Here is a 57,671-nt window from a genome sequence, read left to right on the forward strand (position 1 = left end):
TTAATGCCAAGGTATTTTTAATTTGAACCATTATCTAGGTAGTTTATATTTTTTAGCACTATTGAACAAGACCAGTACGCAATCCGAATCTCCCATCATCTTATCCGCTTTGAAAATGCCATTGTTCTTTATTTTCTTTCCAATTAATTTAGGCTTTCCATTTATTGTATCAAACCAATAAGCATCTAAATTTGCTCCGAGGCTAGTGGTTTTAATTGATATGGTCTGTGAATCATTAAGATAAGCTAGTATAAAGGTGCTCTTATTTTGTTCTCCATTACCATCTCTCAATACGGGTATTTTATAGCTAATGCTGTCTTTTTGAGTGGTAAGCAGTAAGCTTTGATCAGGAACTGAATTTACAAGTGGTATGGCATTAATAAGGGTCTTGATATACTTAAGTTGTTGCTGCGCAGGAGTGTTCAATGCCTGTTGCCAATTCTCTACACCCGCTTTCCAGCTAATTAACATCCACTTTTGAGCTGTATGTGGTGTCATCTGCCATAACGCATTATGCCCATAGGCAAAGCCAAAACTGCCCGAAAAAACCGAAAGGTAAAGGGAACGTCTTTGAATAATTGGGTCTTCAGCAATCCCTGTTTCATAACGATGTTCTATCATGATGGTTGGTTTTGTGGGAGCTAAGTTAAAATCTCTAGAAACTAGATGTCTAAAATCATAACCTATTCCTTTGATATTTGATTTTCCCTGAATCATCCAAAAATCTACCCAATCTTCATTTCTGAAAAACTCTGAACTGGAGTGTGGTGAGCATGGATGTACAGAGACTAAGTTCGCCCCTTTGCTACCTTCTTTTAATCCTCTTCCAATAGCATTTACAGGTTCAACTTCAATAAATTTAGGTGTCGACTCGCCCCCAGCTACCAGTATAACATGTTTATGATTCTTATACTGTTGCCCTATCTTTTTGCCTAAAGTATACAATTGGTTTGTGGTGTAGCTATTCATTATGCCAGTAGTTTTACCACTCCACATGGCGTAAAGCATCGGATAAATCTGATATTCAGCACATTTTTTCACTATGTAATCGCAGTAAGCAAAATATTTAGGGTTTAAATCTGTTTTTTCAGGACCAATATAGGCCTGCTCGCCATAAACATTTTTCTCAGTTGCCTGAGGATAAAAATCGAGTGCAAACATGATACTATTAAAACCATTTTTAGCCGTGCTTTTTAACAACACATCAATCTCCTTATAAGTTAAGGCATTGATATTCCAAGCTGTTGTAGCCAAAATAAATACAGGCTCATTGGTTTTAGCATCTAGTAAATAGTGTTTGTTTCCGCTAACCTTTAGCCCATTTAGTACATTGGTTTTAGCGCTAGATTTTGTATTGAACGCAATCAATATTAAGATATTGATCACAAATAAAATGAGTAGTTTTTTCATTCCCTATTTGTTTGGTCAAGCCTGCGGATAAATCCACCCAGCATAATATTAATGAAGATGTCATGTCTATTATTTATTATCATAATTTAAATAAACTAATTAATACCAAAAGTTTGATTCTTAGGAACTATCATCTTCCCATCCTTTAAAAAATCAACCCTTACCAATCCGGGCTTTTCCCTCCAACTCTCCATAAACCTATGTGAGTAGCTGGTTTCATCTATGGTTTTACTTTTATAATAATTCTTTTGTAGGAAACTAGTGCTGGCAAACCATTATCGGTTACTTCAAGGATAATGTGGATAGTGCCTTCCTTTTTGCCCTTTGGGACTATGAAATACATCTTATCGTAAGATTCACTCATAATACGTACAAGACCATCATAAGTACCTGCCTCTTTGTATTGCCACCATTTAACAGTTATTTTGTTCCCATCGGGATCAATTGTGCCTTTAGCACTTAGCTTGATGATTTTTCCCGGCTTAGCAGTTATTTCTGTTTTACTAGTCAATTTTATAACTGGCGTATGGTTGGCATCGCTGTATTTTTCCGCTACGCACCAGTCTAGCCGGGCTTCAAAATTGTTGTTTACCTGATTTACCCATCTTTTTAACGGGATAAGAACATCGCCATCATCTTTTGCATCTGCATAAACATTTGCAAAATTAGGTAGCTTTTCAAAACGCCCTCCCCAACCGCCATAGCTGGGGTTTTCGTAATTTCTTAAACCTGTATTCATGGTGTACATAAACGATGGCGAATCACCTTCGCTAATATAATCTTGAGGATAGAGTGCTCCCAATGGCCCATGGTTGGTTTTGACCTCCTTGGTAATGAAAGTATTTGTGGTGGTTTGTATTCTGTAAGCCCATGTTTTATTAAAAGCATCAGAATACAGCATAGTAACCTTAGGATGATATGTTTCAATGTAATTGCCGGCATCGTCCTGATACCAGATATTGTACATCACCACTTTAGAAACAGCCCGTTCATATTCCTTCGGATACTCAGTCTTTAGCTTATAGAACGCTTTAGAGGCAGTATTGCCCCCACCCCATGCCTGTATGTATACGGGGCTAGGATCTTTGTTTAACAATACTTCTACTATCCTGTCAGAACCTGGAGTATTTGGCCACTTATCTGGCATATACTGTACCCTCTCGCCTGGCTTTTGTGCTTCTCTTTCCTCACGTGAAACCACATTGCTCAGGTGACTAATATCTTCATCGCCAACAAAGCTTTTGCTCCTTATTTCATCTGCTGTAGGATATTCCGAATTGTGCTTAATAAGATTGGGGTATACTTTTTCATAGGCATCAAGCTGCCTTTCATACCAAGGTTCCTTGCTGTGACCATTTTTCTGGTAGCATGAATTTGTTTCGATAACAGCCTGCAAATCAATATCGCAAATGTAAAGCAGAAAGCGCACCATTGAGCTATGGTCATCAACTTCTCCATCGGTCATAACTATTACTCGGGGCTTTTTTCCCTTGGTTTGTGCATGCATAAACAAGGGCATTAAGACCGCTAATAAACAAAATGTTAATTTTTTAAACGTGCAATACATATTCACTTATAAATGCCATAAATAAGAGGGTTTATTAATCTTTTTCAATTGATTTCTACTTTTGCTTATTTAGCACTATCTTATTGCAGAGCCCTAATTTAGATTCAAAGATTTACCTATTTGTCTATCTATTTCATTAATAACTATAAAAGGCTGTAAAAATTCACAACCAATTCTCTTTGCATAAAACCATAAGTTTTATTGCCTTATCTCGAAATGACTTTAATAAAGGCACCTCCATATTTTGAATTTAATCGATTAAAGAATTTCATCAATGCTTTCGGCAGGTGATTAATCGATAATGAAGAGTTAACCAAAAAAGTTTCGATTTATATTTGTCTTCAATGATACAATTTATGAAATCGATTTCAAAATATTATTTGATTTATTTTATTAATATTGTCATTGGTCAAAAAAACACCCAGTTATATTATATCAAGAAATTATTGAGGCTGTAGAAACCTCAAGAATTTGATTAAAAAATGAACAAAACAAAGAGAATAACGATTTATGATTTGGCGAAAGAACTAGGTATATCCGGTTCTTATGTATCCCGTGCTTTGAACGACCATCCTACCACAAGCGAAAAAATGCGGGAAATGGTAAAACAAAAGGCTAAAGAGTTAAATTACAAACACAATACCTCTGCGGCTAATCTACGCCAAGGCAACTCGAAGATTATTGGAATAATAGTACCAAAGATAAATGAGACCTTTTTTGCCAATGTAATTGCTGGGATTGAAGAGATTTGTAGCAAATACAAATATCATATCATTATCTGCCAGTCTGAAGAAAATTTAAAAAAGGAAAAAGAAGCTATTGATACCTTGATCAAGCAAAATGTAGATTGTATCATGATTTCACTCTCTCAGGAAACCAAAACCAATGCTCATTTACTTGATATTCTAGCTAACAAAATACACCTTATCCAATTCGATCGTGTTGATGAAAGTGTGGAAAGTTACATCATCAAAAACGATAACAAGATTGCTGCTTTTAATGGCGTTGAGCATTTGATTAAAATGGGTTATGAAAGAATTGCTCACATTGGTGGCCCAGTCTATTTAAATATATATGCTGATCGTAAACAGGGCTATCGTGAGGCTTTATTAAAAGCAAAACATACCTTATTTGATGATGAAATTGATAATATTGCTCTTTCTAGAACAGATGCAAAAACAATCGCCTTAAAGTTACTGAGCAAGCAAGACAGACCTGACGCATTTTTTACCTCTTCTGATCAAGCGGCATTGGGCGTAATACAAGCCGCCAAAGAGTTGAACATTTCGATACCAAAAGACCTTGGCGTTTTAGGCTTTCAAGATGAAGAATTCAGCAGTTTTATCAGTCCAAACCTATCTTCTATAAATCAACAAAGCAAGCAAATTGGAATAAGTGCGGCGAATCTATTTTTCAAAACTATTTTGAAAAATAAAGTTAAGACGACCGAATCATCTACGGAAATTATCAATTGCGAATTAATGATCAGGGAAAGTTCATATAGGAAAATAGCTAAAAAGTTCACAAAAACACCTGAGTAAATTGTCCACTTTTTTATCATCTACTTCTATAGAACCATAAAGGTGTCATGAACTTATAGTTAAAGTATTTCTTATATCTCTAATTAAAAACAATTAGGTAAAATAGATTTTCTCCAACAGATTTAACTTGTTCTTATTAGCTTTTCTAATAATTTTATTATCTTAGTATAACATCGCCACCCTAGCAATCAAGCTTTATCAAAGCGTTTCCATTTCTCCTCATTTCAATCCATCAAGCCCAGGTTAAGTCCACCTCAACTCCACCTTAAGTCCACGTCATATCCACTCTTCCGCCATTCTCTATCCCATCCCTATTGCATTGCTATCCCAGTGTTACCCTATGATACTTGCTTCCGACTTTATTCTTAGAGATTAAAGTATGATTAATGGACAGAAGGATAGGTATGCAATAGGGATGGAAGCATGGTGCAGGGAACAAGGAAGGGTTAATAGGTGGCTCCGCTGGGGACAATAAATATTGACGTAATTCACCTTCTGGCTGGAGACTCCAGCAGCCGAAATAGTTAACGAAAGAATTTAATAAGCCGTACCATATACACAGCAAGCCCATACCATATGTTTAGTGAATTTCCAACTCTCAATATATAAATATGATGTGCTTTTCTAAGCTGAAGTCAAACACATAACTATCAATCTTACGTATTTATTGTTCACTAAGGGTCATCTTATTGCTCATATCCATAGGTAAGCTTAATCCATCTGGAAGTTGCGCTGTTGGTGGTATTTCTGTATGTCCTTTGATATGTTGTTGAATAACAGCATTCGCCATCCAACCTGTTATTTTACTGATTTTAATATTGGATGTCATATCGCCAGTTATGTGATAAATCATTTTCATTCCATTGTTAACATTCACATCCTTTCCGGTAGTCGTAATCTTTGAGATACCCGTAATTAGGTAATAATCACTTGTTACATCTTTTAAGGTATAGGTAGTTTCAATATCAGCCGTCATACCAGATTTAAGCTTGCCCTTTGTGATCCATTTCTCGCCAACGTTAACTGCGATTTTCGGATAAACGGCCATACTCATTTCCATATTTGCTTTAAAAGCTTCTTCACCATAAGATTGGGAAAGTTGTGCTTTTAATTGAGCCAATTGTGCTGCTGGTAGTTCTGTCGCTTCACTCAACCCTTCAAATAATTTTTCAATGCCTTTAACTTCTACAATCCTTCCTTTTTTAGTCATCTTCATGGTAAAGGTATTCTTTTTCATACCTGCCATCATTTTCGATAATAGATCGCCTTCTTTTGGGTTCTCCGAATCAACTGACATTGTATTGTTAGGCATTTCCATTTTCATGGATAGACTTTCATATTTACAAGAGATAATATAAACGGTATCTAATTGATCTAATACCTTGTAAGACATCAAGGCATTTATGCCAATCTTTATGTTTAAATCCTGACCTTGCATATTTTGGATCATCGTCATATCTGAAGCAAGACGCTGATTGTAAGTTTGCCCTTTTACCAAGCTTAATTCAATTTTTTGTTTTTGGGCATAACTAGCCGTAGTAAGTAGTAAGGCAATGCAGCAAGTAATAATATTTTTCATAAAGTTGTTTGTTAAAAAAGTCTAATATAACTTAATTTAAAATTGATGTGAGGGTTTATGATGAATGCTAACCAAGTTAATGCCTTTTAATCACTTATCAAATCCCCTATTTCGCCTATTGGCTAGTGTCGCTACCTGCCGTATTCACTTTTTTAACTACTAAAGGCGCACCGTTAACCATTACGTTTTCAAACTTAACATCGTCGTATTTGTTGGTCAATACTGGATTTTTTGTAGTTACTTCTATATCCTTGAAAACAAAACCATTTACCTTATCTGGTAGATTGCCATTCATTTCACCAAACTTTACGCTTTCTACCTTAATGTTTTTCATCATTACATTTTTGATGGTACCAAATGGTTTTACTGTACTACCTTTTAAATCAAAAAACTGTGTCCAAGGATTTAGGTCGATTAAAGCACCAGATTTACCCGTAATGTTTTCTATGGTAATGTTTTCAAAGAGTTGAAAGGTATCACCTCTCATTTTGAATTTTAAAATAGGACAAGTATTATCAACCACGCAGTTCCTCATGATGATATTTTTAGCGTGAATACTTTCACTACCAAATGTTAGCGTAGAGTGAGAATTACCTATGGTGCAATTTTCTATCAATACATCTTCTACCATGCCATTTTCAGGTAATTGATGTGCTGTTGGCCCTTTTCCGCCTTTAATACAAATTGCATCATCATTTACGGAGATATAACAATTCCTGATGGTTACTTTTTTACAAACATCAATGTCAATCCCATCTGTACTCGGTGCTTTTACAGGTTTAAAAGGCGAACGGATATCTGTGTTTTCAATCAATACATTATTGCATTGATACAAGTGGGTAGTCCAAAAGCCAGCATTACGGAACTTTACATTTTGTATCTTAACGTTGTTGCTACCCCATATAAAAACCAAACGTGGTCTGCTTACCTCTAGATTGGTTAAGGTTTTTTTAATCTTAGCAACTGAATCTCTTCCTGCCCAAAACTGTTTCCAGAACTTCAGTCCGTTACCATTAATCTCTCCTGGTCCACTGATAGTAAAACCATCTACCTGATAAGCATTAACTAGCGCCGCAAAATATTTAAGACTTTGGCCTTCCATACGTGACGGAATAAATGGATAATTCTTTATCTCATCAGACCCTTTTAAAACAGCCCCTTCCAGTAAACGTAGCTTTGTCTTTTTCTTAAAAAAAAGTGCCCCACTCAGGTAAGTTCCTTTTGGGATAACAATTGTTCCTCCACCTTTGGCAAAAGCTTTATCAATTACTTGTTGGATAGCTTTAGTTTGCAGTAGCGTACTATCGTTTTTAACACCGAATTTGGTAATGACATATTCTTGGGCGGCCAATCGATTGGCTAGAAAGGCAAAAATTGCCAGGATGATGATTTTCTTAAAGTTCATAAGCATATTTGGTATATAATTAACAAGCTAGTCTAATATATAGCTAGAAAGAAATTACGGCTTAAATTATCACTTAAATTACATTAAATCATCCTGTACTATACTGTAAATTTTTTACCACACCTGCATACCGCAGGCAGGTAGATACATAAGTATTATGCTATATAACCTAGGTATCTATGTGGTTAACCTGTATCAAACTTGTCCCAAGAACAAAATTCCTCAATTTGCATTGAGGAGATTCCCTATCCCTCTTGAGCTGAATAAGGCTGTGCTACAATAAAGGCAGAAACCTGTATGAACATATCTTGTCGCTGCATGCAAGTGTGACAGGCAAGCAGTCTATCGATATGAATAAGGAAGGATATTATGCTGTTGAATAGCGCTCACATTAAATCTATCTTAGGATTTTACTGCTATCCGTGGTGCTCACCCGCCAAAGTTAACTTGTTTCAAGGTCTGCCACGCATAAGAGGAAAAGCAAAAACTACCTAAAAGACAATCTTTTAGGTAGTCTAATGGTTAGTTTATTAATTAATTACGAAACTATTATCTTGTTATTCTAGGATATAAGCGAATCTGTGCGTATTCCAAATAATCTTCTTCTTCATTCCAGAACATAATGGAAGCTTCCATCACAAAAGCCGTCTCTTCGGTTCCGATTTCACACGATCCCGAATAAGAATACGTTGTGGTAGAAGGATAAAGTTCTGCAGTAAAATAAGGATAATAATACACATAGGTCGGATCATTCCATATTAAAAATTTTGAAGCATATAGTTCACCAGGCGAAGTATCTTGACCTACAAGAGCCTGAAATTCTCCTTTCATTGCTCCAGTATTTATAGGTATATTCTTAACCATTATATCATAATGAACAGTATGCCCATTTGTATCTAAAGTAAATTTGGCATATAACAAATCACTATCGTAGGTATAAGACCTGGCGGTAGATGATGCCGTATAGCTACCAGAGCTTGGAATGAAACTACTAGGATCCCAATCTACAGTTTGTGCAACACCCGTAAATGAGATGCTAGCAAATAAAATAAAAAACAGCAAAGGTTTTAAAAACTTTTTGTTCATAACAGTTGATTTAGCAAATGCCTACTCTTTATAGGATTTTCGGCTTACTCCTTTTTTTATGCTATAATGGATTGTGATTTTCAGCCTATCGGCTTGTGTCCACCAGCCTAAATTATTGCAGCGGCTCAGGAGATGAGATACCGACCGATGGAGAAAATTATAATACTATATGGCTATCACGCCTCTCATATGTATTATCCGAATAATCTACTACCCAGTAAATATCAAGTTCTGAATAATCGCCAACTGTAAAATCGCCCAACACATACGCACCGTCTGTTCGATCAGACAAATAAATATCATCCCATATAGAAGGATCGTCTATTCTTCTTGCCACTACAAAAAGCCATGTATTGGTTACAGGTGTACTTGATAATGGTAATAAACTCACTTCAATTTTCCCGGTTGAAATTCTATTATCAGAATACCCAAAATCAGCTGGTGTTCCTGAGTGGCTAGAATAGTACGTTGTTTGTGAAAATACTTGGCTAGTAATAAGAGCGAAAAATGCAAAAATTGAAACTTTTAATATTTTTTCCATAAAACTTAATCTAGTTCATTGCCTACTCTTTGAAGGATTTTCGGCGTACTCCTTTTTTGTCTATGATGCAAAAGGATGTAATACATAAAAATCTTGCTAACAATACACCTTTTTACAATTAGCATTCATTTTAAATTCTATGGAATAACATCATATTCATCATAGGTATAAAAACCATGATTAGTAGGGTAAGGAAAGTTTGGATCGCTAAAATAAGTAAAGCCGTGCCCAGCAGATATAAATAAGGTATGGGTAATAGCATAATAATCTCCTATGTAGACACTTCCAGAATAAACAACCTGTCCTGTTGGTAATGTACGATAATCTTCAGTTTCATTATTAAAATCTACCAGGTTAATTATAGACCCATAGGGTAATAAAGCAATACCAAGAGATAAATAAGTTCCACCAGTGTGAACATCACTTATATTCATGCTATTAGGGTAATTAACCGTGAAAGAGTAATGTAGATAACCAGTTAATGAATCTAATGTTAAAATGGGTGCTGTTGCATAACTAGACTCATTGTTGTAGGAGGGATAAGAGTCTCTTAAAGAAATCGATTGTGCCTTAATGCCTACTCCAATTATACAGAGGAAGGCGATTACAATTAGTTTTTTCATTTTTAGGGGTTTAAATTTGGTTACCTACTCTTTGAAGGATTTTCGGTTTACTCCTGTATTTTATTCATATTAAAAGTGATGTGTTTTGTAAATTCTATTCAAAAAAAAACGGGTTCAACCAAATGAACCCGCTTTGAGATGTTAATCTTATTTATTTCCAATCAAATGGCAAATACCAATTGGCTGGGTTCATTAATTTTGTTCTAGTTGCCGCTGCATTAGGATCACCAGCCTTTAATAATTTCTGGTAAACGCGATCAGCTAAAAATGCTGGGTTATTTTCCCTTGTAGCAATACGCACTAAATCTGGCCAACGGTTACCTTCAAATGCAGTTTCTAAGGCTCCCTCATCAATCAACTTGCCTTCTAACCCTAATACATCAGTTTGTAAGGCAACATCAAGATTGGTTATCCCTGCCCTACCCCTAATTCCTGTACTTCTATACCAAGGCCCTCTAAAGTCAGTATTGCTAGAGGCATCCATAAAATAAGGAGCTGCGTAAGGCGTTCTCATCGACGCAATATCATCAAATGAAACAGGTGCTGGTGCGCCTGCGGCATTTCTAGTGCCATTATAGAAAGTATTAATAATGCCATTATTTAATAATGCCCAACCTAATTTCCCCTTACCATCTCTATTAGCCGCCTCAGCATAACGAAGGTGCAGAAGTGTGGCACGATATATTCCCCAAGTACCACCTTTATTAAATGCAGATGCTGGTAAGGTATTTCCCGTAAACTTGGTAATTTCAGGCCCAGCTGCACTTGTAGAATAAGATAGTCTGCCCCTTGCGTCATAGGGGATACCACTATTTTGTCGCTGTGCATTCCAACTTTCAATAATTACTTGCGAAGGTTTAACCAAATATTTTCCGTACTGCTGAGAGCAAAGTTCGAACATAGGATTACCTGGCTTAAAATTAGAACTGTAAGGTATGCCCCACAAAAATTCAGCCTGCCAAATTCTATTCGTAGTGGGCAAAGTAAACATAGTTCTCCAGCCAGACTCGAACAGCAAAGTCGCCTCGTCTTGATACCTACCGTAACGGACAGTTGCATCTGCCCACTGGTCGGCAGTATATACTACTTTATACCAACTAAATGACTTGTTAAATTCTGGATTTGTGTTTTCATAATCAAATATCTTAATGTAACTTTCAGCTGCCTTTACATAGTTATTTTTCCATAGGTACAAGTCTCCTAAAATAGACGGTTTACTAATAAACATCCTTTCCGTAAAACTTCCATCAATCGTAGTAACTAGTGGATTACCGGTTGGATAAGCATAAACTTCCTTATAGGGTAAAGCCTCAGTAAAAGCGATTAACTTATCCAACAACTGATCAAAGGTGATGCGTGGAAAACTACTAAGGTTTTTAACATCATCTACCTTTTCAACAGGATCCGTAATGTAAGGAATACTGCCATATTGTATACCCAATTGCAAATATATGTAACTACGCAAGGCACCAATGTCTGAATAGTGTTTGTTGTAATCATCAACACTCATTTTCTTGTCACGAACCATTAGCTGAAAATTCTTTAAGGCATCATTACAGTTCAAGATCACAGTGTAATACGGTCTTGGGTCTATATAAGGATTGTCTTTCGTAGCAGTATGGTTCGACAATGCTTTCAAATTTTGATCTGCATTTGCAGTAACATCCATCAAATCACCACGTAGCTCATTTTGCAAGATGAATGTTTTATGTAAGCCCAAAAACTGACCATAAATACCAATAACAGCAGCATCAGCATCTGAAGAGTTTCGATAAGCATTACTGATATCTAACTTGTCTTCTGGTGCTTCGTTATCTTCTTTTTTGCAAGACCATGAACCTGTTGCAAGCAGGGCTACCACTACAATTGCAATAACTTTTTTATTAAAATCCATCATTCTCTTATTATACATTATCAATTATAAACCAACTCTAAAACCTAATTGAAACGACCTGAACTGAGGCTCAAGTGTAGTGTCAACTCCCCTTGTAAAAATGCTTCCCGATGCACTAAACTCTGGGTCGTAACCCAAGTAATTAGTTAGCGTAAATACATTATTAGCAGTGGCATAAACCTTTGCATATTTAAATGCCTTTGTTTTTAACGGGATATTATAACTTAAATTAACCGTCCTTAAACGTAGGTATGAACCATCTTCTATCCAACGATCAGAAAATCTTGCATTACCCATCGGATCGCCGAAAGATGCTTTAGGGGTATTAGTAACTTGTCCGTTCCCTCTCCATCTGTTATTTAATGCTTCAGTTTGGTTATAATAAGTACTGCCAGATTCTAGTTGCGCTCTGGTATAGTTATATACATCATTGTTTGCTACAAATGTGATCAAGGCATCTAAACTCCAATTTTTATAAGAAACTGTACTACTGAAACTTCCAAATAGAGAAGGGTTTGGATTGCCAATCACGGTACGATCTGCATCATCAATTATTTTGTCTCCATTTTGGTCAACAAACCTAACGTCACCACCTGTAAAAGGTACCAATGAACCAATACTATTTCTGTTAGATAAGCCAACCGACGCGGCCTCAGCATCACTGCTGTAAACACCATTTGTTTGATATCCGAAAAATTGATTAGCTGATTTACCAACTTGAGTAAGGTAAGCACCACCTGCATAATTGGTAATGATACTCGTACCATTTGGCAAACTGGTTACTTTATTCGTAGAGGTACCTAAAGTGATACCAGCATCCCATTTTACTGATTTGTTCAAAATCCTACCATTCAAACCAAAATCAATACCTCTAGTACGCATCGCACCTTGGTTATCTAAAAACGAATTGATTCCTCCTATAGAACTTACAGGTACATAAGTTAACATCTTATCAGTTTTGTGCTCATAAACATCAATGCTCATACTTAAACGTTCGTTTAAGAACGCACCATCGGCGCCAAAGTTAAATTTAGAAACCTTTTCCCATTGGATATTAGGGTTGGCAATGTTTCCTCTAACTAAGCCCTGTAAGCCTAAAAGGTTTTGAGAGATGTAATATTGGCGGTTATTGTAGTTACCAATATCATCGTTCCCTACAATGCCATAACTCATTCTCAATTTCAACAAGTTAATATGTCTATAATCACGCATAAAATCTTCGGATGAGATTAGCCAAGCAGCACTCACAGCTGGTAAAATAGCTGAGTTACCTAAAATAAAATTATCTGCAATGTCTTTTCTACCAAAACGAGAAGACTGATCAACAGCAACAGCAGCATTTAAAAAATATTTATCTTTATAGCTATAATCAGCTGTTAAATAAGTATTTAAAGTACTCCATCTGCCTATATCCCCTCCAAAAGTACGTAAGGCTGCATTCGAGTTTCCAATACTGATCAATACATCTGTTGCCGTATTATAACCAATGGCAACGTCCTGCTCACTCTGACTTGAGTTAAAACGTGTACCTAAGGTGGCATGGATACGATGGTCTTCTCCTATTTTATGATCAAATGTTAAGCGTAAATCATCAAAAACACTAAAATACCTTGCTACCTGAGTGCCCGATTTACTGTCTCCAATTGTTGTTGTCAACGTTTCATTCACAACTCCTTTACGAGGCACAAATAAGGTTTCTTGAACTTTGTCATAAGTTACACCAGTTAAATTTGATAATTTAAATGACTTACTAAAGGTGTAATCAAAGTTGATATTTCCAAAAAAGCGATAGGTTTTTTTAAGATTTAATCCTTTCTCTATTAAAGCACGAGGATTACTCACACCTAAAGTATCATATTCGGCTAAATTTGGCGAAACTGCCCCCGAAGGGCTAATCTCATTTACACCTAAAAACGGTGCTTTAACCAGTGATAAAAAGATAGGATTGGTATTTGGCGCAATGCCTTGGTCTTTTAAGCGTTGTTCGGCATATGCAAATGATAAAGCAGTAGTTCCTTGAAGTTTTTTAGTCAAGTTCAAATCACTATTAAAACGCATACCATATTTGGTATTGTTAGTAGAGTCAATTACACCTTTGTCTGAAGAATATAAGGCTGATAAAGCATATTTTGCAATATTATCTCCCCCTGTTACTTTCAAATAAAAATTTTGATCAAATGAGTTTTTGAAAACTTTGTCTTGCCAATCTGTATTTTGATGATACATCGTGTAACTCGGATTGGTTACGGGATTCGAATCGTCGTTTAAGTAAGGTTTTGCTGCTATCTGCGCAGTGGTTAAACCTTGGCTTTTTAAAACATCAGTTAAATAAGTACGAAAATCCGCTACACCCATCAATGGTAATTTTTTAGGTGCCAAATTAAAACCACCATAAGCAGCAAAATCTATCTGTGTAGCCAAATCTTTAGCCCTATTAGTGGTAATAACCACAATACCGTTTGCTGCTTTTGAGCCATAGCTAGCAGTTGCTGCTGCATCTTTAACTAAACTGATGCTTTCTATATCACGTACATCAATAAATTGCAAAGGATTATTTCTATGTCCAAATGTTAAAGATGTGCCGTAACTATTGGCATCATAAATCATCCCATCTACCAAATACATTGGCTGATTGCTGGCATATAATGAGGTAAAACCTCTCACAAATAAATCGGCACCAATACCTGGGGTTCCTGATTTTCTAATCACATTTAAGCCTGGCATTTGCCCTTGAAGAAAACTAGTTGGACTTTCTGAATTCGCGTTCCAACCTCCTTTCGGATTAAAAACACTAACTGCTGCTGGGGTACGAGCAAGGTTTTGAGTACCCAAAGGTAAGCTCACGTTGGTAAACACAGAATTATAAGTATCTGGCCAAATTTTAATGGTCGCTAACTTTCGTTTGTGAACGGGCAAAAGTTTGGTATGATAGCCATCGAAACTCACTAAGATGGTAGCATTAAAATTAGGAACAGTAATGCTAAACTTTCCTTTATCATCTGTTAGTGCAGCAGAAAAATCGATAACAGTGAGCTTAACGCCCACCATTGGTTTATTCGTATTGCCATCTACCACCGTACCTGTTATTTTTTCTCCTTTTAAGGTTACCTGTTTAACCTTAACGGTCGTGGTATCAGTACTATATTGAGCCGTATCTGTTTGTGCATAAGTTGTTACAGTACACATAACTCCAAAAATCAGCAATGAAAGTCTTTTTTTTATGATGGTAAAATTATACATAGTCTTTTATTTGAGTCAGATTAATTGGTTTTATGGAAGGATAGGTTCAAATTTCAAATAATCCAGGATGAGCGTATTTACGTTTTGCGAAGTACTTGCAGCCGATTGTAACCTTAGTTGCAGTAAGCCTAGTTGTTGAGGAGTATACTCACCCAGTAATACTTCGGTGTAATTCAGTGGCGTAACTGCTTGGGTAGCGAATAGATCATATACTAAAGTAGTTGGATTATAGATGAAATATCGCTGAGTATAATTTGCTACTTGAGAATCACCCGTTGCACCCATAATTACCCTTGCATACACCTTATATTTAACTACAGGCAACTGACTGTAGATATAATTGATATAATAATCTGATACCCCATGATTATAAACTTCAATATCTTTATATAAAACACCTTTGTCATCTAATTTTGTCCTATAAAAGGTATTACCTGTTCTGTCAGATCTAAAAGAGAACGGTCTTTCTCCTTCAATTTTAAATACTGGTACTTTATCCTTTAACCTAAAAGGTAAAGCGTTTACAACATAGACAATACCATTACTGGCACGGTAAGACTTTTGAATAGTTGCCTTGTTAATGGGAATTTTTACACCCCTAGTAGAGATTAGGGTATCAGGCAATTTATCTACAGTATATAAACCTCTAACAGCGAGATCTTTCACTAGTGCAGATTGAGTAAAATTTGGGTAGTAAGAAGATAGCTTTGCTGCTTCTGCGGTATAACCAGCGTCTTGTATCATAAAATAAGTAAACTGCTGGTTTTCTGTACGCAAATCAGCTACCGTACTCCAATAGGTATTTCTAGGTATCATTGGTGGATTTGGGGCAAAAATTGGCGTACCATTGGTATTGTAACCGATAATCGTCGCTTTCGCCGAGTCTATTACCAAGCCAGTTAGGCTACCGATATAACTGGTTTGTAGGGGTGCATCGGTACTGGTTAACAGATAATCCCAAACACTCAATTTAGTGGGTACCGCTTTATCGATGATATATAGTGCACCGTTTTTCACGAACTGTCCTTGTCCAACAATGGCTGCTTCTTCAAAACTAGTACCAACCACAGTGGCAAATTTACCATTCTGTAAATTCACTCTGATGGTATCATTTACTCCCTTAGAGGCTGCAATTATAGTGAGCGAAATGTGATTCGCTACAAAATCTTTCAACTTTGCGGGGTCACTACTGATAGAAGCATCTAAACTAGCTAAAGCCGCATCTGTGGGAGCCCACACCGTATAAGATTGAGAATTTGCCAATATCAAATCATAACCAGTACTTTTTAAAAAGCTATTAAATTTGCTAAGGTTAGCTTGAGATCCTATTTTCTCACTTAGGTTAATTGTGTTGTCAACATTGGTTACCTCTAGGTGTTCGTCCATAGCGCTTTTACAGCTGCCTAAAAAAAACAGGGTGCTTAGTATCAGTAAGGTATTCAGTATATTTTTCTTCATTATGTTATCTTTTATAAACCGTGAAGCATCTGCATGCCTCACAGTTCTAATAAATTGCTTTAACTTTTATGGTTTTTGAAATTGAACACCTTGCACAGAAAATCTAGGCCAGCCTTGCTCTGCATCAATTGGTATAAAGTGAATCATATCTAACCAAGTTTGATTTGTGGTTCCTGAACCTGCAATCATGGTCAGTCTTAAATAATGTCTGTCGGTGGTTTGTACATCAATTACCCCTGCCAATCGGCCCACACTTAAATTCCATCCAGTTGTATTGATCTGGTTTTGTCCTCTTAAAGTCCCCTGATAGTCGTTCGTAGTAGCCATGTAACGTTTAAAGCCATTGGTCATCATCAATGCATCTGCCGATGCCAGGGCCGCAGTTGTAGAATTAATTCCAGAAGAAGAAAGATCTTGCCTAAAATCTACCGTATTTGGCAAAACTTGTGGGTTTGGTTTTCCAATATCGAAACCTGCTTGGAAGGCTACAGAAGAACCATTAGCTGCATAACATATCCAAACTTTATATTTGCCTTTAACCAACATTGGCGTCCTAAATTCAACATATTTTAATCTTGCGGTACTTGAACCGACAGATAAATCAAGCATATCATTTGCATTATATTTACGGCTACCATTAGGTACCGTAACATAATTGTATCTACTTCCTTGGGATACAGGTACCAGATCACCAAAATCCACACCTGCCAATGTAGAAACTTTGTTAGGATACAATTCAATAGTAGCTGCAGCAGCTCCCCTCCATTTTGGATTTGCCCTTAACTCTGGTTGATCTGCAACATCAAAATAGACTGGGGCTTGCACACGAACCTTAATGGTAAATGGTTTTTTAACTTCGTGTTGTACACCATTAGAGGCGGTTACGTCACTATAAGTCCTGTTAATCTCTACCCCAGGTTCTATTACACCTGCAAATTCATCTTCATTTAACAACACACTTTGTCCAGCAAACTTAGTGGTAATTACCTCCTTAGGTGCCAAAGTATAAATGGCAGGTGTGGTGATAATATCCGGCACATAAGTAGGTCCAGTAGAAATATGATAAGCCATATACAACCATAAACTATCAGTATGCAGCTTAGGGTTACCAGATTTAGAATACCTAGCTTTAAAACTAGCATAAGTAGAAAATCCAGCAGCTTTTAATGCAGAATCTGATTCTAGGATAACGGTTTGAAACCTTCTAGTGGTATCTATAACGGTCGCACCATCTACATTTAGAGAGTCATAGAACCCTGTCTCCTTAAAGGCTTGGGTAAAATAAGTGTAGCGTGCATTTCCTTCAATACTTTTTGCTAAACTTAAGCTAGCGGGAATAAGCACATGGTCCATTACATGAATAATACCGTTACCTAATCGCACATTAGACTTGGTAATTTTTGCTAGTTTATTCACAATGTAGCTACTTACGCCAGCTTCATTTTTAACGCCGGTTTGAAGATACTGACCATATAAAGTGATTTGCGCCAATTTACCATCAGAAAAACGACTAGTGGCTACTGTATCTGGCAATAAATGATACTTAACCATATTTTTTGCCTCTTCAACAGTTAACTGATCAACACCAGTTTTATTATTAGTTTTAAGCCAAGCAGTAATGGCGTCATTGGTTGGCGTAAATAAGGTAAATTTACCATAAGCACCCAAATAACCATTGGTTCCAGATCGCTTTATAATCTGCGTCATCAACGAAAACTGATCTGGATATTTTTCCAAATAGCCTGTGATGTTTACATCTTCAGTTGTACTTTGTGTGTATTGCTCTTGTTTACAAGAATTGATCAATACCAAAGTTAAAGTGCAAATAACTGCCACTATGGCAAAATTGCGAACATTGAAATTATTTTTCATGATGATCATTTATTTCGTGTAAAATGGATTTTGAACCAATAATGGATCTGCGAAAAGTTCCGAATCTGCTATTGGCATATAGTGACTATTCAAATCTCTGTATTTAGTAATTGCAGATTGCTGAATGAGCGGAGAAACTGTTCTCGATACCATATCAAGCAGAACGCTTAATCTTCTATAGTTATCTCTTTTAGCTACACGAAGCAAATCATACCAACGTTTACCTTCAAATGCAAACTCACGAGAACGCTCAGCTAAAATATAGTCTACCACAGCATCAGCGTCTCCTGGATCTGGCGTTTGCGCACTAGCAGTTACAGCATTTCTTTTTAACCTAATTTCATCAATGATGGCAATTGCCTCAGCACCACCTCCGGTCATGGCAAGCGCTTCAGCTTTGAGTAACATGATATCGCTGATCCTATAAGCTTGCCAATTCACATAAGATGGATTTTCAGTGCCCCATTTTACAATCGCTAAGTCTCCACTATTAAAGAATTCGCCAGCCCTTATATCGAAGAAACGATCAGGGTCCACATCGTCTGAAGGAAATACATCGGTAGTTAAATAATTATTCGTCATAAAACGTTTTCGTCCCTGTATCAATAAGTTATAAAACACGTTGTTAATAGAACTTTTATTACTGAATTCAAAAATAGTTTCTGTAGAACTCCCATTATAAAATACATTGGTGTACCAAGAGCCTGTTCCGTTTTGCAATGCATAAAGCTGTGAATTGATAATTTTGTTACATGCAGTGATACATTCAGTATAATTGTCCATCCATAAATACACATCTGCTAATAAAGCATTAACGGTATTCTTTGTAACTCTTCCCTTATCAGATGCTGTATTACCATAGGTGTTTACGGCACCAGCCTCAGCTTTTTTCAAGTCCGAAACAATTTGAGCCAATACAGTCGCAGCAGTACTTTTAGGCAAATTTTCCAAGTCAGTATCCTTTGCGGTCGAAGTAAGTTTTAATGGCACATCTCTCCAAGTTTTAACCAAGTAAAAATACATCATCGCCCTCATGGTTAACGCCTCTGCACTATAAGCATTCAATTGTGCATCAGTTAAGGTTGGATCTGTAGCCTTCACTCCTGGTGAATAATCCAAAACCGTATTGCAATAATTAATTGTCCTGTAAAAAGCTGCCCAACTGCTCAGCGAAGTAGAAGATACAATGTTAACGTCAATTGCATTAACCTCATCTTGTGTAACACCTGCCGCAGCTGCCACCATATCTGCTCTAATTTCACCTTGTACAAATATCCACTCGGTAAGGGCTTTATCACCAACCCCAGGAGGAGGTGCTAATAACGAAGTATAAATGCCTGCTACAGCAGCTTGAATATCTTCTTTGGTTTTCCAAAAAGCTTCTCGGGTAATCCCATCACGAGGCTTTAAGTCTAACCATTTATTGCATGAGCAAGCTGTGATCAATAACAACACAAGGCTTGATTGATATATAATTTTCTTCATATCTGATTAAAAATTTGCGGTTAAACCTAAAGTAATTGTTTTGATTGGAGGCGTGGTAGAATTATCTACCACAGTTGAGAATGCAGTTAACTTTACTGGCACTTCTGGATCTTGTCCTGTGTATTTAGTAAAAGTTAAGATATTCTCTGCCATGATATTTATACTCAAGCTTTTCATACCCAATCTTTTCATGAAATTTTTGCTAAAATCATATTTTGCAGTGATACTTCTCAATCTTAAGTAAGAACCATCTTCAACGTAACGATCTGATCCTAAGAAATTAAAGCCACCACCATAAACTGCTCTTGGCATATCAGTAACATCTCCTTCAGATTTCCATCTACGTAGTACGGCAGTACTTTGGTTGCTGAAACCATTCATGTTAGTAGTCGTAATTTTCGTGCCATTGATAACCTGATAGCCTGTACGATAACTAAAATTCGCACCAAGCCTGATGTTACCAAATAGGGTTATTCCTGTTCCAAATCCACCTGTAAATTTTGGATTTCCACTCCCTAAGTAAACAATATCCTTATAATCAATATTACCGTCATGGTTGGTATCTTCATACATCGAATCACCCGGTTGGAAAGTGTAGTCTATAGATGGGTAAGCAAAACGCATGTAAACCTTCTGGCCATTTGGCCCAATGATTTGGTTACCACTTTCATCAAGAGCAATGGTAGAATTTAAATCCTTGTAAACACCTTTGAATTTAAACCCGTAGAACGAACCAAATGGGTTGTTTTCTTGCACAAATACTTTAAATACATTATTTGAGGTTACTTTTCCGTTATTTTCCCTTGGATACAAAGGAGAGATTTCACGAATGATATTTTCATTGTGTGAGATATTAAAATTAAAATCAACCCTAATGTTTTTCTTTTTAACCAAATTGGCAAAAATGGCAAATTCCCATCCTTGGTTATCCATCGTACCCACGTTCATATCCACCGCTCCATAGCCATTATAATTGGCCACCTGTAAGTCTGGGTAAAACAAATCAGAAGTACGTTTGCGATAGATATCAAATTCCATTGATACGGCATTTTTAAACATCGCTAAGTTAACCCCTACGTTAGATTGCGCTACTTTTTCCCATCTTAAATCAGCTAATTCTAGGTTGTTGGCATAAACACCAGCATTGCCTAAATAACTAAATCCATAATTTTGATAGGTATTTAAATAAGTATAATCATATTTTGGCGCATTACCTGCCAAACCATAACTAGCCCTAAAACTAAAATCATCAATAAAACTGGCTGTTTTTTTCATAAACGGCTCACCAGAGACTCTCCATCTTACTGAAGCAGAAGGGAATACACCATAACGATTATTTGGGCCAAATTTCGAGTTACCATCTCCACGAACACTACCGATGAAGATGTAACGGTCTAAATATTTGTAGATTCCTTGAACTAATAAACCAACTGAACGAGTTTGTCCGTATGAAGAATAAGCAGAACCAGTTGTATTATTACGACTATCAATGGAAGGATCAGCTAAATAAGAAGAAGCTGTATTGGTAGAAAACATTCCTTGACCAGTTCGTCTTCCATCATAAGCATCAAATCTGGTAAATAACCCTAGATCGTGTTTTTCGTTTAATTTTGGTTTATATTCTAAGGTTATAAATGAAGTCATACTAAAAGCATCACCATCACTATCACCAGCAGAATTAACATAGGCATCGGTAAATGGTCTACCTGTGGCAATTTGAGGTAAAAATGTTTTGGTTTTGGTATTATTAATATCCGCCTGGAAATTAGCGGTAAGATTTAGCTTATTATCTGGCAGAATTTTATACTGTAAGCTAAACTTTGGAATTACTCGCTCTCCTAACTGGTGGTTATTAGCAGACATTACAAACGCTAACGGATTATAAGTGCCTGGATAGGTTCCTTGGGCAGTAGACGATGGACTAAAATAGTTAGACGTAATATTGCCATATTCATCATATTCAAACACAGCCTGATTGGGCATTTTTTGATACGCGATATCTCTTGACACGTTTCTAGAACCCCTATCTTGATATAAATTCTGATTATCGATATGGGTATACACAAAATCTGCTTGGAATTTAATTTTATTGGATACTTGATAATCTAAATTTACCCTTGCACTCAACCTGCCTAAACTTGTACCTCGGGTTGTTCCTTCTTGGTTAAAATAGTTTAAAGATGCACGATACCTCGCTTTTTCACCTCCTCCAGAAATAGAAAGGTTATGATCTTGTAAATAACCTACACGAGTAATGGCATCTAACCAATTGGTGTTATTGCTAAAGTTATAATAGTTATAAGGATCATTACGATCATACTGAAATTGTTTGGCAAACTCTGAAGTAGAGAACTGACGACCGGCATTATAATACTCTTCTAAAATTAAGGTAGAATATTGATTACCATTTAACATAGGGATTGGACCAGGTTGTTTAGAAAAAGAACCTTTAAAATTATAACTAATGGCAGGTGGACCAACAGCTCCCCTTTTGGTGGTAATTACCAACACACCATTGGCGGCCCTAGAACCCCAAATAGAAGTCGCGGCTGCATCCTTTAGTACACTAATTTCTAAAATGTCTGAGGGAGCAATATTTAATAATTGTCCGTAATTGTTTTCGTCCGAAGTGGCAAAGTTGAAATCACTAGGGATAGAAATGTCATAAGGCATTCCATCAACCACGATTAAAGGGTCTACTGCACCGTTGATAGAAGAAGTACCACGAATACGAATCTGCATCGGTGCACCCGGATCTCCACTGGTTGATGCAATATCTATACCCGATAAGCGCCCTTGCAAGGCCACATCAATTGAGGCTGCCTGCATATCTTCTAATTCTTTAGCATTGATGGTTGAGATTGCCCCTGTTTGATCCCTTTTATCAATGGTCATCCCACTACCTGTATTAGATTTAGCCCGAGATACAATTTTCACCTCATCCATTTGGTTGTTTTCAGGCTCTAATTGAAAGTTAATCACTGCTTTATCAATAGCGATTGGCGTTGTAGATTTATAACCGATAAAAGAGACCCTAATTTTATGGCTCGGATCGGTTACGGTCATAGAGTAGTTCCCATCTATATCAGTAGAAACTCCCCTTACTATACGTCCATCTTTATCAAGAATAACAACGGAAGCACCTACAACTGCATCTTTATCTTTTTTATCAATAATCTTACCCTTAACATTGGTGATTTGTGCACTTGCACTTAAAGACACCAGCAAGCAGCAAACGATTATACAAAAACTATATATATATTTTTTAGTCATCTTAGCGTATGGTTTAGAATTGATATTTTAAATAGTTGTTGATCTGGTGAATTACTGTTCTGTTAGAAAGCACATTACTTCTATCAGACGGCCCTAACAATGCATTAGCTGTTCTATTGGTAACATCGGTAAATGTTAATGAACTTGTAGTATTGGTTGTTACCCTCACAAGAGAAGTATTACCATTGTCATCTTTATATAAGGTTTCGTAGGCGCCGGTTTTTTGTCCATCGCTGGCAACAGAAGTTTTATTAATAATGTGGTACTGAATAAATTGAGATATTAGATTCTTTCCAATTAAATCAGAAGGATTATAGGTCGGTACGCCTGTTGTGGTATTCCCGGGAAGAACTCCATCCTTAACAGCTTGTGTAATAGCAGCTTTTGTTGGAATAAGGACAGTGTAAAAAACACCATCTGACACCCCAGTAATAGCCCCTGAAGTAGTATTATAAATTTGACTTGTTTTTAAGAATTGATAAAAATCATAATATGGATCAGTAACCAATGTACCATAACGTTCGATATGCCTTGCCACTGCTAATGGAGTATAAGTCAAAGCCTCTTTACCATATACAGCAGATCCGTTTACAGCACTATTTACTGAATCTATTGGAATGGTTTGTTTAGCTACCACAGTACTATCTGAAGTACCGGCAGAACTTAATTTACCTGCATTATATTTAATGTATTCTCCATTTGAAGCTTCAAGAATTCCAGAACCAGCGAAATCTGGCACCTCTCTGTTACCCAATGGGATAATGTGTGTTTGTAAAATACGTCTAAGCGCAGCATTGTCTCCTCGTATAGGTGCCGATGGATAGAAGGCATCATAATAAAATCCCATTTTTCTTAAGGTAACATCAGGAATCATCACAATCATGTAACGAAGGGAAGCTGTTCTTAAGGGAATCGTTAATCCGAAATAGTTTAATGCTTGTTTCATGATAAAATAATCAGGATCCAAGTTTACATTTCCATAAACTGTCGAGAAAACACTTGCATCTTGTGCCTTATTTACGCCATATAAAAAACCATTACTTAAGGCTTGTTTATCAACCACATTGGTTTGGCTTAATTTACTTGCATCATTTAATGAATTTAAAGCAACATTAAATTTACTTGGCCATACTGTAGAAGTGTATAAATGGGAGTTTACGAAATCCCTAATTAAATCTGGTGCTACTACATAAAGTTCATTCAATGTTTTTACTCCACGTTTACCCCAATACCTAAGTAAGGTACTTTTTGCATAGGCGTTTACCGCATCATTATTTGGTGCGAAAATACTGTAAGAACCTGTTTGAGCATCGTTTGCATCAATTCGCAAATAATTTTCATTGTTAGGAGAAAATGATAATAGTGTAGCGTAATTTTTAACAAATACGTTACCTACTTTGCCAGTTAGTACTTCATAGCGATGAGAAACATCTGTATTAGGGTTATAAGTTACATACTTGTCTAATAAGTTTTTGAATACGCTATACTCACTCTTAGCATTTATGTATTGGTCTATACTCTGCGGAGGTGTTAGCACCCTATCAATCACATGTATCACTCCATTCTCAGCGATGATGTTATACTCTCCATCAACAATATTTGCAGGACCCACATTTTTACCAGTATAAGTAGACCCAGGATAAAAATAGTTGTAATCTGTAGCAGTAAGTCCATTAATTGTCATAAATGGAGTAAGATAGAATGGTAAGTTCTTGTTATTAAAATCAGTATTGATAAAACTACCGTTACGATTGGCAGCCACCGCTTTAATTGGATTTCCATTTGCATCAACTGCGTCATATACAAAATCATAATAAACCGTACGGCGCCTAAATGCAGTATTTTTGATAAAGCCTTTGTTAGAGAAAAAATCGCTTAATCTTTCCACCTTCTCTCCGTCATAAGTCATTGAGTACCTAACTATGGCAGAAGCTAACTCTGGCGTAATAGTCGTAAGGTTATTATCTGTCATGTATTTTGCAAAAGCAGCATCGGTTGGTGCAAATACGGTCCATGATCCGGCAGCACTTAAAGTTTCCTTATAGCCAGCTTTATCTACGGCATCTAAAAACTTGGTGAAATTTCCTTTTTGTTGTAATTGCTGATAGATAGGATCTCCCAGATTTTCTGGTCGACCATAAAATTTGTCAAACTCTTCTTTCCTGCAACCAGTCAGTAAAAAAATAAAAGTCAGAGAGACAATTAGATAATTTAGTACACTTTTACTCATAGCTATTTTATTAAATAAAACGGCTATTACTTTAAGGCAATGAAAAACACAGTCACTCCAATCAAATAGATATGAAAAAATAAATGGGATGAAGATGAGGAGTAGAATTTATGCCATACTTAGTAATAACGACGTTAGTTTATATGTTGGTTAATGTGTTTCCTGTTATTTTTATCCTTTATTGCTTCCTCAACTTAATAAACGTCAAACTGACGATTAAAAAAAATTGAAAAAAATAAACCAAAGCAAATATGATTACACACCTGAATTGATTTAAATGAAATAAAAACTGGATTTCTTAATCGATAGATTGTTCATGTTTTGATTAAGAATATAGAGTATAATTATTTCATACAAGCATGTTAACTTACGTTAACTTTTAATATTTGGTTAATGGTTATTTGGTTAATATTTTAACTCTCTAAATGTAAAATTTAATAAACAAAATTCTGTCCTGTACTATCCTGTCAATTTATTATAAAATATTAGCACAAAACATAACAGGACTTTAATATGCGTTTTAAAACGATTTAGCTTGATATATTACACTGAAGTTTAAACACTTTTTTATTAAAAAAAATAAAAATAATTCAAACTTCTCTTAGTTGTAAGGTGTTATTGTTATTGGCCCAAGCAATCCTGAAGGCATAATATCCCATTTGGCAGCATCAAAATCCTTGTAGTTGATATCTACAAAATTGATTTCATGGTAATTTCTCCACTTTATTTTTTTGATATCCATATCGCGAATGCGATTGGCCATTAAATTTACCACCTCAATTTTTATGGTGTTATTACCCACTTTTAAAAACTTCCCTACCTTAGCCTCAAAAGGAATACTCCACAATATGCCCACTTCTTGCCCATTAATAAATACCCTTGCGCTCTCATCTACTTGATTTAAACTCAACACATATTCCTTGGCATTTTTTGCTGGCAGATTAAAGCTTGTAGTATACACTCCAGTTCCTGAAAAAGATTTTAATTTTTCATCAGGTAACTCAGTCCACGATATTAATTTTTCTAGTTTTTGATCAGCTGGTAATGCAGGCCCGCCTTGCGAAAAATGTAAGCTCCATGGGTTAGTGAAAGCAAGCGCTGTTCCTGGTGCTTGTAAGTAATTCCATAAATTAGTCACTGCGGGTTTTGCTTTTGTAATCTTCAAAATGATACTCTCACCAGATTTTAATTGAAATCTAGTTTTCAATTGCCCCTTCTCTACCTTTGTAGCAGCTAAACCATAAGTTCCATTCAATGGATCCATAAATAATACGTAACCAGATTCATTAACAGGCAAATAAGCATCAATGGCTTTGGCAGTATGATTTACTACATAATAATATTTTCCACCAGTAATAGCTCTACGAATAAATTGCAGACCGGAATCTGTTAATTCTTCTCTTTTAATTGTTTTATAAGTCAACGCTTTTTGAATATCACTAGCCAAAAGGATTTGCCCCTTACCCGTCTTAAATTGTTTAATTCCGTCTGTTAAACCCACAAATGCCAATTTACCTAGGGCTGTTTTCAATTGCGATTGTCTTACGCTTAAATCATTTAAACCCGGAACATCTTTTGGTAATTCTTGAAATATAACGGTTGCACCTGCATTAGCCATTGTTATAATTTTATTCAAGGTATTTAAATCCATCATCTCACATTGTGGAACGATTAATACTTTATATGGCGATGCGTTTGCCGCTGTTTTAACTAAACCATTTGCTACTGTTGATTGTGATAATAAATGATCTGATGCAAAATCAAATGAATAACCAGTTTTTGACAGGCTAGTAGCTAGTTTATAAAATGGTGTTGGGTGTAACCAATCATCAACATCATGTACCTTTAAGGCAATATCTAATCCCTTAGCTTGGTTCCAAACATCATATACTGGCCAATAAATTAATAATTCGTTATCTGCCTTGCCGGCCTGTAATACAGATTGACAACGAGCAATGTAATTATTTAATCCACCTATTTGCGGCCATAAACTGTTTGTGGGGTTCATTTGAACCGATGCATAAAATAACCAACCTGGCCAAACCGCATCTGAAGGAGAGTTTGTTGTACCATGGTAAAAGATATGGTTAACGCCAGAAAGAAACAGTTGTTCTGCTTCTGGTTTGCATTGAGAGAATGAGGTTTTAAAATGTTCTGTTAACCAAGTAAAAGTTTCTGATGATACCAGTTTTTTACCTGTAGTATGTGCCGCAGAAGAAGCAAACTTGCTCATCATAGGGTCTGGATTTACATTTCGTATGTCTTCTTTGTTTCTTCGCAAACCTGAGATTGGAAAATAGCTAGAGCCAAAAGTCTCTGTTTCAGGAATATCTACTGCGCTATATAAATCTAATAAGTTACCTGGCGAACCATGGGATTGGTTTTTAGTTAAGGATTGATACTGATGCGCCCAATTTGTCCACGGTTTGGTAAAGTTGTTTAACAATAAGTCGTTCATGGTTTCACGGTAATCTGATTTAACCCTTGCGATGGTTTCTTTATTTCCATCATCCCCTACTAACTCCCTTAAGTAATTCCTAAGATCATATCCCCTGTTCTTTTTAAATTCATCAAAAAAAGTGGGTGTCCAGTTGGCGCCATAAACTTCATAACTATCATTAAAAAACGACCTGATACCTTGAGGTTTATTTCCAAAAGCATCATTAAATCTTTTAAGGTAAACATTAACAGCACTTTTATCCAAGTGGTCTAAAGTAAAACCTTCACCCCCCGGTGCTGCACGTTTAACCATTTGGCGTGTTTTGCCAGCAAATAGCGCATATATTTCCCAATTGCCTTTGTTGGGCGACCAGTTTAAATTACCATTTGCCTCTACTTGGTTTAATAAGTTTAGTATTTCTCCTTTAGGGCCATAAGCGGTTAAGGCTTGTAATTTGGCGACTTCTTGTTTAGCTTCTTTAACTTTTATAGGTTCATTTAATTTCTCGCCTTCTTTTAAATTGTATTTTTGAGTAATCAGTTTAGTAGCTGCATTTTCTGGTTTGATTTGTGGCCCACCAAATGGCCAACCAGTGCCTGTATTCATATCAACGCCCAAACCCAAACTAGTAGATTTATTTACGGTGAACCTTAACATATCCATCCATTTTGGCGATAGGAAATCAATGTATCTAGCTTCATAACCTACAGCGCCATAAATCGGCGTAATCTCTACCCCACCTATTCCTGCTTTTTGATAAGTGGTTAAATTCTGAATAAGGTTTTTTTCATCAACTGCACTACCCATCCACCACCAGCGAACCCAAGGTTTCATTTGTTTTTCCATTACCGGCCAAACTGATTTAGTGGTTTGAGCCATTGAAGAAATGGTAATGGATAAGGTGATAATAAGGATAGAAAAAAATCTTTTCATAGTGTGATATTTGGTATATGTTCGATTTAAGGTACGTATGACAACTTTGCCTATTAATTAAGATTATTGTCAGTCTGAGCTTGTCGAAGACCTTATCAACAATCCTTCGACAAGCTCAGGATGACATCCCTATAATAAAATTAATCTAAATGAAATACTTCCAACAAAGGTTTGCTAATTGGAGAATTATCTGGATTTGTATCCATGATATCTGCCATATAAGCCCACCATTTTTGTACAATAGCTGTACTTCCTAAATCTTGTGATGAAGAACCATTTTGTTGTTGTACAGCAAATAAGATATTTGTTTCTTCATCTAAAAATATGGTATAATCGCTAACACCATTTTCTTTTAGCAAAGCTGATAATTCTGGCCAGATCTCGTCATGACGTTTTTTATATTCAGCTGTAAAACCTGGCTTAAGCTTCATTTTAAATGCAGTTTTCATCTTTAATTGATTTTATAAGTAATATCAGTCAAATTATTGGCTCTTGATTTTATAGTTAGCGTTTTATCTTTCAAATTATAGCGTGGCCCGATAAATCCGGAATACTGAGTTTGAGCGATACTTACTTCATTTTCTAGCATCACTTTTGGAGGAGTTTCTCCTGTCCAATGTATTCTTAATTCATATTTATGAAGTGTTGGCTTAAATTTACCTACAGGTTTAGCAATTTTAATGGTCAAACCATCAGCTTTTAAAGAAGAAGTGATGGTTGTAATGGCAAAATCTCCAGTTTTGTAGGCCGAACTTAAATTATCATCTTCATACACATCATATTTTGAATCGCCATAAGGGAAAATATCTAGCGTAATTACATCAACAGGTTTTTCTCCGGTGTATTTCATTTCTGGCTGCATCGGAATAATACTTCCTCCCTTCACAAAAATTGGAATGGTATCTAGTGGTGCTACCACATGATGATATTTTTGACCTTCATACTTTTGATTAGTCCAATAATTAAACCAAGTACCTTTTGGCAAATAAACCGACCTAGTAATTGCTCCCTTTGTAGTTACTGGAGCAATCATTAAGTTATCGCCAAACATGTATTGATCTGCTATCTCATACACATTTTCATCTTCTTGGTTATCTAAAACTAGAGCCCTCATAATTGGCACACCTGTTTCATATTGCTGATGCATACTCGTGTACATGTAAGGAAATAAACGGTAACGCAATAAATCGTATTTTTTGAAATTACGTAAGGCATCATCTCCGTATTTCCAAGGTTCTTTGTAACCAGGATGATCCATTCCAAAAACCAATGCAATTGGACTAAACATCCCAAACTGAACCCATCTAATATATAATTCTGGATCGGCTTGATGCTCAAACCCCCCCATACAATGTGCCCAAGAACCAACGCCAGATAAACCAACATTTAAACCAGCTTTAATAACTGGCGCAAAATATTGCCATTCGCTAGGCCAATCGCCTGCAAAAATATATGGATAGCGCTGTATGCCCGAATAACCTTCTCTGGTTTGATTTAAACCTCTAAATCCATTGAATTTTTCAAACTCTTGGAAAGGTGCTTTTGCATAAGCGATCGGAAAAACATTATGTAATCGTTCTGCAATCTTACCTTTTGGTCCCACTTTTTCACTTTCATTAGCCAAAGCACCAAAAGCACTTCCCTCATCTGTTTTTAAAAATTTAGCACCAAGATCTGCCACTCTTTTCACACCATTATCCCACCACCATTTTACAGCAGCAGAATCGAAGAAATTAACAAACTCTCCCGGTTTACCATTTTCTGGGTAGGTATATCCTTTTGCCCTAGCTTGGTCTAATAGGTTTAGTTTTTTAGCATTATCAAACCTTGGCCTAATGTGTAAGCCAACCATTTTATAGTTCATGGCATAAATGCTATCGAACATCGATTTTGGATTTTTAAAAGTTTCTCTCCACTCGAAAGTAGTAGCACCCTTACCTCCATTTTCACCGAATAAACGCCAAGTAGAATCTAACCAGAATAAATCTACCGGAATGCCTAATTCCCTATATTTTTTAGCTAATTCTACCACATAGTGATCAGATGTTTTTTCTTCATGGCTCCAAGTACCACCGCTATAAGTACCAGCATGTAAGCCCAATGCAAATTGCGGCAACATTGGCGATTTACCAGTAATTGAAGTATAATTATTTAAGATGTTTCTAAAGTTTGGTCCGTAGATAAAATAATAATCCAACTCACCATCAGCCGCTTTGAAACTATATTGGTCTTTTTTATCAGCTCCCATATCCCACGAGGTGGCGAACGAGTTGTGTAAAAATATGCCATAACCCTTTGTGCTCATGAAAAACGGAATAGGGCAATAATTAGCTTCTAAGATATTGTAAGCGCCAATTGCGTGTGGTAAACCTTTGCCTCTACCCACATTTAAGTTCACTTTTTTGCTTCTGCGATCCATAAAATCCATACGTTCGCCAAAGCCGAAAAAGTGTTCATCAGCGGCTAATTTTTTGGTTACACCAACTGCGGTTCCTTCTTTTGTGATTGCTCCATTAACTTCTGAGCTTAATAATTTACCGTTTGCATCAAAAACATCAACCTTAAATGGGCTTTTATATAATTTAACCATCAGCTTTGCCGTGGTTAACAAAAAATGGTCCTTTTTATCTTCAACTTTAGTATTTACCAAAGGCCAATTGTATTTAGTAACCATCAATTGTTCTTGTGCCTCAAACTTACCATTCCAGCTTGCCCTTAATCTAAAAACTTCTGGTGTGCAGAATTCTAGTTTAACCTCACCATTGGTTGTTAAAAACGACAATACATTTCCTGTTTTTTTGTAACCAGATTTATAATTGCCAATGGATTGCCCATTAGCAATAAATGAACTGCATAATAAAATTAATGCTACTGTTACAGATTTAATCATTACTATTTTTTCAACTTATAAACTTCTGTTCCAGCTAATAAAAAGCAACCTAAACCATAATCCTCAAAATCTGGCATACTGGTGTAATTAACCGGCTGACCATCTTTTGGCTCTTTCCCTGTTCCTTGCATGTAACCAATAAAACCTGTTTTTTGAACCGCTTCTTTAGTCATACCGTTCCAAGCTTTGGCAATAATAGGTTTGTAAACGGCTTTATCTAAAATGCCTTTATTTACACCCCAAGCCATTCCGTAAACAAACAACGCTGTTCCAGAAGTTTCTTTACCACCAAAATGAGTTGGATCTACCAAACTCACATTCCAGAAACCATCTTCACGTTGTAAAGGCACTAAAGCCTTAATCATTTCGTGATAGGTTTTTAAATATTCATCTCTATGAGGTGCATTTTCTGGCATAATTTCCAACACCTTAACCAAGGCAGCAACTACCCAACCATTTCCTCTGCTCCAATAACAATCTTTACCATTTGGCTCTTTGTAAGGTGGCACAAAATCTTTATCTCTCCACCATAAGCCATCTTTTGCATTGTATAAGCCTCCACCTTCTACGTTTTTGGTGTGCATATACATTTTATACATGTACTCATAATAAGTATCATCTTTTGTTAAAACACCTAATTTCGCAAATACAGGCATCGCCATTTGCAAGGCATCAATCCAAGTCCAATCGTTAACTTTTCCAGATTTAATCATTAAATCCATTGAAGCTTTAATGTCTTTTATTCTTTCTGGTTTTGGGTCGATGTTATATAAATCAATATAGGTTTGTCCACAAGCCTGATCATCACCATTTCTAGTTTGGATGCCATTTCTTAATCCCCACTTATGTTTATCACCCCATTGCACAGCATAATCATAATATTCCTTATCAGGATTAATTTGATGTAAAGCCATTAACCCTTCATAATAAACGGCCCTTGTCCAAATGTTGCTTGGTCTTTCTTTGTTGGTAAAAATAGATTTTCCAGCATCTGGCCACTTATTCATGAAATAAGCATTGGTTTGTTTTAAAACTTTTAAAACCTTCGATTGAGATGGGATTTTTTGAGCAAAACCTTGTGATATTAAGGCGAATAATATGATTGTAGCTAGGATTGTTCTTTTCATTAGGATGAATTTTATGAAATTAATTAGAATTTGGCTTAGGTTTAAGTTCATCTGGACTATCTTTAGTAAAAGTCTCAAACTTTTGTTTTGAAGGTGTTTCAAAAATGTCTTTTACAACATTAAAGTCAACGTTAAATTTCGGGTTAAATTGGTCTGAAACCATATATTTCTGTAAACTATAATACAATTGTTGCGCACTTGGCATTCCCTTTAAATCTGATGATAGGTTAGCACTTGATACAATCAATTTACCATTGCCAACTTTTGCTTCAAAAATCATAGCCAAACGGCGATTTAAAAACCAGGTATCAATTGGCTGAACGATAGGTTTAAATCCTTTCGGGAAATCTTCCAAGTTCATTACTTGGGTTCTATTTACGATTTCCCACCATTGCATATCGCTGTGATAAGACGTTGGAAATTCAGCAAATGCTGGATTCTTCGGATCAACCACAAAACCCAAAGTATGTGGTGGACGCATTTTAAACCAAGAAGTATTCCAAAATACTGGTAAAAATGTTTGAACCACCTCTTTTCCTTTGATTACTTTTCCGGCTGCATTTAAAAACACTTTTCCTCCGCTGTTTAATACCGCTCTTGCTTTATCATCCAAATCAGTCGTATAGTAAACATCAGTTTTAACTTCGGGAAGTGAGGGTGGGAAAAACCAAAAATCCCAATCGTTGGCAAATTCAGTTCCATCAATAGCAACTTCTAATTTTAGTTTTCTAGACTTGGTAATTGGGTTTGATGAATATTTTAGAGAACCGATTTGAGTAATCTCCCCAACTGGCAATGTTCTTGGACCCCATTTAAAAGTAAAAACTACTTTACCAGTTTCATCTATTAACCTAGCTGTAATTTTTGCATCTATGGGAGCTTTCCCCCAATGCGCTATTTCAATTTTCGGTTCAAAGTTTTCATCGCTCGTATAAACAAACTTAGGCACCTCAATTAATGGGACAGTACTGTTAGAAAAGCGCTTAAATTCTTTAGCGGTGATATATCCTTTTTCATCCCAAAAGGCATCTAATACACCAATTAATGCAGTGCCTTGACCAGGATAATCATTTAAAGACAGTAACTGATAACCGTTATAATTTGGTGTTCTTAAAGCTTTTTCTATTTCATTTTTGTAACATAGCGCTTGTAATTTACCCGAAGCCATTAAAAATGATTCTGCTTGATCGCCCATATTATGGTCTTTCAAATCTTCTTCAAACAACTCAAAGTTTTTAGCTTTATAAGCTCCTGTATATTTTTTAATTTCTTTAAAGTTCGGGTACACACAATACTGTCCCATCTCATGGGCTACAAAAGGAACTGTGAATTGTGAAATTTGCTTAGCATAAGTAGAAATGCTTTCAGGTTTTCTGCCCCAATCTAAACCTCTTGCTCCTGCCCTAACCATAAATTCGTTATTTGGAATAACTGGCCAACTACCACCTACTGAAGCTCCAGTGTACAACCTTCTAGAATCTTTTGCTTTCCAATAATCGTTAAACTTGGTTAGGTATTCTACTTGTCTCCCACTAGGTTCATTTCCATAAGCCATCATACAAAAAGAGGCATAATTGCCATAATTTTTGGTCATGCGATTAGTCTCATCGTAAATGAACTGGTCGATAGGTTTTCCGTTACCGATAGAAGTTCCATGATTTGCCCAACTCGGACCTTCAGGTTGTAAATAAAAACCAATTAAGTCGGCAGCTATAAATGCAGCTTCTGGTGGGCACCAAGAATGGAAACGCATATGGTTTAATCCATGAGCCTTTGATATTTTAAAAATCCTAAGCCATGATTCCACGTCCATTGATGGATATCCCGTTAGGGGAAACTCGCAGTTATTAGCGGTTCCACGTAAAAAAACCGGACGACCATTGACATGAAAACTTCTACCTACGGCTTTAAATTCACGCATCCCAAATTGAACTTGTCTTTCGTCCTTTTTACCATCTTTGCTAACTAACGATGCTCTTAAGCGATAAAGTGCTGGGTCAAATTCATCCCATGTTACGATCTTACCGCCCATTGGCAACTCAATTTCTAGTGAACCATTTCCATTTGTAATTGAATATGCTTTAGTTAGTGCCTTAACATTTATAATTTCTTTGGTATTGAAACTTGTGGCTGATAAGGTAATGTTTCCTGTCGATGAAATATTTTGACCTGCCTTTAATTGAATCTTAACTTTGGCAACCTTGCGTTTTAAATCAGGATAAACTTGAATGTCTTCAAAATAGATTGGAGAACCAGCTTGAATAAACATTTTACCTACAACGCCATTCCAGTTTCCCTGGGTATGATCGGTTAAACTGTGCGAATCTTGACCAACATTGATAGCTTTTATCCTGTTATCAATTTGCAAAGTAATAGTATGTTTGCCAGGTTTTAAATTAGCTGGTAACTCGAAGTTTTGTGCTACCACAAAAGTATATTGACTGCCGATTTCTACATCATCAATCCACACTCTTGTTTCTGAATGGGGATATTCTAATGATAAAACCATTCTTTTCCCATTCCAATCTGTCGGGATTTGAATATCTTTTTGATACCAAGCTGCTCCCGTGTAATATTTGTTAGGTGTTAACCAAAATGGAATTTTAATATTATTGGCTTGACGATATTTAGCCAAACTCGGATTATAAAAATAAGAACTATCATAAATACTTCCAGTCCACTTTGTTTTAAGCGTGATGTCTTCTCCCTTGAAATTTTCATTCATCGAACCCGGTAAATTAATAGTTTCTGGAAGAACGATATTAAACCATTTTGCCTTTAAACCTTCATCATTGGCATCGATTTTAAATCGCCATTTACCTTGTACAGAAATGGTTTGGGCTTGTGCAGCGTTAGAAAGCAAGAAGAGAAATAAAACAGCAAGTAAATGCCAGTGTTTCAACTTAAATAGATTTATCAGCATATCAATATTAAGTGAATGCGATTAAACACACACTATATTTGGTTAGAAGCTACTATATTAAGCTTTAATGGAGATATGGGCAACCTGTAGTGTCCTGTAATAACTAGAAAAACCTATTAAAAGAGCCGAACACAAGTCTTTGAAAGGGTCTCTAAAGCGTAACATATTTGTGGTAGTAATTCATTTATTGATTTACCACACCTGCATGCAGGCAGTGCAGGTAGGCACATAGATAACATAGTTTTTAATGAGCATTCCTTTCAATTTTATGGCATTTTCTAACCAAAACAAATTTCCTTCTATGTGTCCTATGTTCCTAATGTGGTTAATTTTTTACTTTAAATACTTATTCAACCTAGAATTCTTCAGTGTTTTTAAACCCGCAACAACAAGGGAAGCATTTAGTTTAGCGCCTGCTTCATTGGTATGCGTATGGTCCTTTTCGGTAAAATAAGTCTTAACTAAATCCGCACTAGCGGCACCATAATTATCTTTTATCAACTGGTTTAAAGGAATAAAATCTACGTGCTCCGCTTTTGCAACTTCTTCTGCCCATTTAGCGTAACTATCATTTGCCAAAACAACTTTACCATCTTTTACTGGGTTTCGAGGAATGGAAGAACATACAATCGGAGTAGCTCCTTTTGCTTTAACATCATTGATAAACTTGCGCAGATACCAGCCATAAGTATAAACTACTTCTTGCTTTTTCTTAATTGGATTAAAGATTTCTTTACTTTCTGTACCAATTCCTTTAATTGTTCCACGAGCACGAGCTGTATCATCTAATGGACTACTATCATTATGCCCAAACTGCATCATGACAAAATCTCCTTTTTTAATCTTGGCTAAAACTGGTTCCCATAAACCATTTGTTTGGAAAGTACGACTACTCGTTCCGCCAAGCGCATTATTTTCTACATTTATTTTATTGGTGTCAAAAAGTTCTCCAATAAAACTGCCCCAACCCCATAAAGAACCATCACCTTTTCCTTTTCCGTTTTTAACGGTAGAATCTCCGATTAAAAATAAGGTAGGTTTTTCATTTTGTTTTAAAACAATGCATGAAGAAAGAACGATAAATGCAGTGATTAGTCCTAGGCTTAAGTATTTTGTTTTCATTTTTGATTTTTGTATATTCTTATTATAAATTGTCAATCCTGACCTGTACCGATTTCATATCGGTAGCTTGTCGAAGCCTGCCTACCGGACAGGCTGGGATTTGCGAATGGTCTTCGACTACGCTCAGACTGACATCTATTTTTTAATATAATTTTTAAGTGTACAATCTTTTAGTGCTTCAATACCTTCTATCACCGATTGGGCGTTTAGCTTAGCTCCTTCTAAATTGGTATGAGTATGGTCGCCAGGGAAAAATGCTTTTACCTTCTCTGGCCCCATTGCATCATATTTATCTCCAGTAAGCTTATTTAAATCCACAAAAAAGGCATTTTCTTCTCTAGCCACATCTGAAGCCCATTTACCAAAATTCTGATCAGCACGTAAAACTTTCCCATCTTTAAATTGATTTCTAGGTATCATAGAAACCACAATCGGTACAGCCCCCTTTGCCTTGGTTTCGCGAACAAATTTTCTAATGTACCAACCATAAGTATGTACGGTTTCTACTTTCCCATCTGGCCAGGTTAACACTTTAGTTTCCTCTCCAATCCCTCTTAAAACTCCTCTACGCCCAGCTTTTGTAGTATCTGGTGCGCTTCCATCATTATGACCAAATTGCATAGTTACAAAATCTCCAGGTTTTAAGGTTTCTAAAACTTTATCCCATCTACCTTCAGACAAAAAAGTTCGGGTACTTCTACCTGCCATGGCATTGTTTTCTACATGTAGCCTAGTCGTATCAAATAAGGCTGCGATTGGTGTTCCCCACCCCCATGTTTCTTTGTTAGAGTTGCGAACCGTAGAATCACCTATCGTATGTAAGGCTGGTTTACGTTGAACGATAAACGCTAATGAGGACATCATCGTAATGATTCCTGCGATGATAAATAGTTTATTCTTTTTCATTTTCATTATACTTAAATTTTACCACACCTGCCTGCCGGCAGGTAGACACATAGAAATCGATAAGTCTTTTTATTATTCTATCTCAACTATGGAGTTTACATTTTTATTTTACTTCTAAACTAATGGAACTACTTTCTAATCCATCAGCTGTTGCTTTGACTGTAATTTTTCCATTTGGTTCATTTGCCTTTACAAAAGCAATGCAAGAACCGCGATAAGCATGTCGTTGTGTAGCTTTATACAATTCGTGGCTCGCTACATTTCCATTATCAACAGCTGTTATAAAACCTGCGCCTGAGACATCAAATTTAACTAATTCATCAGCATTTGGACAAAGATTACCATCTGCATCATAAATTTTTGCGGTCACAAAAGCTACATCATCCCAACTATTGTTGATTTGATTCTTATTTACAGATAATACAATTTTGGCAGGTTTACCAGCAGTTTTCAATTCTTCAGTTACCACCACTTTACCTTTATTTTTTCCTACCGCCTTTAATGTTCCTTTTTCGAAAGTTACATCCCACAAACGTGGAGAATCGTCTGCAGGTTTTGTTTTAGAACCTAAAGACTTATCATTCAAAAATAGCTCTACTTCATTACAATTGCTATAAACAGCAACTTTAGAATCATCATAAGTATCAAAATCAGTTGGGGTCCAATTGTTAATCCAAGCACCGGCACCTGCATTCTCTTCTTTTCTTACAATATGAACTATTGGTTTTTCTGCCCACCAGCTTTGTCTTTGTAAACTCTGATTTTTCCAGTTACCTGCACGGTCAAACAAACCTTGATTATTGGTCACTTCTGGCCAATCTGCCTCTCCCAAATAATCATAACCAGTCCATAAAAACTGTCCAGCCATAAAAGGATTATCTCTTAAAGCCAAATATTGGACTAAAACGTGTGTGTTTTCTGTGCCAATTACCTTTAAGCTTGGCTTTTGGTTATGCAGAGCAACTAATTCATTTTCACGATAGTTTTGTCCAACAACATCCATTATTTCTGCAAAGCCATTGGTATAAACTTTAGAATTCGCAGGGCGGAATAAGGCCATAGTAACAGGGCGGCTCGGATCTAATTGATGAACTAAATCTTGCTGATCCGTATATTTTTTGAAACCTGCGGGACTATTTAAATCATCATGAATTTCGTTTCCAACACTATAAATTACTATGGATGGATGGTTGCGATCTCTCATCACCATGTCACGAGTATCTCGTTCCCACCATTCGGTAAAGAAGCGATTATATCCTTTTTCTCCGTTATTTTTAGCCGAGTTCCAAGTATCAAAAGTTTCATCCATTACCACAAAACCCATTTGATCACATAAATCTAAAAACTCTGGGGCAACAGGATTATGAGCGGTACGAATGGCATTTACACCAACTTCTTTTAATTGTTTTAACCTACTTTCCCAAATGGCCAATGGCACCGCAGCGCCAACCGCGCCACCATCATGGTGTAAACAAACACCTTTTAGTTTAAAGTTTTTACCGTTTAGCCAGAAACCTGTTGCAGCTTCAAATTTGAAAGCCCTAATACCGAAAGTATTTAATTGATCATCGATTACTTTTCCAGCGATGCTAACCTTTGTTAAGGTTTTATATAGTGATGGCGTTTCTAAATTCCACAGTTTTGGATTGGCAACAGCGATATCCTGTTTAAATTGAAAGGATTTACCTGCTTCTACATTTTGTTTTGCTTGAGCGCTTTTAACAATTTTACCATCAGGATCTAAAATAGTAGTTTCAATAGTAACTTGAGTAGCTTTAACAGTCTCATTTATCACACTGGTTTGCACTTTAACCGTTGCCTTAGCAGCAGTGGCATCATCTGTAGTAATATAAACGCCCCAATTTTCAATATGAACCTGATCAGTTGCCACTAAACGAACGTGCCTATAAATACCCGCACCAGTATAATAACGTGAGGCAGGTTGAACAGTGTTATCAGCTTTAACTGCAATTACATTTGTTTTTCCTTTGCCAAAATTGAGGTGTTTGGTTAAATCATAGGTAAAGCTGATGTAACCATAAGGACGCTTACCTAAATGAAAGCCATTGATATACACATCGCTATTGGCCATAACACCATCAAATTCGATGGTGATTCTCTTTTTAGCCATTGTTTCATCTAAGGAAAAGCTCTTGCGATACCAACCTATCCCTGAAGGCAAATATCCTCCACCACGTGCAGTTGGATTAGCCTTATCATAAGCGCCTTCAATACTCCAATCGTGTGGCACATCTAATCTTCTCCACTTCGAATCATTAAATTCTGCTTTGCTCGCCTCGCTTACATCTTCTTGAATGAAAGTCCAATTTTTATCGAAGTTGTTGATTACCCTAACCTGTGCATACGATACGGCATTCATCAAAATCAATCCTAACAAGAGGCGCATTATTCTAGGTATGTTCTTTTTAGTTCTCATCATTCTTTGTGTGGTACTTAATTAGTTTAATATTTGGTTCTGGTGGTTTATTCATATCATCGCCTATGTAAAAGCTGGTATGTGGGGGCTGATTGTAGGCTACATTTTGCCAGGCAATACTTAAACGATATTGTGGATCATGCATAAAGGTGTAAAAACGATGGGTAGTTGGAATGGTAGTGGTGAATATTCTTAATTCACGGGCATCCGCTGTGCGAAAAATAACCTCTTCACGCCAATCTCCTAAAATATCGGCTGAGAGCGCTGGAGTAGATTTCGTGCCATTATTAGAAAGACAATTATAATCTCTTGCATTTAACAGGCGAATGGTTTTTGAATTTTCATAATCCCATTTATCAATTGAGGTAGAGTTTAACAATTCGCTTTGGCAATCGCCATCCCAAAAAATACCAAAATTTACGCTTGGTGTGTAAATAGATATCTTATTGCCTTTAGCATCAAACATTCCAGTAATTCCAGCTCCTGCCACCCAGCTTTCAGAGCCTCTATATCTTGGATCAATATTTAAAGACAATCCTCTTCCTGGTCCTTCGCCATCATCGCCTGCTTTTACAGAAGCTTTTTTCCATAACACTTCCCCTGTTTTTGCATCTGTAAAATGTGCGCCAGCATCAGAAAAACGCTCTTGAATGTCAAACACTTCTAATCCGGGTCTATCTGGATCTAAATCACTTACATGTAATGCATCTCCATGACCAAGTCTAGTGGTATATAAACCTTTTCCATCATCATCAATGGTCATTGCACCATAAACAATCTCATCTTTACCATCTTGGTCTACATCAGCAATGCTAAGGTTGTGATTTCCTTGACCGCCATAACCTCTATTTCCAGGTTCTCCGCTATCGAAAGTCCATCTTTTTTGTAATGTTTTACCTTTAAAATCCCAAGCGGTAACAAAAGTTCTGGTATAATAACCTCTAGCCATGATCAAACTTGGGTGTTTGCCATCCAAATAGGCAATGGCTGCCAAAAAACGATCCATTCTATTGCCATAACCATCTCCCCAAAAACTTTTTAGTTCGCTAACGGTAGGGTTTTCATTAGAAAAACGTTGCGGAATAAAATTCGTGGTGTTAATTGCCGCTCCAGTTAAACCATCAAATACGGTTAAAAATTCAGGACCAGCTAAGATATAACCGGCTCGATTTCTCCAATCTTTGGTAGAATCTCCAATCACTTTACCTTGTCCATCAATAGTTCCATCAGCTGTTTTACAAGCAACTTCGGCTCTGCCATCTCCATCTAGGTCATAGACCATAAATTGGGTATAATGTGCACCTTCGCGGATGTTTTTACCTAAATTAATTCGCCATAAAAATGTGCCGTCTAATTTATAGGCTTCTAACAAAGGTTCTGTTGTAAAACCCGCTTGGCTATTATCCCTGCCTCTACCAACTTGATGCACCACAATTTCATATTCTCCATCCCCATCTAAATCACCTACAGAAATATCATTAGGTGTATATCCTGTTAAGGTTTTTAAAGGAACAGACAAATAAGGCTTGGCCTCCGTATTTTTTTGTAAGGTAAATGCGGCACTTTCTGCCTGTTCTTTACCATTTAAAATTGGCTTAACAAACCATTCATTTTGGTTAGCAAAATTTACAACCTTATCTGTAAAAATAGTTGCACCAGTTATTGGCATTTTGTTTAATCTAATCGGCTTTTCTTGATTCGTTTTCCTATAAATATTAAAAGAAATATCATCGGGATCTGTTCCTAAAACACGCCAACTTACATACACGCTATCTCCAGGGAGATGAACAGCTACAACACCTCTACCCAAATCTTCCATTTCACGTTGTGCAAAAAGCGAAGTAGGCAGAGCCAAGCAAAAACAAAATAAAATTTGATAAAATAAACGCATTTTAATGTTGTTTAGGTTCAACTAAAACGATGTTAGGTTTTGGTGCCTTTTTCATCCCATAACCAAAATAAAAGCCAGTGTGTGGCGGCTGATTATAACCAACATTTTGCCAAGCAATACTTAAACGATATTGCGGATCATGCATTAAAGTATATGTTCTATGTGCTGTAGGAATGGTAGTAGTAAAAATCCTCAAGCTTTTATTATCGTAAGCACGAAGTATCAGTTCCTCTCTCCAATCACCAAATAAATCTGCACTTAAAGCTGGAGTAGATTTAGTTCCGTTGTTAGAAACATAACCGTTTGCGGTAAATAACCTACCTGCATTGTATTTATCTATATGGTTTCCATCTAATAATTCACGAGACAAGTCGCCATCCCAGTAAATTAAAAAGTTGGTAGAACGAGGATTTTCGCCCACTCTATTTCCTTTCATATCAAATAATCCATTAGAACCCGACCACCACATTTGCGCACCAACCCTAGTATTATCAATATTGTCTGCTACACCCCTACCTACATCTTCATCATCTGAGCCGCCCCATAAAACTTCTCCCGTTTTGGCATCATAAAGTGCAGCTCCTGGTCCTTTTGTGCCTTCCTCAATTTCGTGCACACCAAAAACTTCTAAGCCAGGTCTTTCAGGATCCAAATCACTTACATGCAAAGCATCTCCGTGTCTTAAACCTGTGGAAAACAGTCCCTTTCCATTATCATCAACTACCATAGCTCCATAAACAATCTCATCTTTGCCATCTCCATCTACATCAGCTACGCTTAAACCATGATTGCCCATCCCAGAATATGGGTTTTTGCCATCTTTTGTATCAAATACCCAACGAGAGGTTAACTTTCCGTTTCTCCAATCCCAAGCAGCCAAAACTGTTCTACCATAATAACCCCTACACATGATTACACTTGGATAAACACCATCTAAATAAGCGATACAAGCATTAAAACGATCAACTCGATTACCTGTATTGTCATTTTTACCATTACCACCTCTTCCGCCCCAACCCCCTAAATCGCCTCTAGCCGGAATGTAATCAGTTGTCGCTAATGCCTCTCCAGTTTTGCCACTAAAAATGGTAAAGTATTCGGGGCCTTCTAAAATTTTCCCTAATCGGTTTACCCAATTTTTGGTTGAGTCTCCAACTATTTTTCCCTTACCATCTCTGGTTCCATCAGCTGTTTTACAAGCAAATTCTGCAATGCCATCGCCATCTAAATCATACACCATGAACTGAGTATAATGTGCGCCCTCTCGGATGTTTTTGCCAAGGTTAATCTCCCATAAAAAAGTACCATCTAATTTATAAGCCTGAAATATGGGTGGATCGGTAAATCCATTTGAAGGTGTATCTCTACCACGGCCAGTTTGATGTACAATTAATTCGTATTCGCCATCACCATCTAAATCGCCAACAGAGGTATCATTAGGAGAATAACCCACTGGTGTTCTTAAAGGAATGTCTAAATACTGTTGTGAAGGAGCATTTACTGGCAACACGAATGATTTGCTAGCCTGTTGTTCGATACCATTAATAACTGCTTTTATAAAATAAGTATTAGCAGTGCTGAAATCTACTTTGGTATCTAGGTAATTTGTACTCTCAGTAATGGGTTGTTTATTGAGTTTAAAAGCTGTTTTTTCTCCTGCTTTACGGTAAAGATTAAAAGCAATTTCATCTGGTTCTGTTCCCAATAAACGCCAACCTACATAAACCGAGTCAGTTCCTTGTCGCATGGCGATCAGTCCCCTATCTAATTTTTCCATTTGTCGCTGCGCAAGCGAATTGGAGCAATTAATTGCCAAAAAGGCAAATAGCAATAGTGATTTTGTTAGCGCGAATTTTAATTTCAATTTGGTTAGTATTTGAGTGTGTTGTAAAATGCGAATAAATTACTATTTGTCTTTCCTGTACAGTGCTGTACAATTAGCTGTCAGTCTGAGCGTAGTCGAAGACTCTAAATTAAATCCCCGCCTGTCCGGCAGGCAGGCTTAGACTACGCTCAAGATGACAATTTTCAAAAATTATTTAAATTAATTATATACCACTTTCCTAATACCCTTCTCCTTTTTTAGTGGCTAGTTTCTCAAAAGAAATCACATCAGATTTCTCTGCCCAATTGTTATAAAGGGTTATCAATTCTTGAACTTTTTTAGGTTGAGATTTACTTAAATCATTCAACTCTGTTCTATCATTTACCATATTAAACAAATGCCATTCGTTATCAGGGTAGTTCGAAACCAATTTCCAATCCCCTTGCCTAACCGCACGATTGCCTTCATGTTCAAAAAACAAAGCATTGTGACCAGCCCATTTTTGTCCTTTAAATAAGGGAATAAGATTTATACCTGCGGTTTGTTTAATTTGCTGGTCTTTATAAATGGATGGATATTTTGCACCCGCAAGATTTAAACAAGTAGTCATGATATCTATAATATGCCCTGGTTGATGAGAAGTAATACCCGGTTTAACCAAATTTGGGCCATAGGCGATAAATGGCGTTGCTGTACCACCTTCATATTCCCAGTGTTTAAATAACCTAAATGGCGTATTACTCACGTTTGCACCTTCAAAACCATAAGCTGTAAAAGAAGTTGGGTCACTTGCTAATTTTTTGCTACTTTGAAAAATATCAGGTAAAAATCCGTTCGGATTAATGGTTTCGTTACTTGCACCATTATCTGACAAGAACATAATTACCGTATTATTATCCTCACCAAGATCTTTTAGTTTTTTTCTAATCCGACCAATATTTTGATCCATACAATCAAGCATTGCAGCGTAAACCGCCATTTTATCATCCCAATTGAGTTTTTCTTCTTGAGATAAAGAATTCCATTCTGGCAAATTGCTGTCTCTTGGAGATAATTTGATATTTTTAGGAATGATGCCCATTTCTTGCATCTTTTTGAAACGAGTTTCACGCAATTTATCCCAACCTTGCATATATTTGCCTTTGTATTTGGCAATGTCTTTTGGCAAAGCCTGTAATGGCCAATGTGGCGCTTGATAAGCTAAATATAAAAAGAAAGGTTTTTTAGTTTTACTGTTATCTTCAATAAATTTTAAAGCATAATCTGTATAGGCATTGGTAGAGTAATAGTCTTTACCTGGTGTATATTCTTTGTCATCTAAAGCGATGGTTAACTTTTGTTTTGGGCGATAAGGATATGGCCCAAAATAACTGCCTGCACCATCTATTAAACCAAAATAACGGTCAAAGCCTCTTTTAACTGGCCAGTTTTCTGGCGCCTGACCAACATGCCACTTACCTGCCATTAATGTGGTGTAACCATAAGGTTTTAAAGCCTCGGCAATGGTTACACAATTTTTGTTCAAGTAACCTTGATAAGCTGGCTCTTTCCTGGTATTCATCATATCCCCAACTCCTGCTTGATGCTGATAAAGACCTGTTAACAAAGAAGCTCTTGTTGGGCAACACCGAGAAGCATTATAAAATTGGGTCATTTTTAAACCCTTAGCCGCCATTTCATCGAGGTTTGGTGTTTTAGTTTCTGAACCAAAACAACCAATATCAGCATAACCCATGTCATCGGCCAGAATAACAATGATGTTAGGTTTCTTTTTATTTGCGGTTTGTGCCATACTTATAAAAGGCACTGAAATGAGCAAGAATATTGCTATTCTAAAAAAACTTCTATTCATAACTATTGCACTTTATAAGTCGATTTAGTAGCAACTGCGGCACCTTGTTCTGTAATTCCATCTACTCTAATATTTACATTTCCTTTATTATCAGAATTATAGAATGACACACTTACTTCTCCTTTTTCATTCGTTTTTAACAGGGGTGCCCATAACAATGTCGTCCTAAAATCTTTAACCGTTGCTTCGTTGGAAACATAATTTGGAGAATAAAAAGTTCTTGCTGAGTAATAACCATTTAAACCAATATTTAAAAGGTGGAGATTGGGACCACGCAAGGCACTGTCTTTTAAATCAAGGTACATAACAAAAACATCCTTGCCTTGGTTGTTAATTAAGTGCTTAATCACAATTTTGTTAATTTGATCCATTGTTAAGCTGTAATAATCTAAACGATCTTGCAGATCTAATCTATTATTAACTAAAATCAATGGTCTAGAAGAACCAAAATATATGCCCTCATTTCCCGTAGAATCATCAATTGGAATAGGTCTTGCCAATTCTGCTTTAGTTAATAAAAAGTGTTCCAATCCTTTAAAAACATAATCTGCTGCAGTAATATTAAAAACCTGATCTTTATAACCAAAAGTCATTAAACTTCCTCCATCTGGTAACAATATGGCTTCTTTTTTTTCTCCCACAATTTTAACCTCATCTAACATAATCGAATCACCTATTTTAAACTTCCGGTTGTAAGCCATCCTTGAACCTAGATCAGCATTTAAAGTAGTTGGGATTTCAAATGGGTTTAATTTTTTAAGATTTATGGCGAAAGGCTTAACTACAGAATCAATTTGTAACCATCCTCCTTTTTTACCTTTATTATCTTGAGAAGACAGTTTTATAGCTTGATATCCCGACCAATTTAATCCATCTAAAAAATATCGCCCCGCAGCATCTGTTTTAGTGGTATACAGTTTATTGCCCACAAAGCCAGACCCAAATAAGGTAATGTTCATATTAGGCATTGGTTTATCTGCTAATTTTTCTCTTACGCTACCTCTAATGGTAATACCAGGTTCTGGCATCTCGCTTATTTTAATGCTCGTATCTGCTAGCTTTCGCCATAAATATTCCCTCCAGCCTTGGGTTAACAACAATAAATCCAGTTGCTTAAATCTTCCTGTGTTTTGAGGGTCGAAATATTGGTCTGCATTTTTAATCTCCCCTTTTATTTCAGATTGCAGCATTAAATAACTCACAATATTACTGGCATCTGTAGGAATTATTCCATCAACAACAGCCAAGGAAAGATTTGTTTTAATTGGCTGTCCAAGGCTATTAATAGCTTTAACATTCAATGTTACTTTTTCTCTTGCCGCATAAGTTGCCTTATCAGGGTTAACAGTTAAGTTTATCTTATTAGCAGATTGAATGTAAACTAATCGCTCACTGTTCGGTCTTCCCAAATGATCTAATAAAGTTACAACAGCAATACCAGCAGGTAAATCTTTAGTAGGAATAGTAACCGAAGCATTGGTTTTTGTTAACGTAATAGAACCTGTATAAACATTATCGCCAGCGTGTTTAATGATGATAGAAATAGGTTTACCCTGAACTTCTGCAAAGGTTACCTCATTTGTAATGATTGATGCTTTTATGTTGGCAGAATCAGTTGTTAAATGTAAGGAAATTCCTTTTTTAAGCGCAACAGGTAAAGCCGATGTAAATTTCTCTGTACCATAAAAGCCATCAACCTTGTATTTTTCATCTGGTAATGGGGTAAAGGCAAAAATCCCCATCCCAGCTTCTGTGCTTTGAAAAGTTGTTACTGTATCTCCTTTTGAAGATATCACACTTCCCTTAGCTTTTAATCCATTCCCAATTTCATCATTTGTTTTAAAGGCCACAATTGAAGTTAAACCCTCAACTAAAGAACCTCCCTCTGGGAAAAATGTAATGCTTTTTTTTGAGCTAGTAACAATGGGATTTGCTGTTTGACTAGTTGACGTTTTTAAAGTATTGGTTACGTATATCTTCTTTTGGAAAACAAAATCATTACCAAAATTGCGCATCCAATTGGTATATGCCCTAATATTGTACCAGCCTGTTTGTAATGTATCTTTTAATTTAAAATCACCGTTCCCTAGCCCTGCATTCATCCTGATCAATTTACTATCAATAAGCTGATCTTTTGAGTTAATTAATTCTACATACAAATTATTACTGGTACTGGTTAAACTTGTGCTTTTTCCGTTTACCAAATAAGCGCTAAACCAAACATCCTCTCCAGTACTGTAATATACCCTATCGGTTTGTACATAGGTTTTTTCGAAAAATAGTTTAAATGTTTTATCATCTGCCGCTGGCACACTTTTTTGCTGCGCTAAAATTTGACCAGAAACAAATGATATGATGACGAAAGTAACAGCTTTTAAACTTTTCATAGATGATTTTTATCGTGAGATTGATATTTCATAAACAGAGCCCACTTTTGTGCTGATATGGGTTTGGTAAGCAACTCCTAAACTACTTTTAACTTGCTTAGAAACTACCTTTTGGTTGGCTATTTTGACAGGTACATTTGTTAAAAGGTTTAAGGCTCCGCCATTTTTAGCTAAAATTTTAGCACTTTTTAGTTTTCCATTTTCCCAAAACATATCAATCACAAAACCACCACGTGCAACTAATCCTTTAACCGAACCATTTGCCCAAGATTTTGATAGTGCAGGTAGTAACTGGACTTTATCTAAATGACTTTGCAAAAGCATTTCTGCAACACCTGCTGTTGCCCCGAAATTGCCATCTATTTGAAAAGGTGGGTGTGTATCAAACAAATTATTAAGCGTAGAGTTTTTTAATAGTTCTTGATACATTTTATAAGAATGGTCTCCATCAAGCATTCTTGCCCAAAAATTAATCTTCCAGGCCTTACTCCACCCTGTTCCTTCATCACCTCTGGTCATTAAAGTTTGTTTGGCCGCATTTGAGTAAAGTGTATCTATCAAAGGAGAAATTTCGCGACCTGGATGTAAACCGAACAAATGAGAAATGTGTCTATGCTGTGGATCAACATCTTCAAAGTCGCCGTACCATTCTTGCAGATTACCTTTTTTACCAATTTTAAGGGGTTGTAGCTTTGCATATTTCTCTTTTAGCAAGGCTGAAAATTCCTTATCAATTCCTAAGATTGCTGCTGCTTCCATTACATTTCTAAAAACATCTCTAATGATAGACATATCCATTGTAGAGGCTATAGTTACCACTTCCTTATTGCCATTTGGCAAGATGTAACTGTTTTCTGGAGAGGTTGATGGCGCAGTTACCAAATAACCATCCTTTTCTACCAGCCAATCTATACAGAACTCTGCAGCGCCTTTCATTAAAGGATATGCAGTTTCCTTTAAGTATTTTTTATCGCCGGTGTATAAATAATGTTCGTATAAATGTTGAGATAGCCAAGGGCTACCCAATGACCAGTTTGCCCATTTTGGGTCGCCACTACCTTCTCCTACCGGATTGGTTTGTGCCCAAATATCAGAGTTATGATGTACTGCCCAACCTGCAGCTTTATAATAATTGGTAGCTGTTGCTTTGCCGTTAACTGCTAGGTGTTTTATCTGCGTAATTAATGGCTCGGTTAATTCTGATAAATTACAAACTTCTGCCGGCCAATAATTCATCTGCAGATTAATATTGGTGGTAAAATTACTTCGCCAAGATGGCCTGATTAAAGGATTCCATATCCCTTGCAAATTGGCAGCTATCCCACCTGGGCGAGAACAAGAAATCAACAAATACCTTCCAAAATCAAAGTATAATTTTTCAAGTCCGTAATCGGCTTTGCCAGTTTTGTAATCTGCCAATCTTTTATCAGTAGGCTCATCGGCTAATAAATTTCCAACATTGTTGATGTTTAACTCCACCCTGTTAAAGAAATACTGATAATCTGTTAGGTGTGCTTTTTTTAAGGTTAAATATGGTTTTAAGCTGGCTGCTTTTAAGAAATTAACTGCAATGGCTGTTTCATCCTTACCGTTTAAATCTGGATATTGATCATAACCATTGTAACTCGTTGAACCTGAAATTAAAACTAAAATTTCAGAAGCTCCTGCAACATTCAACAAACTATCTGTACTTAATTTTCCATCAGTTTTAATTACCTTAAGTCTTGTTTGGTAGCGCATCCCATTATGGCGCAAGCTATCTGTATAAACAATTGGTTTTGGATTTCTACGCTCATCCGAATAGGTTCTTGCCTTTCCTTTTAATACCAATTCGTTATTTCCTTCTGCATTTACCTTAACTGCTAATTCATCATTTAAACCGAAACTTACATTAATAGCTTTGGGTTTATTGGCAGTTAAGCGCATCACAATAACTTGGTCTGGTGCCGATGAAAAATATTCTCGTGTATATTCTACTCCATCAACAGTAAACTTAGTAGTTGCAATTGCCTCAGCAATATTTAAGGTTCTGGTATAATTACTTACTTCACCAACTAACTTCTGTTTTAAAACTACATTTGCCAAAGGCTGATACATATTTGTATTTGGACCTTGCATTTTTTTCATCAGTTTTACAGCATCGCCATTTTTGCCTTCAAACAGGAGCTTTCTTACTTGTGGCAAATATTGTGGAGCACCAGGATTTGGATTAGGATTTACTGGTCCGCCTGTCCAAAGTGTTTCTTCATTCAGTTGAATAAGCTCATTATCTGTTCTGCCAAAAATCATTGCACCTAATCTGCCATTACCTATTGGCAAGGCTTCATCCCAGTTTTTAGCTGGTTTTTTATACCATAAAGTTTGGGCAATATTATTTTTTTGGGCAAAAGTTGTTAGGCTGAAACCAGTTAGAATTACACACAACAAAAAGTTACGGGTACGCATAAGGAATAAATTTGGTTAGATATTTTCATTAAGTAAATAAATCACACTTAATAACATTGCCAATTTAAATAGTTCGACAGGCAATTGCATCCTGTTCCATCCTGTGTTAGCTTGCATTCTCTCCATACTCGCCTATTTCGCTATATCAATTATTGTAATAAGGTTATTACTTTTATTTTAACGGTACAATTACAACATTAACTTTAACAGGTTTGCGCATTCCTTCTCCTAAATAAAATCCTGGGTGTGGCGGTTGATTATAACCCACATTTTCCCCTGCAACGGCTGTTCTATACTGTGGGTCTTGCATTAGAGTCGTAAAACGATAATCGGTTGGAATAGTGGTAGAATAAATTCGCAATTCTTTATGATCTGGTGTTCGAAAAATTACCTCCTCACGCCAATCGCCAAATAAATCTGCACTTAATGTAGGTGTAGCTTTCGTTCCATTATTTGATGTAGCGCCAATTGCAGTAAATAAGTTAACCGTTTTTTTATTCTTCCAATCCCACTTATCAATTCTATTTTTATCTAAAAGCTCTCTGGTTAAATCTCCATCCCACCAAACTACAAAGTTGGCAGAGCTAGGCGTTTCCTCACTTATGGTTTTTCCATTTAAATCTCTTAATCCACCTGGACCACCCCAATTTTCGAAACCTAAATGTGTAGGGTCAATATCGGCTGCCACTCCTCTACCCACATCTATATTACGAGCTAAGGTAAAATAAGGTCTGCCTGTTTTTGCATTGTACAAAGCTACTCCTGGCCGAGGCGGTGTTTTAAGTGAATCTTCAATTTCGTGAACACCAAAAACTTGAACATCTTCATGCTCAGGGTTCATTTTCGTAACATGCAAAGCATCACCATGGCCAAAACCAGTGGTAAATAATCCTTTTCCATCGTCATCAACTATCATTGCACCAACGCAAATTTCATCTTTGCCATCATTATCAACATCAGCTACGCTAACACTATGGTTTGCCATTCCAGAATACGGATTTTTTCTATCCTTCGAATCGAAAACCCATTTACTGCTTAGCCTTCCATTTTTCCAATCCCAAGCAGCAATAACCGTTCTACCATACCAACCACGTACAAAAAAAGCACTTGGTGTTTTGCCATCTAAATAAGCTACGCCTGCCGTGAATCTATCTGGTCTGCCACCCGTATTATCGTTTCCTCCATTCCCTCCTGTTCCTCCCCAACCATCTAATGGGTAACGATTTGGAATAAACTCTACAGTACTTAACGCAGCACCAGTTTTACCATCAAACACTGTTAAATATTCTGGACCTTCTACAATCTTACCATAAGTGCCAGATTTTTTATCGTAAGTTCTCCAATCTTTGTTGGCATCTCCTATCGCTTTCCCTTTGCCGTCAATTGTGCCGTCGGCCGTTTTGGTAATCATTTCGGCTTTGCCATCTCCATTAAAATCGTAAACCAAAATTTGAGTATAAGCTGCACCCGAGCGAATGTTTTTTCCTAAATCAATTCTCCAAAGTAATTTTCCAGTTAAGGTGTAAGCATCTATAATTTGATTTCCTGTAAAACCTGTTTGAGGAGGGTTTTTAGCGTTTGAAGGTTCCCATTTCAAGATGATTTCATAACTACCATCACCATCTAAATCAGCAACACTGGCATCGTTTGCACTGTAACTAAATTTTGCACCTTCAATTTCCCCATCAGCTGGAGCTTTAATCGGAATTGAAAAATAAGGTTTAATATCTGCGTTAGCAGCTATTTTAAATGTAGCACCAGATTCTGCTATTTGTTTGCCAGACACTTTAACAACCCAATTATTTGCTAAAGAAAAGTTAGCCGTACTATCTATAAAAAACGTGGTTTTGGAGATTGGCTTTTTGTTAAGTTTAACTAAAGTCTTACCTAAGCTTTGCCTGTAAATATTAAATGAAACATCAGAATGATCATTAACCAATAATCTCCAACTTAAAAACAAATGATTTGAACTATTTTTTATTCCTATTAATCCCCTATCTAAATTTTCGACTTGTTTTTGAGCAAGACTGCTAAAAATTGAGGCAAGAAAACAAGCAAGAAACAATAAACAACATTTGCACTTTAGGACTAAGGAGTTAACTTTTAAAAATCTCATACTATTCATATTTGGTTAACGAACTTAATTACTTCTTTAAGATTTATCGTCCTGCCGCATCCTGTTCTATCATAAATTTACAGATTTTTGAATCTCCCTCCATTTTGTTTAAAATTGTGCAAACCTATTTCTAGACGATGTAGAATCTCATAACCATTGTCAATTAGACAATTAAAAATAAATGACAAGACAAAAAGAAATAAAAAAATTATTGTATGTTTTTGAACATCTTGGAGTTCATCACTCCGAAAATGGGGCTATTTTAATAGGAAGAGCACCTCATATCGGCTCAGAAGCATGGTTAAATAACATCTATCCAGTATTAACTGAAAATGAAATAAGAATAGTAGAGGATGCTTTAAAAACCGACATTCCAAGTGAGTATAAAGATTTTCTTCTTAATTTTTCAAATGGACTTGACGTATGTGTTTCTACATTTTATTTGGATGGTTTGAGAAAAGAATTGGGAAGAACAATTGAAAGTAGTAGGCAACCTTATTCATTGGAAACCTCCAACGTTTACGAAAGGTTGAAAGACTCAGAAGATGAATATTTTTTTATTGGGGGATATAACTGGGATGGGTCCCATCTTTACATTGATAAAAGAACAAATATGGTTCATTGCTGTGAGAGATATAATGTTGCTTCTAAAAAACAATGGGCTTCATTAGAAGATATGATTGTTTCTGAACTTACCCGGATTAACCAGCTGTTTAACGTTAAGGGAGAAGAAATTGACGAGGATTTTCCTTCAATACCATACTAGTTTTTTCGGCAATCTTTACATTAACATCAATGGGAGGAATAATCTCCCCATTATCTGATGTCCTCTTTTCCTTTTTAATCTTAAATCAGAGAATTCTTTAAGCGACCTAAATAGGCTTTTTCATTTCGCAACCCAAGCTAAAAATTATTCGAAAATAATAATCGTACAAATGACGTTTATTATCTTAAATATTTTACTTTTACAATTTAGAACCATCCAAATATTAATCTTTATGAAATTAAATCGGCCTGCCAAGCGAGTATTATGCTTAATGCTGTCTTATTCCGCAATCGGATTAGGGTTTTCAAATGCATCTTTTGCTCAAACTGCAAAAACATTTATTGTTAAAACAGACAAATCAATTGCCAAAGTTGAGCCTAATATGTGGGGTGTCTTTTTTGAGGATATTAATTTTGGTGCTGATGGAGGAATATATGCAGAGCTGATTAAAAATAGGTCGTTCGAATTTGCCAAACCTTTAATGGGTTGGTCAGTTCACAGAAATAGACAAAAAGAAGGCGAAGTTTTGGTGGTTAATCGCAAGGAAGTAAACGAAGCCAATCCGAGGTATTTACAAGTTCAAAGACAGACCGATGATTTCGAATTAATAAACGAAGGTTTTAAAGGAATTGGAGTTAAAAAAGGTTTGCGATATGATTTCTCGATGATGTATCGCCAAGCAATTCCTGGTGTAAAGATGGTTTTACTATTAAAAGCCGCCAACAATAAAGTAATTGCACAAACAGAATTAACACCGCTTCAAACCACAGGTAATAATTGGCAAAAACAAACAGCTAGTTTAACCGCAACAGAAACAGACCCAAAAGCAAAATTTTCTATCATATTTCAAGGTAAGGGAAACATAGATTTAGACATGATTTCTTTATTCCCCCAAGATACTTGGAAAAACAGACCACAAGGTTTAAGAGCCGATATGGTTCAAATGCTGGCAGACATGAAACCAGGTTTTATTCGTTTCCCAGGGGGATGCATTGTTGAAGGAATGGATCTAGCGAATAGGTATCAATGGAAAAACACCATCGGTCCTATCGAAAGCCGTAAAATGTTAATGAACAGATGGAATGTTGAGTTTGCTCATCGCCCTGCGCCAGATTATTACCAAACTTTCGGATTAGGATTTTTTGAATATTTCCAACTAGCTGAAGATATTGGCTCTGATGCCCTACCCATTTTAAACTGCGGAATGGCTTGCCAATACAACACTGGCGAGGTTGCAGCATTGGATGAATTAGACCCTTATGTACAAGATGCCTTAGATTTAATTGAGTTTGCCAATGGCGATATCAATACCAAATGGGGCAAAAAAAGAGCCGAATTAGGGCATCCAAAACCATTTAACTTAAAGATGATGGGCATTGGAAATGAAAACTGGGGACCGCAATACTTAGAGCGTTTGGCAATTTTCACTAAAGCAATTAAGGCAAAATATCCAGAAATTAAATTAATCAATAGTTCAGGTACTGGTCCAGATGGGGATAGATTTGAGCTTTTAAATACTGCATTGAGAACTGCAAACGCAGATTTTATAGACGAACATTATTATAAACCTGCAGATTGGTTCTTGAAAAATGCTGGTCGTTATGATAGTTATCCCAGAAATGAATCGAAGGTTTTTGTAGGCGAATATGCAGTACACGCAGATTCTAAAATTATTGGCAGCAATAGAAATAACTGGGAAAGCGCATTGGCAGCTGCAGCTTTAATGACTGGTTTAGAACGTAATGCAGATGTAGTTCAAATGGCATCCTATGCTCCTCTTTTTGCTCACGTAGATGCTTGGCAATGGGCGCCCGATATGATTTGGGTAGATAATTTAAAAGTTTACGGCACACCGGATTATTACGTTCAAAAATTATTCTCTACCAATAAGGGAACAGATGTGGTTGCCATTACAAATGATGCAAAAAACATCATCGGACAAGATGGATTATACGCTTCTGCAGTAACGGATAAAGCCACAAATGAGCTCATCATTAAAATTGCAAACACAGCTAACCAAACGCAAACCATTGATTTGGCACTAGATGGCAAGAAGAAAATAAAATCAAAAGGATTTATTGATGAGTTGGAAAATAGCAACTTAAATCAATTGAACTCATTTGACGCTCCTCAAGCAGTTGGTCCTAAAAGGATAGAGTTATCCTTAAAAGGGAAAAAATTAAACTTGGTTTTAAAGCCATATTCATTTAACGTTATCAGAATACCTTTCAATTCATAAGCCATGAAGAAACTATTGCTTTCGCTAAGCGTAATTGCTTGCTCCTTTGCATTAAAAGCACAAACAGAAACAGTTTTAACTATTAAACCTGCGACTGAACAAGTTATTAGTAAACATATTTATGGTCACTTTTCTGAGCATTTGGGCCGTTGTATTTATGATGGTTTTTGGGTTGATGAAAATTCGACCATCCCAAATAAAGGAAGAATTAGATTAGACATTGTTGAGGCACTAAAGAAAATCAAAATTCCAAATTTGCGTTGGCCAGGAGGATGTTTTGCTGATGAATACCATTGGAGAGATGGAATTGGGCCAAGAAACCTTCGCCCGAAAATGGTTAATACCAATTGGGGTGGCGTTGTAGAAGACAATAGTTTTGGTACACACGAGTTTTTAGAGCTTTGCGAAATGCTGCAAACCGAGCCTTATATTGCTGGCAACGTAGGTAGCGGAACAGTGGAAGAAATGGCAAAATGGGTAGAGTATTTGAACTTTGATGGTGTGAGTCCGATGACTGCTATTCGTAAGGAAAACGGCAGAGAAAAACCTTGGAAAGTTGCTTTTTGGGGTGTAGGAAATGAGAGTTGGGGTTGCGGTGGAAACATGACACCACAATATTATTCAGATTTATACAGAAGATATGCTACTTATGCTCGTGATTATGAAGGTGCACCTTTAAAAAAGATTGCCGCCGGCGCTAATTCTGACGATTACAATTGGACAGAAACTTGTATGAAAAACATTGGTACTAGAATGTGGGGATTAACACTACATCATTATACATTACCAACCGGAAAATGGAATGCAAAAGGCTCTGCAACAGCGTTCGATGAAAGTCAATATTTCAACACCATGCAAAACTGCTTAAAAATGGAAGAGCTGGTAACGAAACATTCGGCAGTAATGGATAAATATGACCCAAAGAAAAGAGTAGCATTGGTTGTTGATGAATGGGGAATTTGGACTGATGTTGAACCAGGCACAAACCCTGGGTTTTTATACCAACAGAATAGTTTACGTGATGCCTTAATTGCTGGCACAACTTTGAATATTTTCAATAACCATTCTGACCGGGTTAGAATGGCAAACTTGGCACAAACGGTAAACGTTTTACAAGCCTTGGTTTTAACCGAAAAAGATAAGATGATTTTAACCCCTACTTATCACATTTTCGATTTATATAAAGTTCATCAGGATGCTAAGTATTTACCAATTGATTTTGTGAGTCCTGATTATGTTTCTGGCGATAAAAAAATTCCTGCTTTAAATATTTCTGCTTCGCAAGATGCAAACGGTGCAATTCACATTTCATTGGTTAACCTAAATCCTAATCAAAAAATCACACTAAATACTGCTTTAGATGGTTTAAACTGGAAAACCGTAACAGGACAAATATTAACTTCTGCAAAAATTACAGACATCAATACTTTCAGCGACCCTAATAAAATCCACATTGTGAAATTTAATGGTGCCAAGAAAAATGGCAACAAACTTTCGGTAGAGTTGCCTGCACAATCTGTAGTTGTTTTAGAGTTAAAAAATTAGATTATAAACTTTGTAAGTCAGAAGGTAGGTGAAGACCTATTACTTGAGACAAACAAAAATCCTTCGACTATGCTACCGATGTAAAATCGGCACAAGTCAGGATGACATATCGTTAAAAAATTATGAAGAGAATATTTATCATCAGCCTGTTGGCATTATCGATTACTTTTAATAGTTGTGTGCAAAAAAATTATTTGTTTTCCTATTTCAATAACAACGGTCAAGATGGACTGCATTTAGCTTACAGCAATGATGGCTTCAAATGGACTGCCTTAAAAAATGACAAATCATTTTTAACACCAACAGTAAGCAAAGACAAATTAATGCGTGACCCTTGCATTATTAAAGGCAGAGATGGATTATTTCACATGGTTTGGACAGTAAGCTGGAAAGATAAAGGCATTGGATATGCAAGCTCTAAAGATTTAATTACTTGGAGCGAACAACAATTTATTCCCGTAATGGCTAAAGAAGAAGGCGCTAGAAATACTTGGGCACCAGAAATTACTTACGACAATAAAACAAAAACATATTTAATTTATTGGGCAACCACTATCATCGGTAGATTTCCTGAAACAGCATCAAAAGCAGATGATGGTTACAACCACAGAATTTATTATGTA

Annotated in this window: 34 protein-coding genes (2 of these 34 running past the window's edge); 5 read left to right on the forward strand and 29 right to left on the reverse strand. The window is 36.4% G+C overall.

Annotated elements, in window-relative coordinates:
- The 3 genes from EZ428_RS08280 to EZ428_RS08290 all read right to left on the reverse strand — a co-directional run.
- A protein-coding gene (locus EZ428_RS08280; RefSeq protein ID WP_205945650.1) for a glycoside hydrolase family 43 protein crosses the window boundary here: on the reverse strand, positions 1 to 31 show its 5' portion. It extends 1,598 nt beyond the left edge of the window; 31 of the gene's 1,629 nt are visible here — the first part of the coding sequence; it begins with the start codon at positions 29 to 31; the stop codon falls past the left edge of the window.
- Complete coding sequence (locus EZ428_RS08285; protein WP_131552683.1) at positions 31 to 1,410, reverse strand: apiosidase-like domain-containing protein; 1,380 nt, start codon at positions 1,408 to 1,410, stop codon at positions 31 to 33. Before EZ428_RS08285 ends, EZ428_RS08280 begins: the two co-directional genes overlap by 1 nt.
- A gap of 220 nt (positions 1,411 to 1,630) precedes the next feature.
- Positions 1,631 to 2,917 (reverse strand): DUF1593 domain-containing protein, encoded by a 1,287-nt coding sequence (locus EZ428_RS08290; RefSeq protein ID WP_165501737.1) that lies wholly within the window; start codon positions 2,915 to 2,917, stop codon positions 1,631 to 1,633.
- A gap of 542 nt (positions 2,918 to 3,459) precedes the next feature.
- On the opposite strand from EZ428_RS08290, the gene EZ428_RS08295 reads away from it, so the two are divergent.
- Positions 3,460 to 4,518: a LacI family DNA-binding transcriptional regulator gene (locus EZ428_RS08295; RefSeq protein WP_131552685.1), complete on the forward strand. Its 1,059-nt coding sequence runs from the start codon at positions 3,460 to 3,462 to the stop codon at positions 4,516 to 4,518.
- A 664-nt stretch (positions 4,519 to 5,182) separates the two neighbouring features.
- Here EZ428_RS08295 and EZ428_RS08300 read toward each other — a convergent pair.
- The 26 genes from EZ428_RS08300 to EZ428_RS08425 form a co-directional block, all read right to left on the reverse strand.
- The gene (locus tag EZ428_RS08300) at positions 5,183 to 6,097 is read right to left on the reverse strand and encodes a DUF6263 family protein (protein ID WP_131552686.1); all 915 of its coding nucleotides are present in this window, start codon (positions 6,095 to 6,097) and stop codon (positions 5,183 to 5,185) included.
- 115 nt (positions 6,098 to 6,212) lie between these two features.
- Complete coding sequence (locus tag EZ428_RS08305) at positions 6,213 to 7,502, reverse strand: glycoside hydrolase family 28 protein (RefSeq protein WP_131552687.1); 1,290 nt, start codon at positions 7,500 to 7,502, stop codon at positions 6,213 to 6,215.
- 549 nt (positions 7,503 to 8,051) lie between these two features.
- Positions 8,052 to 8,588: a hypothetical protein gene (locus tag EZ428_RS08310; RefSeq protein ID WP_131552688.1), complete on the reverse strand. Its 537-nt coding sequence runs from the start codon at positions 8,586 to 8,588 to the stop codon at positions 8,052 to 8,054.
- A 157-nt stretch (positions 8,589 to 8,745) separates the two neighbouring features.
- On the reverse strand, positions 8,746 to 9,129 hold the full coding sequence (locus EZ428_RS08315) for a hypothetical protein (RefSeq protein ID WP_131552689.1): 384 nt from the start codon (positions 9,127 to 9,129) through the stop codon (positions 8,746 to 8,748).
- A 137-nt stretch (positions 9,130 to 9,266) separates the two neighbouring features.
- Positions 9,267 to 9,752, reverse strand: a complete 486-nt coding sequence (locus tag EZ428_RS08320) for a hypothetical protein (RefSeq protein ID WP_131552690.1) — start codon at positions 9,750 to 9,752, stop codon at positions 9,267 to 9,269.
- Positions 9,753 to 9,903: 151 nt separating this feature from the next.
- Positions 9,904 to 11,664 carry a RagB/SusD family nutrient uptake outer membrane protein gene (locus EZ428_RS08325; protein WP_131552691.1) on the reverse strand — a complete coding sequence of 587 codons (1,761 nt, stop codon included), beginning with the start codon at positions 11,662 to 11,664 and terminating at the stop codon, positions 9,904 to 9,906.
- 6 nt (positions 11,665 to 11,670) lie between these two features.
- A complete protein-coding gene (locus EZ428_RS08330) occupies positions 11,671 to 14,886 on the reverse strand; it encodes a SusC/RagA family TonB-linked outer membrane protein (protein WP_131552692.1) in 3,216 nt (1,071 codons plus the stop codon).
- Positions 14,887 to 14,916: 30 nt separating this feature from the next.
- The gene (locus EZ428_RS08335; protein ID WP_131552693.1) at positions 14,917 to 16,344 is read right to left on the reverse strand and encodes a fasciclin domain-containing protein; all 1,428 of its coding nucleotides are present in this window, start codon (positions 16,342 to 16,344) and stop codon (positions 14,917 to 14,919) included.
- A 66-nt stretch (positions 16,345 to 16,410) separates the two neighbouring features.
- Positions 16,411 to 18,216, reverse strand: coding sequence for a fasciclin domain-containing protein (locus EZ428_RS08340; protein WP_165501738.1), 1,806 nt, complete (start codon positions 18,214 to 18,216; stop codon positions 16,411 to 16,413).
- A 9-nt stretch (positions 18,217 to 18,225) separates the two neighbouring features.
- Positions 18,226 to 19,701: a RagB/SusD family nutrient uptake outer membrane protein gene (locus tag EZ428_RS08345; RefSeq protein ID WP_131552695.1), complete on the reverse strand. Its 1,476-nt coding sequence runs from the start codon at positions 19,699 to 19,701 to the stop codon at positions 18,226 to 18,228.
- A gap of 6 nt (positions 19,702 to 19,707) precedes the next feature.
- Positions 19,708 to 22,974 carry a SusC/RagA family TonB-linked outer membrane protein gene (locus EZ428_RS08350; RefSeq protein WP_131552696.1) on the reverse strand — a complete coding sequence of 1,089 codons (3,267 nt, stop codon included), beginning with the start codon at positions 22,972 to 22,974 and terminating at the stop codon, positions 19,708 to 19,710.
- A 13-nt stretch (positions 22,975 to 22,987) separates the two neighbouring features.
- Complete coding sequence (locus tag EZ428_RS08355; protein WP_131552697.1) at positions 22,988 to 25,204, reverse strand: fasciclin domain-containing protein; 2,217 nt, start codon at positions 25,202 to 25,204, stop codon at positions 22,988 to 22,990.
- 601 nt (positions 25,205 to 25,805) lie between these two features.
- Positions 25,806 to 28,577: a glycosyl hydrolase gene (locus EZ428_RS08360; RefSeq protein WP_131552698.1), complete on the reverse strand. Its 2,772-nt coding sequence runs from the start codon at positions 28,575 to 28,577 to the stop codon at positions 25,806 to 25,808.
- Between the two features lie 140 nt (positions 28,578 to 28,717).
- Positions 28,718 to 29,026, reverse strand: coding sequence for an L-rhamnose mutarotase (rhaM, locus tag EZ428_RS08365; RefSeq protein WP_131552699.1), 309 nt, complete (start codon positions 29,024 to 29,026; stop codon positions 28,718 to 28,720).
- A gap of 2 nt (positions 29,027 to 29,028) precedes the next feature.
- Positions 29,029 to 31,467 carry a glycoside hydrolase family 31 protein gene (locus EZ428_RS08370; protein WP_131552700.1) on the reverse strand — a complete coding sequence of 813 codons (2,439 nt, stop codon included), beginning with the start codon at positions 31,465 to 31,467 and terminating at the stop codon, positions 29,029 to 29,031.
- A gap of 2 nt (positions 31,468 to 31,469) precedes the next feature.
- A complete protein-coding gene (locus EZ428_RS08375) occupies positions 31,470 to 32,594 on the reverse strand; it encodes a glycoside hydrolase family 88/105 protein (RefSeq protein WP_131552701.1) in 1,125 nt (374 codons plus the stop codon).
- Between the two features lie 19 nt (positions 32,595 to 32,613).
- Positions 32,614 to 35,496 (reverse strand): exo-beta-1,4-galactosidase, encoded by a 2,883-nt coding sequence (locus tag EZ428_RS08380; RefSeq protein ID WP_225871024.1) that lies wholly within the window; start codon positions 35,494 to 35,496, stop codon positions 32,614 to 32,616.
- Positions 35,497 to 35,850: 354 nt separating this feature from the next.
- Entirely contained in the window at positions 35,851 to 36,639 is a 789-nt protein-coding gene (locus EZ428_RS08385) for a rhamnogalacturonan acetylesterase (RefSeq protein WP_131552703.1), read from the reverse strand.
- A gap of 135 nt (positions 36,640 to 36,774) precedes the next feature.
- The gene (locus tag EZ428_RS08390; RefSeq protein ID WP_131552704.1) at positions 36,775 to 37,545 is read right to left on the reverse strand and encodes a rhamnogalacturonan acetylesterase; all 771 of its coding nucleotides are present in this window, start codon (positions 37,543 to 37,545) and stop codon (positions 36,775 to 36,777) included.
- A 103-nt stretch (positions 37,546 to 37,648) separates the two neighbouring features.
- The gene (locus EZ428_RS08395; RefSeq protein ID WP_131552705.1) at positions 37,649 to 39,985 is read right to left on the reverse strand and encodes a glycoside hydrolase family 2 TIM barrel-domain containing protein; all 2,337 of its coding nucleotides are present in this window, start codon (positions 39,983 to 39,985) and stop codon (positions 37,649 to 37,651) included.
- Positions 39,972 to 41,873 (reverse strand): rhamnogalacturonan lyase, encoded by a 1,902-nt coding sequence (locus EZ428_RS08400; protein ID WP_131552706.1) that lies wholly within the window; start codon positions 41,871 to 41,873, stop codon positions 39,972 to 39,974. The genes EZ428_RS08395 and EZ428_RS08400 overlap by 14 nt, the downstream gene beginning before the upstream one ends.
- 1 nt (position 41,874) lies before the next feature.
- Positions 41,875 to 43,650: a rhamnogalacturonan lyase gene (locus tag EZ428_RS08405; protein ID WP_165501739.1), complete on the reverse strand. Its 1,776-nt coding sequence runs from the start codon at positions 43,648 to 43,650 to the stop codon at positions 41,875 to 41,877.
- 286 nt (positions 43,651 to 43,936) lie between these two features.
- Positions 43,937 to 45,550 (reverse strand): arylsulfatase, encoded by a 1,614-nt coding sequence (locus EZ428_RS08410; protein ID WP_131552707.1) that lies wholly within the window; start codon positions 45,548 to 45,550, stop codon positions 43,937 to 43,939.
- A 2-nt stretch (positions 45,551 to 45,552) separates the two neighbouring features.
- On the reverse strand, positions 45,553 to 47,937 hold the full coding sequence (locus EZ428_RS08415; RefSeq protein ID WP_131552708.1) for a hypothetical protein: 2,385 nt from the start codon (positions 47,935 to 47,937) through the stop codon (positions 45,553 to 45,555).
- Positions 47,938 to 47,946: 9 nt separating this feature from the next.
- Positions 47,947 to 50,382: a glycoside hydrolase family 95 protein gene (locus EZ428_RS08420; RefSeq protein WP_131552709.1), complete on the reverse strand. Its 2,436-nt coding sequence runs from the start codon at positions 50,380 to 50,382 to the stop codon at positions 47,947 to 47,949.
- 172 nt (positions 50,383 to 50,554) lie between these two features.
- Entirely contained in the window at positions 50,555 to 52,498 is a 1,944-nt protein-coding gene (locus EZ428_RS08425) for a rhamnogalacturonan lyase (protein ID WP_165501740.1), read from the reverse strand.
- Positions 52,499 to 52,679: 181 nt separating this feature from the next.
- Between EZ428_RS08425 and EZ428_RS08430 the strand changes: the two genes are divergently transcribed.
- The 4 genes from EZ428_RS08430 to EZ428_RS08445 all read left to right on the forward strand — a co-directional run.
- Positions 52,680 to 53,264, forward strand: coding sequence for an SMI1/KNR4 family protein (locus EZ428_RS08430; protein ID WP_131552710.1), 585 nt, complete (start codon positions 52,680 to 52,682; stop codon positions 53,262 to 53,264).
- A gap of 232 nt (positions 53,265 to 53,496) precedes the next feature.
- A complete protein-coding gene (locus EZ428_RS08435) occupies positions 53,497 to 55,503 on the forward strand; it encodes an alpha-L-arabinofuranosidase C-terminal domain-containing protein (RefSeq protein ID WP_225871025.1) in 2,007 nt (668 codons plus the stop codon).
- A gap of 3 nt (positions 55,504 to 55,506) precedes the next feature.
- The gene (locus EZ428_RS08440) at positions 55,507 to 57,048 is read left to right on the forward strand and encodes an alpha-N-arabinofuranosidase (RefSeq protein ID WP_131552711.1); all 1,542 of its coding nucleotides are present in this window, start codon (positions 55,507 to 55,509) and stop codon (positions 57,046 to 57,048) included.
- Positions 57,049 to 57,170: 122 nt separating this feature from the next.
- On the forward strand, positions 57,171 to 57,671 hold the 5' portion of the coding sequence (locus tag EZ428_RS08445) for a glycoside hydrolase family 43 protein (protein ID WP_131552712.1). Its footprint extends 429 nt past the window's final position; the window shows 501 of its 930 coding nt (coding positions 1-501); the start codon lies at positions 57,171 to 57,173; its stop codon lies beyond the right edge, outside the window.

The organism is Pedobacter frigiditerrae, from assembly GCF_004331645.1.
In the GTDB taxonomy this organism is placed as follows: Bacteria; Bacteroidota; Bacteroidia; order Sphingobacteriales; family Sphingobacteriaceae; genus Pedobacter; species Pedobacter frigiditerrae.

Bases quoted from the DNA above. Each gene is read 5' to 3' on its own strand.
- EZ428_RS08285 (WP_131552683.1), bottom strand. From the start codon at position 1,410: ATGAAAAAACTACTCATTTTATTTGTGATCAATATCTTAATATTGATT.
- EZ428_RS08290 (WP_165501737.1), bottom strand. From the start codon at position 2,917: ATGCATGCACAAACCAAGGGAAAAAAGCCCCGAGTAATAGTTATGACC.
- EZ428_RS08295 (WP_131552685.1), top strand. From the start codon at position 3,460: ATGAACAAAACAAAGAGAATAACGATTTATGATTTGGCGAAAGAACTA.
- EZ428_RS08300 (WP_131552686.1), bottom strand. From the start codon at position 6,097: ATGAAAAATATTATTACTTGCTGCATTGCCTTACTACTTACTACGGCT.
- EZ428_RS08305 (WP_131552687.1), bottom strand. From the start codon at position 7,502: ATGAACTTTAAGAAAATCATCATCCTGGCAATTTTTGCCTTTCTAGCC.
- EZ428_RS08310 (WP_131552688.1), bottom strand. From the start codon at position 8,588: ATGAACAAAAAGTTTTTAAAACCTTTGCTGTTTTTTATTTTATTTGCT.
- EZ428_RS08315 (WP_131552689.1), bottom strand. From the start codon at position 9,129: ATGGAAAAAATATTAAAAGTTTCAATTTTTGCATTTTTCGCTCTTATT.
- EZ428_RS08320 (WP_131552690.1), bottom strand. From the start codon at position 9,752: ATGAAAAAACTAATTGTAATCGCCTTCCTCTGTATAATTGGAGTAGGC.
- EZ428_RS08325 (WP_131552691.1), bottom strand. From the start codon at position 11,664: ATGTATAATAAGAGAATGATGGATTTTAATAAAAAAGTTATTGCAATT.
- EZ428_RS08330 (WP_131552692.1), bottom strand. From the start codon at position 14,886: ATGTATAATTTTACCATCATAAAAAAAAGACTTTCATTGCTGATTTTT.
- EZ428_RS08335 (WP_131552693.1), bottom strand. From the start codon at position 16,344: ATGAAGAAAAATATACTGAATACCTTACTGATACTAAGCACCCTGTTT.
- EZ428_RS08340 (WP_165501738.1), bottom strand. From the start codon at position 18,216: ATGAAAAATAATTTCAATGTTCGCAATTTTGCCATAGTGGCAGTTATT.
- EZ428_RS08345 (WP_131552695.1), bottom strand. From the start codon at position 19,701: ATGAAGAAAATTATATATCAATCAAGCCTTGTGTTGTTATTGATCACA.
- EZ428_RS08350 (WP_131552696.1), bottom strand. From the start codon at position 22,974: ATGACTAAAAAATATATATATAGTTTTTGTATAATCGTTTGCTGCTTG.
- EZ428_RS08355 (WP_131552697.1), bottom strand. From the start codon at position 25,204: ATGAGTAAAAGTGTACTAAATTATCTAATTGTCTCTCTGACTTTTATT.
- EZ428_RS08360 (WP_131552698.1), bottom strand. From the start codon at position 28,577: ATGAAAAGATTTTTTTCTATCCTTATTATCACCTTATCCATTACCATT.
- rhaM (WP_131552699.1), bottom strand. From the start codon at position 29,026: ATGAAAACTGCATTTAAAATGAAGCTTAAGCCAGGTTTTACAGCTGAA.
- EZ428_RS08370 (WP_131552700.1), bottom strand. From the start codon at position 31,467: ATGATTAAATCTGTAACAGTAGCATTAATTTTATTATGCAGTTCATTT.
- EZ428_RS08375 (WP_131552701.1), bottom strand. From the start codon at position 32,594: ATGAAAAGAACAATCCTAGCTACAATCATATTATTCGCCTTAATATCA.
- EZ428_RS08385 (WP_131552703.1), bottom strand. From the start codon at position 36,639: ATGAAAACAAAATACTTAAGCCTAGGACTAATCACTGCATTTATCGTT.
- EZ428_RS08390 (WP_131552704.1), bottom strand. From the start codon at position 37,545: ATGAAAAAGAATAAACTATTTATCATCGCAGGAATCATTACGATGATG.
- EZ428_RS08395 (WP_131552705.1), bottom strand. From the start codon at position 39,985: ATGATGAGAACTAAAAAGAACATACCTAGAATAATGCGCCTCTTGTTA.
- EZ428_RS08400 (WP_131552706.1), bottom strand. From the start codon at position 41,873: ATGCGTTTATTTTATCAAATTTTATTTTGTTTTTGCTTGGCTCTGCCT.
- EZ428_RS08405 (WP_165501739.1), bottom strand. From the start codon at position 43,650: ATGGAAAAATTAGATAGGGGACTGATCGCCATGCGACAAGGAACTGAC.
- EZ428_RS08410 (WP_131552707.1), bottom strand. From the start codon at position 45,550: ATGAATAGAAGTTTTTTTAGAATAGCAATATTCTTGCTCATTTCAGTG.
- EZ428_RS08415 (WP_131552708.1), bottom strand. From the start codon at position 47,937: ATGAAAAGTTTAAAAGCTGTTACTTTCGTCATCATATCATTTGTTTCT.
- EZ428_RS08420 (WP_131552709.1), bottom strand. From the start codon at position 50,382: ATGCGTACCCGTAACTTTTTGTTGTGTGTAATTCTAACTGGTTTCAGC.
- EZ428_RS08425 (WP_165501740.1), bottom strand. From the start codon at position 52,498: ATGAGATTTTTAAAAGTTAACTCCTTAGTCCTAAAGTGCAAATGTTGT.
- EZ428_RS08430 (WP_131552710.1), top strand. From the start codon at position 52,680: ATGACAAGACAAAAAGAAATAAAAAAATTATTGTATGTTTTTGAACAT.
- EZ428_RS08435 (WP_225871025.1), top strand. From the start codon at position 53,497: ATGAAATTAAATCGGCCTGCCAAGCGAGTATTATGCTTAATGCTGTCT.
- EZ428_RS08440 (WP_131552711.1), top strand. From the start codon at position 55,507: ATGAAGAAACTATTGCTTTCGCTAAGCGTAATTGCTTGCTCCTTTGCA.